Raw genomic sequence first — 57,671 nt, 5'->3', positions numbered from 1 at the left:
AAGCAAAGGAAAAAGGGGAATCGACCTGAGCCTGGGCAATGAGTTCCATCCTGGCAATTGCATTCAGACGACTCTGAGCCTGCTTGGCCTTTGATGCTTTGGCACGAAAACGATTGACATAAGTCATTAAATGGCCAATTTTCTGTTGTTGCTTTTCATACATCATTTGTTGCAGAGCAAGCTGCTGCGCCCTTGTTTGCTCAAATCGGCTGTAATTACCGCTGTACAAGGTCATTTTTTGTTGTTCAATATGCAGGATATGGCTGACAAATGCATCGAGAAATTCACGGTCATGGGAAATAAGGAGAATGCTTGCAGGACTTTGTTTTAACCACTTTTCCAGCCAGAAAATAGCTTCCATATCCAGGTGGTTAGTTGGTTCGTCAAGCAGTAACAAATCAGCCGGTTTCATCAGGCATCGTGCCAGGCTCAGCCGCATGCGCCAGCCACCAGAAAAACTATTGACCGGTTTTTTCTGTTCTTCGGTTTTAAATCCAAGGCCGGCCATGATAGAGGCTGCTTTTGCTGGTTTGCTATAACCGCCGCTTTGAGTGAGTAACTCATGACAGAGAAGGACTTCTTCATGTTCACCTTTTTGCTCAGCAGATAACAATCGTTTTTGCAATGCCAGGTAGTCCTCATCGCCAGCCAGAACAAAATCGAGGGCGGGTTCCTTGCTGTCAGGCAATTGTTGCGAAAGGTGACTGATACGTAGCTGAGGTTGTATCTGACAATCCCCTTTATCGGCAGCCAGGTTTCCTAAAATCAAGGCAAACAAGCTGGACTTGCCACAGCCGTTGTGTCCTACCAGACCAATTTTTTGTTTTTCATGCAGCGTAATGCTGGCGTTTTCCAGTAGTATTTTTGTACCGCGGGAAAGAGTAATTTGACGCAGAGTTAACATGGAGTAAAGCTGAAAATTTAAATTAACAATATAGTACCATAGGAGTAAATTTTTGTATTGGCAAGGATAGCCGTGCGATTAAAACCGCCGTTTTAATCGCACCCCTAGTCGAGCAGGAAAGCATGTACGATTAAATGTTTGTAATGAAGTGCTTAGGCTCTGCAAAAAAATTGGTTCACAGAGCCTAGACATCCAATTTAATCCGGCATGCAACTGCGCCCTGCGGTTTACCGCAGGATCCAGGAGTTTAACCGGTTATTTCCACATGACATTGCAATTTTTAGCACTGGCTGCTTTGAGCATGTTGATGAGAGGAAAGGCTCTATGGGCCAAGCTGATTTCAGGCTCGTATTCATGCTTGTTTTTTGGGGAAGGAGGGGGCGGAAGCTCCTTATCCTTATCAATGGCAGCCTGCAAATTCATCAGTGCTTGAGAAACATCCTTGGCAACGATAGCACCCGGGACAGTGCCGCTGTGTCCCATGAGTTTTAACAGCTGCTGAGCAATGTGGCCAAACATGACAATATTCTCATACGCGTCGCTATAAAAAGTGACTAACATAGTATTTCCTTATTGGACATTTCATGAAGATTTTACTATGTTCTGTGCACTTATCTACTATCTTGGCCAAAAAGCCTTGAATTTTTGCGCTCCGATGCTCACATGCCTTCTATGTATGCTCCGCTTCGGTGCTCGCCAATCAAGGCTTTTTGATCCAAGCTGGCGATAAGTGCACAGAACCTAAGGTTTGAGAAATTTTCCACCAGGATTGAGATTCTGATTGCCAGGAGTGCTTGGTGAGTATCAAATCAGACTGGGGGACTAAAAAATTTAATGGGACAGCCTGTTCGTTACTGGGAGCCGCTCGGTTTTGTAGAAAATAAGTGTATAATAATGACATTTTGTTGTCATAGAGTACGTTTAAAAGTGTAGCTTCCTGATTGATACCCTGTGTTCAAGTCACGGAATATTTCGATTAAATCGTTTTGTTTCCTATCCTTGCGGTGTTGTCCAGGAAAAACCACACATTTCGTCGTACCCATTGTTAGGTTGAAAAATGAAAAAGCAGGATTTTTACTTTGATCTGCCGCAAGAGTTAATTGCCCAGTATCCTCTTGCCAATCGCAGTGATTCGCGGCTATTGGTTTACAACCGTCAAGCCGATATAAGCAGCCATCACCATTTTAAAGAGATAAGCCAATTTTTTCAGGCAGGCGATTTACTTGTCATGAATAACAGTAAGGTTATTCCAGCCCGTTTGTATGGTACCAAAGCCAGTGGTGGCAAAGTGGAGTTACTGGTGGAGCGTTTGCAAAATGATAATTCATTCTTGGCGCATATTAAGGCCAGTAAGGCACCCAGGGCAGGAACGATGATTTATCTCGATCAAGATTGGCGACTTGAGGTGATTAATAAAATTGACGACTTGTATCATTGCCAGGTTCTGGGAGAGGCGGACGTTATGCTGCAGCAAATTGGCCATATTCCACTGCCCCCTTATATAACCCGTACTGATGAAGCTCTGGATTCAACCCGATACCAGACCGTTTATGCCCTGCATAAAGGTTCTGTGGCTGCACCGACTGCCGGTCTGCATTTTGATGAACAGGTCTTGCAACAGCTTGCAGAAAAGGGTGTTAAGTTTGCCTACTCCACTTTGCATGTGGGGGCGGGAACATTTCGTCCGGTACGTACTGATGAGATAAAAGAGCATAAAATGCATAGTGAGCAATTTACCATCAGTCAAGCGTTGGCTGATGCCGTCAATGAAACACGACAGGCAGGAAAACGTGTGATTGCAGTAGGCACAACTGCTTTAAGAAGCCTGGAGAGTGCGGCTGAGCAAGGTGTTTTAAAACCTTGTTCCGGAGATACGGATATCTTTATTTATCCTGGTTATCAATTCCAGATTTGTGATGGTTTAATCACTAATTTTCATCTGCCAGAATCAACGTTACTCATGTTAGTTTCAGCGTTCATAGGACATGCAAAAGCCATGGCATTGTACCAGGAAGCTATCTCTAAGCGGTACCGTTTTTTTAGTTATGGCGATGCCAGCTTACTGTTTTGATAAGGGTTGAATCATGATAGAACCGGGGAATTTTCCTATTTATATTCCAGTGCTCACCAGTGAAGCAGGAAGCTGTTTAACCTTTGCGAATTGGCAAGAAGCAGGGGTGAGTGCCGTTTCTTATCATTTGGATGCCTTGTTGTTGAAACCCGGTTTATTGTTTCTTGAATCTCTGGCTAATTTAAGAGCGTATTGCGGGTGGCCGGGAACGATTGTCCTGAATGCCATGTTTCTTTCTTTAGACAAAGAAGGGTTCTATGCCATACGTTCTCCTTATGATGGGAGTTTAGTGCGGGTTGCAAGAGGAAAAATTTTATCACTGATTAAGCAGTTACAACCGGATCTGGTCCTTTTACCACCGGACATTGAAAATGATTCTGTGATGATTCAATTAACGAGGGCAACGAAGCAATCTGTCCTGGCCAATAAAGATCTAAAGCCTTTGGGCATGGGTTGCTATATGCAACAGGTAGAATCAACCTCATGGGAAAAGCTCAGGGAAGAAACCGATGATTGTCATACGCCTGTTTATCTTGCAGGCGAACTGGATTTACCCTGTTTTTCGGCGTTAGCTGATTCTGCTGTAAGATACATGGAGTCTGATGTACCAGCAAGGAATGCCCTGGCTGGAAAGGTTTACTCGCGAGGAGAGAGTATTAATTTACTCGACAGGGAGATGGCTAACCAGCATATAAAAATTGATGATGAGTGTCTGTGTCCAGTCTGTCAGCAGCAGTTTAGTCGCGCTTACCTTCATCATTTACTGATTCAAACGCCGCTGCTCTGTCAGCGTTTTCTTATTCAGCATAATACCAGCTATTGCCTGAATAACCGATTAAAGTTGTTGCAAGCATGATGAATTACTCAAGAGTTCATTTACCTGAAGTAGAAATCTGGATATGATGTCAGCCACCTTTATCTGCTCCTGATGGCTTGGAGTGCCGACAGGCATAAAAACGATAGCATAACACTTTTCGTTTTATCCAGGAGACAGGCAGTACAAATGATTAAACAGCGAATTTAAGGAGAACGATATGAGTTTTTTTATAACTGATGCGCTAGCCGCAGCCCCCACCACTCAGGCAGCACCGACGGATGGTACTTTTATGCTGTTCATGTTAGTGGCTATGTTTGCGTTTTTCTATTTTATGATTATAAGGCCACAGAGCAGACGTACCAAGGAACATCGTGAAATGCTTGGCAAGCTGAAGAAGGGTGATGAAATTATCACTTCTGGCGGCATATTGGCGAAAGTTGTTCGCCTTGACGAACAATATATTAAAATTGCGCTTGCTGAGGGAGTTGAGGTAAACCTCCAGCGAAGTTCAGTTAGTGCCGTGCTACCTAAAGGTACTCTTAAATCCCTTTAAGATTGATCAGGGAAATTATATGCAAAACAAATATCCTTTATGGAAAAATATTGCGCTGATTATTGTTGTCATAATCGGCCTGATTTATGCGATACCTAATCTATATAGTGAAGATCCGGCGGTACAGATTTCTTCGCAGTCTCCTGCCAATATGGAGCAGCTGAAAGAAGAAGTCGACATGCTATTGAAAGAGGCCAAAATCAGCTATAACTCGGCTGCTCTTTCCGACGAGCGCCTGGAAATCCGGTTTGCTTCCACTGATACCCAGTTGTTAGCACGCGATGTCATAAAAAATGGTATAGGTTCACAATATACAGTCGCATTGAATCTTGCACCTGCTACCCCTGCCTGGTTTAGCCGCATAGGTGCTGAGCCGATGAAACAAGGGCTTGATTTACGCGGTGGCGTACATTTCCTTCTTGAAGTGGATGTTGATAGCGTTATCAGCCGTCGCTTTGAAGGACTAATGAAAAATATCGGTCAGGATTTACGCGAGGCAGGTATCCGTTATACAGGGATCCGCTATATCGCTGAAAAAGGCATCGATATCCGTTTTCGCAACGATGAAATTATGGAAGCTGCTTTGAAGGAAATAAGAGGTAAGTACCCTGATCTAATCATCAGCAAGTCAAATGCCACTTATTCCGCTCTAGTCGCATTATCGCCCACTGAATTAAACAATACCCGCCAGAATACCATTGACCAAACGATGGGTATTTTGCGCAATCGTGTCAATGAGTTGGGAGTCGGCGAAGCAGTTGTCCAGCAACAAGGTGCTACCCGAGTCGCAGTTGACCTTCCTGGGATTCAGGATGCGGCACGTGCCAAGCAAATTCTTGGTGGAACCGCTACCTTGCAATTTTATATGGTTGATCATGAAAATGATGCCCAGGTAGCCAAGCAAACCGGCGTTGTCCCTGTAAATAGCAAGTTATACATGATGGACGACCATCCTATTTTGCTCAAGCGCCAGGTTGTCTTGAGCGGGGACTCGATCACCAGCGCTGTCTCCAGTTTTGACCAGCAGACAGCTACTCCTGCTGTACAAGTTCAGTTAGGCGGTGGTGGTGAAAGCCTGTTTACCAAAGTTACCCGGGAAAATATTGGTAAGCGCATGGCAATTGTGTTTGTGGAAACCAAAACCACTACGCAGATGGTGAACGGTGTTGAACAGCGCAGAACGCAGCGGGAAGAACGGGTAATCAGTGCGCCAGTAATTCAATCTGCCCTGGGAAATAACTTTCAGATTACGGGTCTTTCAGATAGCAAAGAGGCTAGCAATTTAGCATTGCTGTTGCGTGCCGGTGCTTTACCTGCTGTTATTTATCCTGTGGAGGAGCGTACTGTAGGTCCTTCTCTAGGCAAGGAAAACATTCATCGAGGGATGGTTTCTCTGGCAGTTGGTTTGGGACTGATTCTGGTGCTGATGCTTGTTTACTATCGGTTTTTTGGTTTCGTTGCCAATATAGCACTTTTTTTGAACCTGATTCTGCTGAGCGCATTACTGTCGATCATTGGCACCACCCTGACATTACCCGGGATAGCCGGTTTTGTATTGACAGTAGGTATGGCGGTCGATGCCAATGTGCTTATTTATGAGAGGATTCGCGAAGAGTTGCGCAATGGCTTATCTCCCCAGGCTGCTGTTTATGCTGGTTATGATAAAGCATTCTCTACAATTGTGGATGCGAATATAACCACACTGATTGTCGGGGTTGTTCTTTTTGCTATTGGTACGGGTCCTGTGCGTGGTTTTGCGGTGATTTTATCATTAGGGCTGCTAACCTCTATGTTAACAAGTATTACTTATACTCGCGCCATTGTGAACTGGTATTATGGTGGCCGAAATGTTAAGAAACTTTCAATTGGTATTTAGTGAGGCATAGATGGAATTATTTAATCCAAATTCAAAAATAGACTTTATGGGGGCGCGGAAGTGGACTGCTTTATTGTCTGCCCTTATATTTGTGGTATCCATTGCTGCCTTGCTGATTAATGGTCTGAAATGGGGTCTTGACTTTACTGGGGGTACGCAAGTTGAAATTTCCTATCCTCATGCAGCGGATCTGGTCGCTATACGCGATAATTTGTATAAGGCTGGTTTTAAAGAAGCTCAGGTGGTTAGCTATGGAACATCCAAGGATGTTTTAATCAGCATCGCGCCTCATGAAGGCATGGATCAAACCTTACTGGTTGATCGGGTTATGCAACAGTTGCCAGGGGCAGAAAAGCAGCGTGTGGATTTTGTCGGCCCACAGGTTGGCCAGGAGTTAGCAACCAAGGGGGCTTTGGCTATTATTGTTTCCTTGCTGGCAACCATGATTTATATCGGTATGCGCTTTGAATATCGCCTGGCAGTGAGTTCTGCTGTAGCACTAATACATGATCCGGTGCTTATCCTTGGTATTTTTGCTTTCTTTGGTATTGAGTTCGATTTGAAAGCGTTGGCTGGTTTATTGGCGGTTATTGGTTATTCGCTCAATGATACCATTGTTGTATTTGACCGGGTTCGCGAGAATTTTGTCAAGATCCGACGTGCTACAGCATTGGAAATCATGAATATTTCCATTAATCAAACCTTATCCAGAACAATTATGACATCGGCGCTAACCTTGTGTGTGGTAGTTGCGTTGTTTGTCTATGGAGGAGAAACAATACGAGGTTTTTCGCTTGCGTTGATTGTAGGCATTGTGGTTGGTACCTATTCTTCTATTTATGTGGCAGGCGCACTTGCGGTAGCAATGGGGCTGGATAGAAAAGATTTCCTTCCCACGCAACGCAAGGAAATTGACGATAGGCCATAACTACCTCTTTTCAGCCGCCCGCGATATCTATCGCGGGTATGAGCTTTCGTTTTACGCAATTGTTTAGAACTATTGAAGTAGCGCGTCTATTTTTGCCGCACAGATAAAGTCGTTATGCGATAGTCCTTCCAGAGCGTGGGTCATAAAACGGACATGACAATAATTATAGCCGACTTCAAGATCTGGATGGTGGTTTTCAGTGTTGGCTATCCATGCAATAGCGTTGACAAAAGCCATTGTTTCATAAAAATCAGCGAAGCTGAATGAACGCTTAATTTCCTTATTATCGTTTTGAACAATCCATTTGTTGTGTAACTGCGGCATCAATTGCTTGATTTGCTCGGGAGTTAACGCTTTTCCTATTCCCTCACAGGATTCACAGTGTCTTTGACTTAAATCAGATTTCATTTTTAAAGGTTCCTTATTTTAGACAGGCAGGTTGCCAGTTTATCAAGAAAATATTCTATCTGGGCGGGATTACCGATTGTCACTCGCAAATGGTTGGGTAAACCATAAGGATGCAGTGGACGAACAATAATTCCCTGCTTTAATAATTCTTGATATATGGGCAGTGAATTTGTCTGGCAATCAAAGGTAATAAAATTACCACGCGAAGGGAGGAAATCCAGTTTCAAGCGCTCTAATCCATGCTTTATTTGCTGCATCCCCTTAACGTTAAGCTCGATGGCTTGTTTAATAAACTCCTCATCATCGAGAGCGGCATTGGCAGCATCAAGGGCTGCCTGATTAACGGCAAAGGGTGGTTGAACACGCAGTAGTAATTCTGTAATTGTTGGGCTGGCAATTGCATACCCCAATCTTAAGCTTGCCAGGCCGTAAGCTTTGGAAAAAGTACGGGTAATAATCAAATTGGGATATTGAGCAAGTAAACTGATGCTGTTCTTATCCTCGTAAGCATAGGCATATTCATAATAAGCTTCGTCGAGAACCACAATGGTTGTTGCTGGAACCTGTTTTAAAAGATGCTTGATTTTTTCTGGTTCAAGAAACAAACCAGTAGGGTTATTAGGGTTGGCAAGAAATAGAACGGCGATATTATCCTGGCTGGCTTTCACTATTGGATCTATATCCACTTGCCAGTCTGACTGCAAAGGGATGCTTATCACCGGGATGCCCAGGGTCTGAGCCTGAATGCGGTAGGAGATAAAGGCATAATCATGGGTGAGCATCGCTCGATTAGAATGCAGGGCAAAGGTGGTTAGTATCAGTGAAAATAATAAGTCTGAGCCGTTACCCAAGGTTAGCATGTTCTCACTAACCCCCAGTTTTTGGCTAAGTTTGCGTTGAACAGGGTGATTTGCAGGTGAGGGATAGGCAGCGAGTTGGGCAGGTGTCAATTGAGTCAACGCCTGGTGAACTCTCGGACTGCAGCCGAGAGGATTTTCGTTGCTGGCAAGCTTGATAATATCAGCGTCGTTAATCCCTTGTTCACGAGACAGTTCTTCAATCGATTTACCGGGAACATAAGGTTTTAAGGACTGGATGCCCGGATGGGGTAACCGATAGTAATCGCAGGACAATGGACGCTCCTTGTAATTTTCTAAGAGGGAAGTATTGATATTACCTAGGGAGCAATAACAATTCTACTATTCTTGCCGCAAATCCAGCTAATTTAGTTTTCTACTGTCTGGGTAAGGGAAGATCCTGCCATGTTTAATGGAGTATGAACTGCTGCGGTTGGCGTACTTAAAAATAAACTGCCTTTTAATGAAAATTTTTCTTGCATTTAAAGACAGTATCTACAACTTTCAAGGAAAACCCGCAGTTTTAATCACACCCGGCAAGGATATAATGATTGACAGTTGCCTGATTAGACATAAGAAAGTAAGCTATCTGCAAGCAGCCTCAGGAATGGAATAATGAGAATTTATCAAGGGTTTTCTTTAACTGAAGTATTGATCGCTTTATTGTTGATAAGTGGCACCTCCCTGGCCTTGCTTAAGCAGCAATCTCAGGTTAAACAGCTACTGCAAGACGTTTTACAACGGACTCTAGCCCTGATATTAGTTGATAATAACGCTGAACGCATTCTCGCACACCAGCCGCTTGGCAAGGTGCAAAATCCATTTGAGATAGAAAAAAAATCTGATAACCAGCATGTCCTTGTAAACATATCCTGGGGAATGAGTTTGTCAAAGGATGCAACCTGCTGTCGGCTACAAAGAAAGTTGCTGCCTTCATGATAAAGCAGTCTGGCTGGGGACTTGTTGAAATCATGGTAAGCCTGCTTTTAACGCTGCTGCTTTCAACCTTGTTGATACAACATTACTTCATAAGCAAAAGGCATTATAACAAAGCCCAAACTCTGCTGGAGCAATCCTTTGAGCTACAGTTAGTTAATGGACTGATTCGTGATAGCATCCGCAAAGCAGGTTTTACTCCCTGCCTTGGAATTGAATTACTCACCACAATTGATCGCCGGACGAATAGCACTAGTTTGAGCGCATTTTCAACAGGAGGAGAAAATCAGCAAATGCTGCAGATTAATCGCATGAGCGAACAGTTTGCTGTTGTTTCAGAGGTGATTGGTCCGCAGAAATTACTGGTGAGTTCTTTTTCTGATAAGCACGGTAAAGCCGGATATCCTGTTTTGATAGCTGATTGTTATCATGCTGAAGTTCAGCTGATTTCATCAGTTAGTCAGGTTAAAGGAAAGACGGTTATTGAGTTAAGCAAACCGCTTAAGTTTCAATACCACTCGCCTTTTTATTTAGGGGAGTGGCTGGAAGAGTCATTTTTTATCCGAAAGAATAAAGCAGGCAAACAAGCGCTGTACTATAAGCGAAACCATGCGGAAGAATTAACTTCTCTTGTGAACCATCTCTCCATAAACTGGCAATCGAAAAAGGGGCGAATTTTATTACAGGTACTCCTGGGGCTAGAGAATTCTGAACCTGTTTTTATTGAAACGATGATTCGGGCATGATGATGGGGACCGTCAGCCATTCGAGGGAGAGGGAGAGCAAACAGGAAGGAATCATTTTGATTACCACAATAATAATACTGGCTTTATCAACGATATTAATGTTAACCGGAATGCAAATTTTATCTTTATACTATAAAGCACTAAATCAAACCGTAGAAAAAGAAGATGTGGCGTATGGGCTTGAGGCTCAGGCAAACCAGTTGGCATTAAGAGATTGGCAAACGGGTACTGACCGCTGTCTGGTGAATGAAAAAACCCCCGATGAGATTGCCTGGTTATTAAAAAACAGGCAAGGCTGCGAACTGCTTTATGAAGGGCATCGCTATACTTATCTTGTTGAAGATTTAGGTCTCTTTCCTTGTCTGCAGACAATGATCAATGAGGTCGGTCATAGCACGCGACATTTGCGGATTAGCGTGTTGGGCGATAAGGGGGCTTTTTTGCAATTACGTGTGGCGCGTGCAGCTCCTTTAATCTCCTGTAGTGAAGATATTATTTATCTAAAACCAGGGGTTATTAGCTGGCGTTATGTAGACTCTTTCTACAACTCCAATGTTCTGATTTCTGCTTGAGATGTTTTACAGGGATTTTAAACCATTAACTGCCTATATATGTCATTCGCCAAAATCATGAGGCAGCGTAGCTGCCTCAAAAGAAAAAGATAAAGAGTTTAAGAAGGGGTAAAGGCCCGGACACACCTAACCCGAGCAAAGCTATCCTTACTGCCGCCGAACTGGATGCCATCGAAGAAGTCCTGGCCCCAGGCATCGATAGGATCGCCGGAAACTTCGCTAGAACTCGAGTACTCCAAATTGGCAAAACCGCCCAAATTATTTGTATGCAACGTGGTATATAAGTTGGGGTTGGTATTACCACAACCAGCATTCTGACCGAAACCTATAAATCGCCCCAACTCGCAAATCGCCGGCATGAACCAGTCAGTAAACCCCTGGTCATTCTTGTTTAGACAGGCTTGCGCGGCTGGATATTGCCCTGGAGGGTTTGCAAGGGAGTTGGTGTTGGCAAGTCCATCGGTGATACTATCCGCTGCTGTGTTATCGGTTATTGTCGACCACTGATAAGAACCTGGCTCATCCGTCAACGCCGCCACTTTCCCACCAATACTTCCGGTATTGGAAGTGGTGTCATCGACAGAAAACAAAAAACCGCCTTGATAGATACAGCCGTATCCTAGCAGCAAGACGTTAATATTGGTCGAGGGTGCATTATCGGCACTGACTGTGACGGTAGTTGGCACAGGCTCAGTTCCTGGTGAGGAGGTACAGGCATTAGCACTGTTATCGGGGCTGGCTGTACCACCCGGGGTGATGGTAATATCGCAGGTAGCTCCTGCATTAAGCGTGCCGGTACAGCCATCATTGGTAATCGAGGTGCCGGCAGGAAATCCGGATGTGTTCACCTGGACGTTGTTTGCTGGAATTGAGCCGGTATTTTCTATACGGATGATGCGTGGATTGCCGACCAGTGCAGGGTCAGACAAAGGAAAAGGACTGTTAATTGACAGTGCCAGGTTTTGGGTGAGAGGAGACAGCGTTGTCTGATTAAAGGTCACTTCTACGGTATGATTAGCCTGGATATTGTTCAACTGAAAGGAGGTTCCGCCATTTTGCACCACATTGCCATCCAGCAGCCACTGATTGACCCCGAAGCCGGTATTGGGAGTTGCCGTAAACATCAGGCTGCTGCCGGCATTGACTACTTGTGGTGTTGAGGGCGAAATGGAGCCGTTCGCACCCGCCGATGGCGTGACGGTAAATTGCTGAACAGGGGGCTGCTCCATCAGGCGAATACGCAGGATATTGGCGGAACCTGGCTGGTAACACTGTAAGTCACTACCTTGCTGACATAAAACAGGGCCACCGAACACATCTCCCTGCAAGGCTGAACCATTCACGTTGAGTGTCAGCGTACAGACCCCTTTGGGCGCTAGTTGACAGGATCCGCTTTGACTTATGCCGGCAATCGGTTTCATCACCAGAGTCTTTGGCCTTGAAGACTGATTATGCACGGTGTAGATAACTTGCGCGTTATCCTCTTTAGTTAGGGCAATCTCGGTCACTGTTTGCGGTACAAACGTCCATAAGGGACTGGCCGCCTGCACGCCCGAAAGCATCAGACAGGAGAAAAAGGCTGTCAGTATTGAATTCTTAAAAAAATGTTTTTCCTTTTTTTGCATTGTATCAGTCCTTATGCCACATAAGTAGATTTAATAAAACGTAACTGGTGTAGAGTGATTGAGACTTAATCCTGAGGGGTTGGCCTAAGGCATGAATCGGTTCGACTTTACCCCAGTCAGACAATTCATAACCGACTACAATCTTCCAATGTTTGTTAACTATGTTTCGGAACCCAGCGTTTAAATGAAGACCTCTTTTATGTTATTTGTAAATTAGCATTAGGCAGGTATCAAAATCAAGAACGCATCAAATATTAATATCCTGGGAAATGAGCTTGATTTCATGTTCATCGTGGCGGGCAATAATCAGCGTATATTCGGGCACTTCAAGCCAGGTTGTGGTGTCTTCTGTTAAAGGTTCAGACGCAATAATAATGCTTGATTTGATATCGCTTCCTTTCATTTTATATTCATCGTCATAATATCCGTAACTTTCACCATAGGTATACCAAAGCGAGTGGTAGCCTGAATGGGCAGAAGGGCCTTCGTCCAGAGAAGACCAGCCATAATCCAGGACAAATCGTGTGGCAGCAATAAATTCGCCGTTAGTGATAAACAAATTGACCGGGGAGTTTATTTTAATATTTTTTTTATAACGGACACGCTGCAATATTCTCAACGTTTCAGTTAGGGCTTTGGCAATTTCTTCCGTTTCATAATTACCCATCGGGTGGGGCAACTGCGAGAGGAATACGGCATAAATCCATTCGCTATCAGTTGTTCCGGTTATATCTTTCCTGTACTCAGGACTAATATACTCCAGTAAATCATAACGCATAATGGCAAAATTACTCAAAGAACCGTTATGCGCCAGGGCGACATTGGACTGCTGGAAAACAAAGGGATGTACGTTTTGATTGGAGATAACTTGTCTGTCATGGTAAGAAACCCCTCGCAAATGTGCCAGTAGACAGTGCGGTGATATTTTTGAGGCGAGATTTTTGAGATTTTCATCATAAAAAGGCAATTGCGGGGTTTTATACAGGTATGGGAGTAGCGAATTATGGGAGGTACTATCCCAGGCTGCAATGCCAAATCCGGCCAGATTCAACAAATGGGACATGTATTTGGGGTGGTAACTTTGCTTGATAAACGAGTTATCCGGATTATAAAGCAATTCTTCTACTAAAATCGGTTTACCAAGATAGGATAATATTCTGCACATAATTATTTACCTGTTATATGCTTCGATATGTAATCTTATATCCAGCTTATCAATGGATTTTTCTAAAGCCACCAGCGAGTTACAAATTAAGTTAAATAATTTGTACCACAGTGCCGGCATGTTTTGCTGAAAACAGGTCAACGTTTCTCCTGATAGCCTTAACAAAATAGCTTGCTCGCAGCTGATAAAGGTAATGGCATAAGATGAGTTAATATCAACGCAGGCCACCCCGGAAAACAAGGTTTTGGGTCCGATAACAGATAGTTTGGCAAGTTTGTTATCGTGAACAATGCTTGACTGTACTGCACCTTGAACGACAATATAACAGGAAGCTTTTTTTTCATCCTCGTCGATGAGTTTGCAATTTTTGGAAACCTCCAGTAATTCCATCTGTTTAAATAACTCAGCGATTTCCTCTTTATCAAATAATTGCGATAGTTGTTTTGCCAGAAGCTCTTTACTGATACCGCTTTCTTCAAAGGTCAGCTGTCGAGGCTGGTTAAAAGTTTGAGCAACTTTGCCAAAGAAAGACAGGCTCGCCATATCCGAATCCGTCATATAATCTGCGACCTTGTCATGCACCCGTTTTAAGCGGCCACAGACTTGATGACTGATAGCGACTAAAATCTTATGTTTAATCTCAGGAAAATAGGCGGATAACAAATCAAAATAAGTTTTGCCAATAACCAGACAGCGTACTTCTGTGTTTGCAACAACCGAGGTGGGGCAAGGTCCTTCTTCAATAAAACAAATTTCGCCCAAAAAACAGCCAGGGCCAAATGTTTCAATGTCGGTAACCCCTTGCCCGAGTATTCTTGCAATGACATTGACATGACCCTCAATAAGAATGAAAATTTCCTCTGTTATCTTTCCCTGTTTCAGGATCATGTCCCCGGGAGAAAAATTAATGACTCTGCTATGCTTCAGCAAGACGTCCAATTCATATTGATCAAGGTAGTTACCCAGCGTGCTGCTTTCCAGTTCGCCAAGCAATGACTTCATCGTATTATTATCAGTCATTGTAAAAATGATGTTGTCCATCCCTCATGATCTCCGCCTGATTTTATTTTCAAAAAATTAAAAATACACTTTGAGTGTAGTCAGAAATTTAATAAATTTCTGACTACTTAAGCATGAATGGTCGATATTCCCCGTTTTTTATGGGAAAATAGTTCATCTTTTTTTCATAATGATTTAATTGTTTCTTAATTTAAGGCTGATAGACTGCTATTTTCTAAATTAGGGGGCTTAGTAATGCTGGCGTTTTATAAAGAGCAGCTACAAAAACAGGAGATACTTAAAATTTTTCTCGATATTTATCCGGAAGAAAACAATAAAAGTTTACAGACAGTATTCAACTTGGTTGAAGGGCAGCTTGAAAGATTAAACAAGCTTATCGATCCAATGAATCATCCTCTGGAAGACCCATCAGCGTTATTAAAAAATTATCAGCAGGTTTATAACGAGCAACGATTATATTTGGCTGCTGCGATTGGCAAAGATGCAATTGACAGCCATCTTCCCACTCTTACTTTACCAGAAAAGAAAATAGAAAACTTCCAGCCTTATAATCCATTTACTGAGCCAACCTCTTCTGCAAGATTAACGCAACCAGGTAGTTATTCATCCACATTTTTTGTTCCTTTATCGGCAGGGTCATCTCCAGAAGAGGGTTCTCCCGTAGAGGGAATTTTAGCCAGGTTAGAATCTGACAACCTGACACAGCAAAGTTCCTCTAGAAAAAGAAAACAAGAAAACAAGCTGGGATTAACCGATAAACATGAAGCGGAAAAATTAAGGTTGGAAACACTTGAGCAGAAAAGTAAGGAAACTAAACTTACATCGGAAGAGAGCAAGGAAAGACGCCGCCTTAAAAACCTTTTCTCAGCTAGTGAATCAAGAAAAAGACAGAAAGACAAACTGTCATCATTGGCGGTTCGAAATAAAAAACTAGAGTCAGAGAACCAGGATTTACGGGAAGAGGTTCTGCGTTTACAAGCAGAAAACCGCAGGTTGCAGGAAGATCTAAAAAGTAAATCGCTTGGCTATGGCGGTTTCTGGCAAGCGCCAAGTGCTTCTGAAGATTCGCCACAATCCGTTTTTTTGGATAGTATATTTCCATGTTTTTAACTAAATGATTATTAACCTGGCATATTACACGCCAGGTTCCTTTTTTTGGTGCGATTGAAAGTGCGGTTTTTCCTTGAAAATTGTAGCCTGGATAGAGCGCCATTAATTACCACCAACCGCACTTTCAATCACATTCCTTTATACCTGTAGGGAAGATAATTGGGCGTCCAGATATGACGCTGTATGTGCTCCATTATCTCTTTATCACTAAGAGGCGAAGAAAGGCCGGAATTAACCGCTTCTTTGGCAACAGCAAGAGCAACCTGATAGGAAACTTCGCGAACTTGAGTCAATGGCGGTAAAAGATTGGCCTTAGGATTATTTTTTGCGGGCGAACAGGCAGCGAGTGCTTTTGCCGCGGCCATGAACATTTTGTCACTGACCCGCTTGGCTTTGATTGAAATCAGTCCAAGCCCCATGCCAGGAAAAATATAAACATTGTTAGTTTGGTCCACGCGAAACAATTGCCCCTCTTTAACAATGCTGCCAAAAGGGCTGCCGGTACCTATTACAGCACGGTTATCAGTCCATAACATCAAATCAGTTGGAACTGCTTCACTATGAGAAATGGGATTGGAAAGTGGCATAATAATCGGTTGTTCAACATGGGCAGCCATTTCTCGGATCAGCTCCTCATTAAACAAGCCTGCCTGTCCGGATACTCCCAGTAAAGCATTAGGATGTAAGTTTCTAATGACGTCTTTCAGGCTGATAGTATTATTATTCTCACAATGCCAGCCTGCAACCAGATCGCTTGATTTTAATAGCTTCTGTTGGAAAGGGAATAAACCTTTCATCCCCTCCATAAGAAGACCATTGCGATCAACCATATAGATTTTGCTTCGGGCTTCATTTTCAGAAAGTCCATCTTCCACCATGGCTTGCACGATAAGTTCTGCTATGCCGCAGCCGGCAGATCCTGCCCCTGCAATGACAATACGCTGATCTTTTAAGTGAATACCGGTAACCTGTACAGCAGATAGAAGGGTACCTGTGGCAATAGCTGCGGTACCCTGGACATCATCATTAAAGGTGCATAACTGATCGCGGTATCTGTCCAGGAGTCGGGTTGCATTTTGTAAGGCAAAATCCTCCCATTGCAAAAGGATATGGGGAAAACGTTTCTTTATTGCCTTAATAAAATCGTCAATAAAGTTGTCATAGTCCTGATCACGGATCCGCTCATGACGCCAGCCTATATACAGAGGATCCCGCCTTAGTTCTTCATTATTAGTTCCGGTATCCAGCAATACGGGGAGGGTTGCTGAAGGATGGATCCCTGAGCAGGCACAATAGAGTGCCAATTTGCCAATAGGAATTCCCATGCCACCGGCTCCCTGATCCCCTAATCCTAAAATGCGTTCCCCATCCGATACGACAATGGCTTTGACTTTATCAAAGCGATGGTTTTCCAATATCTTATCAATCCGCTCACGGTGAGGGTAAGCAATAAAGACACCGCGCGGCCGTCGATAAATATGGCTGAATTTCAAGCAGGCATCGCCTACGACGGGAGTGTAGACGATAGGCATTATCTCGGTAATATGCTCGCAAAGCAGGCTGTAATAAAGCGTTTCGTTTGAATCCTGAAGGTCGCGCAGGTAGATATATTTCTCCAGGTCAGAGCCTTTACTCTTAAATGCAGCATAGGAACGTGCTCGCTGCTCGACAATATTACTTTCTTCTGGAGGCAATAAACCAAACAAGCCAAATTCAGCACGCTCTTTATTTGTAAAACCAGTACCTTTATTGAGGATAGGGTTGGAAATAAGCGCGTAATCTTTGACGTTCACTTCAAGGTAAGGCTGTCCTTCATCATCCAGTTTGCGAGTATAATCCATCATTTTCTCCAAGTCCGGTTTGGCATCCGGGTTTTAAAAATTAATAGGCTTTAACCGGTGAAACAAAACCTTGTGGCTTTAATGCTAATAGCGAACAATCAATTTTCTGTAAGATATTTTCTGCCGTATTACCGATAATAAACCCGGAGATGCCTGTACGTGCTACCGTACCCATTACCAGAATATCAATTTCTTTATCTGTAATGAATGAAGGAATAAGTTCCTGGGGGTCGCCTTTTAACTGGTTGATATGATACTTTTCGCCAATAGATGCTTCTTCAATCAGTTGATTTAATATCCTCGCATAAGAGGCTTTTTCATTGGCAATAATCTTGTCTAACTCTTCCCTGGATGTTTTTACCCAGACATTGTCACGCAGGTAACTTTCAAAAATAAAGTTCCAGCAAGAGATAATATGCAGCGGTTCGGCGTGATTTTGCATGAGGGAATAGGAAAGCTCTAATAAATTGACTGCCAGATCATGGGCTGCAGGCTCATCTGCATTGGGATCAATAGCTACTCCTACGCGAGCTTCTTCCTGTGAATGTTTAAAAGGCCGGTACAGCAAGACAGGGGATGGGCATTTTCGCAGTAGCTCCATATCGAGAGCCTTAAAACCCTTTTGATTATCAACGGACTCTATTTCTTTAATCAGCAGATCATGTTTTTGTCTAATAATATGGCGAATAATACGAATGTCAGGTGTACTGCCGGATTCGACTTCAATTTTAATGTCCAGTTTTTTCTTACTATAATTGAGTTCAGCTTTCGCTGCTTTGATAGCTTTATTGATTCTGTCAATTAGTGATTCCTCATAAGAGGCTTGATATTCCTGGAGATTGTCAGGAAAGGGCGGACAAACTATCAGTATACTTAGTTGAGCTTGATTGTTATGGCTCAGTTTGATGGCTTGCTTTAATGATTCTTGTTCATCCTTAATTCCATGACTTACAAATAAGATATTATGAAAACGCTGCATGCTTATCCTCCTTGAGCAAATCTTTAGTGTTTAATTATAGTCTGGCTTTCATTTCGGTGTTTGGACTTGAGGCTTTCTTTAAGACCAGAAAGCCTGCCAGGCCGGAGATAAAAGATCCGATAACCACACCAATCTTAACAAGCGGTATCAAGTTTAAGGGAAACGCCAGGGAACCAATAAACAGGCTCATGGTGAACCCCACTCCACAAATTAATGCAATGCCATAGATTTGGCCGAGGTTAATATTATCTGTTCTTAATAAATGCCTGAACTTGACAAAATAACTGAGCGGCAAAAATATTCCTATCTGTTTACCCAGGAATAATCCCAAGGCCGTTCCCATCACAATCGGGTGAGCCAGCATGGGCAAGTCAATATCTATAAAGCTGACTCCGGCATTAGCGAAAGCAAATACGGGAAGAATCAGGAAAATGACCCAGGGATGGAGACTCTCCTCCAGACGGGTAAGCATTGACTCTTCCTCGTCATCAGGAATTGTCATGGCTATTACTATACCCGCAAGGGTGGCATGAACACCTGATTTTAGTACGGCAACCCATAACCCGACACCGACTACTATAAACAGGGAGAGCCGACGGCATTTGAAGTAATTCAGACCTATCAGGATCAAGGTAAATATGAGTGCCGAACTTAGTGACAGTATTGATAATTTTTTCGTATAAAATATGGCAATAATGACGATGGCTGCAATATCATCAAAAATTGCGATTGCGGTTAAAAGGATTTTCAGAGAGATAGGTATGCGCGAGCCTAATATCGAGATAATCCCCAAGGTAAAGGCTATATCAGTAGCGGTAGGTATTGCCCAGCCTCGTAAATAGGCTGGATTGTGAAAATTAAACAGGGTAAATATCAAGGCAGGGAAGATTAAACCGCTTAATGCAGTGATTGCAGGGACAATGATGTTGGTTCTGTTACTTAAAATACCCCGCTTGATTTCGCGTTTAATCTCAAGTCCTATCAGCATAAAGTAAACAGCCATCAAACCATCGTTTATCCAAAGTACCATCGGCTTGTTAATCAGGAAGTCGCCAATTTGAACACTTACACCCATCTGTAGCAGATGATCATAGAAAAAGCGGTAGGGAGAATTGGCTACCCCAATGGCGATTACAGCGGCAATAAACAATAAAATACCGCCAATGGTTTCCAGGTTATAAAATGAATCTGATTTGCTCATATGAAATTTGATTGTCCCTGCACAAGGAAGTTACTGCACCTAAGGCATTTAAGATACCTCTAGTCTACTTGTGGTTTCCAGCAATGGGAAGCGTTATTCCGGCTGGATAGGAGAAAACAGCATGTATCTATCGCAACTTTAAAACAAATTAACTGACACCGAATTTCTTCGTTACCATGCAACCAGAGGTATTAAGGTTACCAGTGGCTTGGAGAGAAGCTTTAATTTGGCGAAAATGAATTTGTATTTTCAAGTTCAGGGTTGGATTTAAAAGCCGTGGATATAATGTTTTCACAGGAACCGATACTTTTCATTAACCCACTGGCAAAAGTAGCTTGTTTCATTGCTGGAAATGCTAACACGTCTTTAATTGCGTTTTGAATTTCCTCTATAGAATCAGCAGAGCCAATAGCTTGCTTTAATGTGTTAGCCTGTCGAACCTTGAATTCTGTCATTCTTTTGTTTCTAAATATTAGGGTCATGAAATTTGCTGAGAATTTACCAGAATAGTTTATTGAGCCTCTGGACTTGATATAATTATCAAGTTCTTTTTGACAGCTTTCTTTAATATTGTTTAGGGTTATCGAACGCTGTTTTAATAATATCTTCCTCCCTTCCCTCCCTTCCCTCCCTTCCCTCCCTTCCCTAACTTCCTCAGGGGTACTTGCAACTTTTGTAACCCTGTCTAAGTTTTGAATTGCGTTGACAACATGGTTGCTCATTATCATGTCGTATTGAGCATCCCCTTTTTTGCTCGCGAAAAATGCGGAAGAAAGGGAGCGTTTGCTGGAAGCGCCTAATCTTTTATGAATATCCAGTCATATCTTCAAAATACGATTTTTCTTCGGAGTAGAAAAGTCAGGTGCGAATGATTATATTGTAGGTTTGGTGTCTTTAAACAAGGACTGTTCTTAATGATTCGAGAACGGCTGGCAGCGTTTCAATATTGGCCTCATCTGGTTACAACGGCAATTATCCTGCTGGCTTTCTCAGGCTATCGTTACTTTGCTTATTATTATACACGCTCAGATGATGCCTATGTTTCTGCCAATATAGTCAACATGGCTTCGCTTGTGGCAGGGCCTGTCAGCAAAATTTATGTCCATGAAAACCAAAACGTGAAGGAAGGGGATAAATTAATTGAAATTGATCCAAGACCCTATAAATACGCCATGGAAAAGAGACTGGCTGACCTTAATATTGCCCGGATCAATTATGAAAACGACAAGCTTGCTATTGAGGTTGCCAGGGAAAGGTTAAAGCAAAGGCAATCCTTGGTCGCCTTAAGCAGGGATCATTACCAGCGTTATGACAAGCTGGTCAAGCAAGGGGCTATCCCTGAAATTCAGCTGATTAACATCGAAGCGAAGATTAAGGAACAAGAGGCGATTGTACTTGCTGCGGCTCAGGAATTGCGTATTGCAGAACAAAAATTCGATAATAATCAAGTGATAGCGGCCAAAGCGAAGTATGATAAGGCGCGGTATCTGTATGAACATACTACCGTTGTTGCACCGGCAGAGGGTTATATTACCAACTTTAATCTGCGGCGGGGGCAATACATCAAGGTTGGCCAGGGTTTATTTGCTCTTGTTGAGACAAAGCGCTGGTGGGTCGTTACTCGCTATCGGGAAACGGCCATCAGATTAATTAAACCTGGTGATAAAGCAAGGATTACCCTGGATATGTATCCTGGCAAGGTTTTTCATGGTCATGTGAACAGTATTGGCTGGGGAATTAACCGTGTACAGGCAGGGGATGTAGCGCCTTCAACGCTGGCATACCTTGAGGCGACAGAAGACTGGATTAAGATAGCGCAACGTTTTCCGGTGCGGATTTATATTGATGATATCAGCCCGGATTATCCTCTGCGAATAGGGGCAAGTGCTACAACGACAACGTATTCTGAGAGGTAGGAAATTTTTAAAATTATCATATCCAATACCCTGGAAAACAGGGCAGCCTTGCGTACTGCCATTGCAGCCGTATCTGCCATCCTGATTTCGTTTTCACTCCACCTTGATAAGCCTTATTGGGCTGGGATGACAGTCGTGATTCTCGCTAATATTTATGTCGGGAGTATCATTGATAAAGCAATCCTGAGAATCGTGGGTACGGTAATTGGGGTCTGGGTCGGCTTCTTTTTGGCAGGCATGGTAGCCAATAGTTTTTTGCTTTATCTTTTGGCTAATTTGATTCTTATTACAGTGGCTGTTTACTATTACAACTTTAGCCCTCACGCTTATGCCTACTTGCTGGGAGCGCTGGGGGCTTTTATTGTTATTGCACAGTTGGCAATTAACCCCGGGGATGCATTCTATGTTGCAATCTGGCGGCCTGTAGAGATCGGGATTGGGGTTTTGGTTTCTGCCGCAGCGGCATTTTGTCTTTTCCCCAATAATATACGCGATAACCTTAATCAGGAAGTTTCGCTAATTTTTGATTTGTTAAGTAATCTTTTTGAACAATTAAATCAGATGATCCTTACAGGAGAACCATCTTCTTCCCAGATTGCAGCTGATAATCTCCAGCTTAAAAAAAAATTAAAAAAATCCACTGAAATGATTGGTTTCATGCGGCGTGAGCTGGGCATAAAACGAGAGAAAATAGACCAGTTCAGGCTGTTGCTTGATTTATTTTATAATCTGACGCGAACGGTCACCTATTTTATTTCATCTTATGAAAGGCCAGAACAATGGAGCTTGCTCCTGCAGCAACAGGTACATGAGGTTTTTCTGGCGATTCACTCTGATCTGAATTCTTTGAAAGAGGCATTTTATTCAGATACCCCAGGGACTGGTGTTTTGCAGACATCAGTAGCTGTGGAGGTATTAAACGAGATGATAAAAACCAAATCAATTGCTCCGTTTGAAGAATTGAAGCCTTGTCTTGAGCTTATGCCGATACTGCAACAGACTAACGCTATCCTGATTGGTCTGGGTGCTGTTTTACTCAGTCATCAGCTATCCTTCAGGAAGGAGAAAAAATTCATCAGCGGACAACAACAGGCAAGCAAGGATCCTGATGTTATCAAACATAGTATCAAGGCAGGTTTGGCTGCAGTTCTTGCTCTTGTTTTTTGGCTTGTAAGTGATTGGCCTGGGGGGTTAAACGGGATTGTCAGCAGTGTAATTATTTCTATCAGAAAGAATCTGTTTGAAATGAAAAACATCAGTCTGCATCGCTTTCTCGGCTGTATTTCAGGGGGAAGTATCGCGTTGTTTCCTTTGGTATTTTTCGCTCTGAACCTATATGCGTTGATTGTTATTCTTTTTTTTGCGGTTTGGTTTTTCAGTTATTGTTCATTTAAATACACCAGGTACAGTTACATTGGTTTACAGGCCAATATTGCTTTGATCATTGCCCTGGCGCAGGCGGGCGGGGCACCGACTGACCTGGTGCCTCCCCTGGAGAGGCTTGGAGGCATTATTATTGGCATTGCTGCCAGCTTTTTGGTGGGTAATATCCTCTGGCGTTCTCACCCGTTAACACTTCTGGTTAAAAATATAAGAAAAATAATGGATTATCTTAAACATAATATGGAAGCATTATTGCTGGAAAATAAAAAATTATACGATTTAACGGATTTATTCTGGTTAACCCGTGGCTTATTGGAATCGATGACAGACGAGCAACTGTCCTCCAAAAATGCGCTACGATTTGGCAGGGCAAAGAAAAGGTTTTCCCAATTAATTTTCATCCAATCAACGTTAGATCATATTTACCAAAGCATAGACATAGAGAAGGCTCATGATTCAGCGATAAATTTTGATATTAATCTTTATTATTTAGAGGAGAGATTAGTCGCTCTCTATAGAGAAAAAAATTTACAGAACCAACAAATTATTCAGCAACAAATGGAAGATGGATTAGAAAAAATAGATCTGACCACCGTTTATCAAAATGCCTCAGATAACACAATAAATTTCATAGACTACATTAAGGCATTGAAGCAATTAATGTTATTGCGCGCCAACTTTTAAATGTTCAGCGAGTCCCTTGAGAATGGTTTGCTGCCAGGTCTTATCTGTGTGATAATTTGCCCTTTGCATAAGACTTGGGTGAACTATGGAAGATAATAAACAAAAAGCGTTAAGTGCTGCTCTCGCTCAAATTGAACGTCAGTTTGGTAAAGGCTCAGTGATGCGGATGGGAGACAGCCAGGCAGTGCGGGACATTGAAGCCATTTCCACGGGATCTTTAGGGCTGGATATTGCCTTGGGCATTGGCGGATTACCCAAAGGACGTGTTGTTGAAATTTATGGTCCTGAATCTTCAGGGAAAACAACGTTAACATTACAGGTTATCGCGGAATGTCAGAAGAAAGGCGGCACGGCAGCATTCGTTGATGCTGAGCATGCGCTTGATCCGAGTTATGCTGCCAAACTGGGTGTCAATGTCGATGAATTATTAGTATCTCAACCAGATACGGGAGAGCAGGCTTTGGAAATCACAGACATGCTGGTTCGTTCTGCTGCTGTGGATGTGATTATTGTCGACTCTGTTGCTGCATTAACACCCAAGGCTGAAATCGAAGGTGAAATGGGGGATACCCATGTCGGCTTGCAAGCAAGGTTAATGTCTCAGGCTTTGCGTAAATTGACCGCAAATATTAAACGTTCTAATACCCTGGTTATTTTTATTAACCAAATCCGGATGAAAATTGGCGTTATGTTCGGAAATCCCGAAACGACTACAGGGGGAAATGCGCTTAAATTCTATGCTTCGGTGCGTCTCGATATACGTCGGACAGGCTCAATTAAAAAGGGTGATGAAATTCTTGGCAGTGAAACCCGTGTAAAAGTAGTTAAGAATAAAGTGGCACCGCCGTTTAAAACCACTGATTTTGATATCCTGTATAATGAGGGTATTTCCCGGGAAAGCGAAATTATTAATCTGGGCACACAATTGGGACTTATTGAAAAGTCTGGTGCCTGGTATAGCTATAAGCAGGAGAAAATTGGTCAAGGCAAAGATAATGTGCGCTTATACTTGAAAGATAACCCTCAAATTGCTGCGACATTGGAGCAGCAGATAAGAGCTGAGCTGTTAGCAGATAAGTTAGATAAGTTAGATAAGTTAGATAAGTTAGATAAGTTAGATAAGTTGCCTGCTTCAACTGATGTTGAGGAAATACTTGAGGGTATTGATGGCTAAAGCATTGGACTGTGCAATGCGCCTGCTTTCCAGGCGCGAGCATGGAGCCAGGGAGTTAGCTGAAAAATTGGCTCGGAAAGGCTATGGTCAGCTGGAGATTGATGAGGTGCTTGCTGAGTGTCAGCGCCTTGGACTACAGGATGATGAGCGCTTTACTGAGTCAGTTTGCAGGGCGCGGGTTCGTCAGGGATATGGCCCTTTAAAGATCATTCATGAATTACAGGCCAAGCAGATTGCTCGTGAATTAATTGATAAGATCCTTGAGCAAGAAAAGGATAACTGGCTTAATCATGCTTTGGCTGTATGGGAAAAAAAATACAAAAATAAAGGGGTGTTGTCCTTTGTGGAGCTAGGGAAGCGGCAGCGCTTTTTAGCATACCGTGGGTTTCCTGCCGATATTATCGCAAAACTTATAAAAGAATAAGTAATTTGGCGGGTATGTAAATAACGTGGGTTGGATAAAATTTAAACATAAATCATGAGAAGTTCAGAAATTAGACAGGCATTTGTTAATTACTTTGCTGAAAGAGGGCATCAGGTTGTTGAGTCCAGTTCTCTTATACCCGGAAATGATCGAACCTTGCTGTTTACCAATGCGGGTATGGTGCAGTTTAAAGATACTTTTCTAGGGCTTGAGCCACGGCCTTACAGTCGGGCAGTCAGTGCGCAGCGTTGTGTTCGCGCAGGCGGAAAGCACAATGATTTGGAAAATGTAGGGTATACGGCAAGACATCACACTTTTTTTGAAATGTTAGGGAATTTCAGCTTTGGTGATTATTTCAAGCGTGAGGCAATACAGTATGCCTGGGAATTTTTGACAACCGTATTAAAACTACCCGAAGAACGACTATGGGTTACTGTTTATAAAGATGATGAGGAAGCGGCAAATATCTGGTTGAATGAGATAGGTGTTTCAAATCAGCGATTTTCACGTTGTGGGGAAAAGGATAATTTTTGGTCGATGGGGGATACAGGACCTTGCGGCCCCTGTACGGAAATTTTTTACGATCATGGGCCGAGCATTGCTGGTGGCCCTCCAGGTAGCCCCGATGAAGAGGGGGACAGGTATATTGAAATCTGGAACCTGGTGTTTATGCAGTATAATCGTGATAAGGATGGTCATTTGCACCCCCTTCCCAAGCCGTCAGTTGATACAGGTATGGGACTTGAACGTATCAGTGCTGTAGTCCAGGGAGTACATAATAATTACGACATTGATAGTTTCCAGCATTTGATTCGTTCCTTGTGCAAAATGACACCAGCGGCTGATTCTGGACATGCCTCCTTAAAAGTAATTGCGGATCATATTCGTGCCTGTTCTTTTTTGATTGCAGATGGGGTTATGCCTGGGAATGAAGGTCGTGGCTATGTTTTACGGCGAATTATTCGCAGGGCAGTACGTCATGGAAATAAACTGGGTATAGATACACCTTTCTTCTACAAATTGCTGGATCCCCTTATTGAAGTAATGGCTGATGTTTATCCTGAATTAGTCAGCAACAGAGAACAGATAGAGCGAATTTTACTTCAAGAAGAGAATCAGTTTAGCCGTACGCTTGAGCAGGGTTTGCGATTATTACAAGAGCAGATTCAAGCCATGAAGGGCAAGGAAATCACCGGAGAGGTTGCTTTTAAACTTTATGACACTTATGGTTTTCCGCTGGATTTAACGGCTGATATCGCGCGTGAACAAGGCCTTTCCATTGATATGGTTGGATTTAACCAATGTATGCAGCAGCAACGTGAGTCTTCGCAATCCACCAGTCAATTTACAGCTGATTATTCGGCATCCTTGCAATTGACCGAACCCTCTGTATTCCATGGTTATGAAAAGAACGCTTTGCAATCAAGAATTTCAGTGATTCTTCATGACAATGTGAAAGTCGAGCAATTAGCCGCTCCCTCCAAAGGAGCCATCGTTCTTGAATATACCCCCTTTTATGCTGAAAGCGGGGGGCAAGTTGGCGATCGGGGGCAACTGGTTGCAGGGGACGCAGTATTTGAAGTAGAGGATACGCAGCGCATTGGCCAGGCGATTGTGCATTATGGACAAGTATTAAAAGGTAAGCTGGCAGTCAACCAGACTATTAATGCGCAGGTAGATGCTGACAGACGAAGTGCTATCCGTTTAAACCATACAGCTACTCATTTATTGCATGCCGCATTGAAAACTGTTGTAGGATCTCATGTTCAGCAGAAAGGTTCTTTGGTTGATGCTGAGCGGGCACGCTTTGATTTTTCGCATTTTGAGGCATTAACCTCCGGGCAATTGCATCAATTGGAAACATTGGTTAATGACCGAATTCGCGCTAACGATGTAGTCATGACAGAGCTTATGAGCATCGAGGAAGCAAAGCGAAGTGGTGCTGTTGCCTTATTTGGCGAAAAATACAGTGATTCCGTTCGTGTGCTGTCTATGGGTGATTTTTCCAAGGAGTTGTGTGGAGGTACCCATGCTTCTCGTACAGGTGATATCGGGTTGTTCAAAATTATCGCTGAATATGGAATAGCCAGTGGCGTTAGACGAATAGAGATGGTAACAGGTGCTTATGCCCTGAACTGGGTTACCCAGCAGTTGGATAAATTAGATACAATCGCTGCAAAATTGAAGACCACGTCCTCCCATGTGGATGAAAAGTTGTCACAATTTTTGCATGATGCAAAGAAGCAGGAAAAGGAATTAGAACGGTTACAGGCAAAATTAGCTGCAAAATCAGGAGCCGATCTGCTTTCTGAAGTACAAAAAATAGGCGAAGTTAATTTGTTGATTAAACAAATGGATAATATAGACAGTCAGGCATTAAGGACAACGTTAGATCAGTTAAAGGCCAATTTGGATAATGCAGTAATTGTATTGTTTGCAGTGAAAGAGGATAAAATGAACGTTGTTGCCGGAGTGAGCAGGAATCTGTTAGGCCAGGTGCCTGATGCTGCAGTATTGGTTAAGCATTTGTGTGGTAAAGGTGGCGGCAGAGACGATATGGCCCAAGGTGGAGGACGTGTTCCAAGCGATCTGGAGACAAAGATTTCGCAGATTAAAGCAATGATTATTGAGCACGCAGGTTAACAAGAACAAGACGGGGCGCTGAAATGGCATTGTTAGTGCAAAAATTCGGGGGAACGTCGCTTGCTACGCTTGAGCATATCAACCATGCGGCGGATATTGTAGCGAAGGCAAAGCAGGCAGGGCATAAGGTAGTTGTCATTGTCTCTGCAATGAGCGGTGAAACAGATAAGCTTATAGGCTTGGCAAACAGCATCAGTGAATGCCCGGATGAGCGGGAATATGCAGCACTTGTTGCAACTGGAGAACAGGTGTCTATGGCCTTAATGGCAATGGCACTAATTAATCGGGGTATTCAAGCCCGCTCTTATACCGGTGGACAGGCAAGAATTCAGACTTGCAATCAATTTAAAAAAGCACGTATTCAGGCAATTGATACCCGGCCAATACTGACTGATTTGGAGGAAGACAGGGTAGTTGTAATTGCTGGTTTCCAGGGAACTGACAAAGATGGAAACATTACCACTCTAGGTCGGGGTGGTTCGGATACCACTGCAGTTGCTATTGCTGCTGCATTGAATGCGGATGAATGTCAAATTTATACCGACGTCGATGGCGTTTACACCACTGATCCCAGAGTAGTGCCCGATGCCAAACGCCTGGAGCAAATTACTTTTGAGGAAATGCTTGAGTTATCCAGCTTAGGTGCCAAGGTTTTACAGATTCGCGCGGTGGAATTTGCCGGCAAATATAATATTCCGCTGCGTGTTCTATCCTCATCACAAGAGGGGCCTGGTACTTTAATCACTTATCAACAAAGAAACAACATGGAAGCACCATTAGTAACAGGTATTGCTTTCAGCCGCAATGAAGCGAAAATAACATTGGCTGGTGTCCCGGATGCCCCCGGACTGGCTTCAGAAATCATGGCTAAAATTAGCTCAATCGGGGTGAATGTTGATATGATAGTCCAGCATTTGTCAGCGTGTAATAAAACTGATTTCACATTTACTGTTCATCGTGATGAATATAAGTCTACATTAAAACAATTAAATAAGGTTGTAAAAGAGTTAGGGGCTCAAGAGATAATAGGGGTGACTGATCTGGCTAAATTATCGGTAGTTGGTTCAGGACTTAAAAGTCATCCAGAGGTTGCCTCAATTATGTTTAAGACACTGGCAGCCAAAGAAATTAATATTCAATTGATTGCAACTTCGGAGATTAAGATTTCAGTGTTGATTGATGCCAATTTGTTGGATAAGGGTATCTGTGCTTTGCATGGTGTTTTCCGATTAGAGGAAGATAGTTATGATGAGTCCCGTCCTCTTTCTGTAGGGACTGAGCAGGGGGGACTGCCTCACTTGGTGAATGCTAATAATTAATTGCTATCTTGGCTATCCTATGAATGCATTTTTACAGGGGCAAGGATGAGTTTCCTCAGTGAATTTAAACAATTTGCCATGCGTGGCAATGTGATGGATCTTGCTGTTGCAGTAATTATTGGTGCAGCTTTTGGTAAAATTGTCTCCTCATTAGTGGATGGTATTATAATGCCTATCCTGGGACTATTAATGGGAGGCATTGATATCACTGATAAATCGCTCAAAATTGGCGAGGCAGTTGTCAAGTGGGGAGCTTTTTTACAAACGATTATTGATTTTACTATTATTGCCTTTGCTATTTTTTTAGCCATAAAATTTATTAATATCTTACAAAATAAACGGGATAAGGAACCGGAAAAGCTCACCAAAGAAGAATCGATATTAATTGAAATCAGAGAATTATTACGCGCTGATATAAACAACAGGAATAAAGAGTAAAGCAGCTGTCGCCTCACATATTTATGTGGAGAAGCAATTTGCACATCATATTGCATGGCTACTGCAACTTCACTCAAGTTAACGCTTCTAACAGTACTGGAGTTTGGACAAACCTCGATCTACTACGAGCCCGTGACCGTGGGCGAGCCCGCCCGAACCCGGTTAATCTGATTTTTGAGCCAATTTGGTCAGCATCATAATGATTCGAATCAGTAATTCGCGGCCTTTCTGATAGTTGTCTTCATGTATAATATCTAATCGTTTAGCGACATCAAGTATTGCGGCAGTTTCTGTGCCTGATCGTTTTGCCATACGATAAAACCTACTTTTTTCATTGGTGGAAAACTCACCCGCACCTTCTGATAGACATCCAGTTTTTCAAAATCAAAATGGTTCATGGTTGGATTTCCTTATGATATGTGTTGGACTGTTGGATTGACTTCCTTAAAGGCATAAAAACAGCTATACAAAGCAAAATTTTCTGCTCAGAAAAAAATAAATTGCAGTATGGATGCTGCCTTATGCTGGAAGAGATTGTACCTATTTTTAAAAATTTCCGCGATAGAGTTTATCGCTTTTTTCCCTCGAGACGAGACGCAGCGGCTCAACAACGTGGGTTTCATTTGTTTGCAGTAGATTGCACACCAGAGCCTCGCATTTTCTCACCGACTTTGGAAGACAGAAGTTATGTGTATGCGCCCAACGCTGTTTGTGGAAATAAACCAGTGACTATTGGCCATAAATACAGCATTGCGGCTTACTTGCCTGAAAAGCCGGATGCGAAGACACCACCATGGTTAATCCCTCTGGCATGCACACGTACTGATACCACTCAACATGCTGAATTGGTTGGGATGGAGCAAATTTCTGCCTGTATAAAATCAAGAAGCGTGTTCACAAATCAGCTCTCTGTTTCACTGGGCGATACAGCATACAACAGTCCATTGTGTTTAGGCATTGCAAAAAACAATGTAAATCAGGTGCATGTTAGTCGCTCAAGAAATAACAAGAAGTTTTTTTATCCATATACCCCAGGCGAGATAACAGATATTAAAAAACGTGGACGCCCAAAAGCCTATGGTGATATTCATCAACTAAATGACCCAGCAACGTGGCGCGCCCCAGATGAATCCATTGAGTTTTCACAGATGAGTGCTAGAGGAAAAGTACACATCATAAAAATTGACTGCTGGAATGAGGTCATTATGAAGGGAAAAAAGGGTAGCAAACTATCTGATTACCCTTTGCGATTATTTGGGGGATATTCAAATAAAACGAACACGTCATCCCATCGTTAAAAAGTGGAAAAATACAACTGTAACAGAGAAAATGATCGCATAATCAGAGAAGTTGTGCTAAAAAATAAGGCAGCTCGGGTTCGGGCGGGCTCGGGCTCGCCCACGGTCACGGGCTGTATTAGATCGAGGTTTGTCCAAACTCCAGTAACAGTAAGCAAGGCTCTCGCATATATGCACCTTTTTTAGACGAAAATATTATATGAAATACATTTGGAGTCAGTGAGTTATTTCTTATCTATCTTCGGATTTCTATTTTTTTGTCCCGTACAAAGCGACCGCACTTCATCAACATAACCCTTAATTTTATCTTAATGTTCATCGCTTATAGTATCAATAGCAGTAGCTTAAACGTTATGGCAATAGAATGGGCAGAAAAATAGAGACCACAGAAGAAGCATTACAAAACCCAAAAGCTTTGGAACAACCTAAACATACTGATGAAAGATTTATGAGGTCTGAAGAAAAGACATTCTACCTTCGTCAGCACTCCATGTCGGGTGGTTTTTTTATTTTGTTTTCCGCTCTCATGAGAAACATTAAAACAGTGCTGGGAGTTGATACCCGCTTTGAATCTTTAATTAAAAGCCAAACGCTGAAATTTTCCTGAAGACCCTAATGAATACAAAGCTTAAGTGGTTTAAGGTCCAACTTTATGGAACATGTGAGAGAGTTCTCTGCTTCAAACCGGCACCAAAAAGGGCGGTTTGTAATCGAAATCGCTATTTAGTAAATCATTCAAGCATAAATATTTAGGGCAATTCCATGAAATACAAAATTCAAAGCACTCCAGCATTAGATTATATGAATCAAGCTGATTATTGCGATTGTCAAGATATCAAATTGGAAACCCCAATGTTCAGTGAAAAAGCTAAATTGGTCTATGCTTCCAAGGCAACTTCACATACAATCCGTTCAAAACAAGATTTAGAATCACTTTCATTTCTTCATAATAACTCACCTGGAATGATGCTTATTAAAATAGGAGGCGGCATCTTCCATTATTTTATAATTCAAAAAGAATACATAAATAATCAGAGTTTTTTTCGTATATTTCAAGCCTACGATCAAGGATACACTCTTCAAGACTGGCTTAATAATGAAAGAGAGTGGAACACTCCAGCAAAAAAACAGTTTGGCAATGGCCAATGGTTAGACTCAGAGAAAATAAAAGATTTTATCCAAAACATGGAAAGAATTATTTCCGATAAGGATTCAGAAGCTTATTTTCAGAACTTTGGTGTAAGAGAAGCGATTGAGAGCGATGTTTTTATAGTTGCAAGTACATTTGCGAAGCATGCCTACTCCAAGGAATCAATTTCTATGGAAGTTATTCAAGAGCAGAATCAGTCAGTAGCTACAATTACCCCTCTTGGCATGAATACCAACATATATGATGAAAATGATCATTTAGCCCAAGATCTTGGTTTGATTGATAATGTAAATTCACTTGAGCATACGTTTGCCAGATATGCTGAGGAAGCATGGGAAGGTATGAAAAATTATCTTACAAGGAAAGGAAGATTTGACAAAGGCGGTGCACTTATCCCCTATGAGCCGTTAAATTTTGATCGGACTTCAAACGCTACTTTAAACAAGTATTTTGAATGGGGTCAATTAGGAATGGTTTTGAGAGAAGGGCAGAGTGCTTCGGATGCTATCTTAACAATTTTGAGCGAAGAAGTAGATTTAGAAGATTGTCAATGGGCCAATGATCTATATACTTATTACGCTGTTCTTAAAATAATTGGCCATGAAAAATTTGACCGCTTGTTTGCAACCAAGAATGATGAGGAAGCGCTTTTGGGTGCATTGCGATTTGGATTTAGCGAGTCGGGTCACGCCTCTGAAGCAAATTTTTTCTATTACCGCAACCCTGAATTAATCCGTTCAGGCAGCAGCATCGCTTTTTTCTCCGGAAAAAATCTTCATCATTACTCAAGCGCACATGCGATTTTAATTGAAGATGAGAAGGGAACGTTAAGATGTTTAGCCTTTGATTTGAATTTCAAGCCAGATTATAGGGATTTCGCCAATCATCTGAAACGAGCAGCGCTGCTGGAAAGTGATCGCACCAAGTATGGCCAGATGTCTGAGGATGAGCTGAATCAGCTTATTTTAAAGGAACAGCGTGATATAAATACACGTGCTTATCATGCAAAAGAAGAAAATCGAATATTTGATGTCAATTTTATGGCTTTATTGCTTAAGACGGATATTAAAGATTTCCCCCGAATCAAGCGCAATATTAATGGTTATTGGACTAAATGGCGCAGTACTCAACAATTGAGAGAAGAGCCTGTTCAGTTTACCCAACTTCCCACTTCCCCATCTGAAGCAAATCCAGAATATGAGCCTGAATTTGTTCACGGATATTCACGTGATGGAAAGGAATATGCCGATATAAAAAACGAAGTGATAGACCTTTTTAAGAACCATTTGAATAAAGACCCTTCTTATATTTCACTTTCAAGGATCGACATAAGTGCCGAGAAATTTAATATATTGAAAAAATTCCAAAACTTTCTCAGTGAGGACGGTATCGAGTTGGTTTCTTACCACCATAATGGTATCGATTCTTACGTGCTTTACTTAAGTGCGCACAAGAAAAAATTACAACCATGGGTTAAATCAATTGAAGAAACAATTGAAACAATTGAAACACAATTGCATACAAAAATAGTAGAAGAGGCTCGTATTCAAGGGGAACAAAAAAATAGTTTATTTAGTGAGTTAAGAGAAAAATCAAAAGATAGTAATACCCCTATACTAGAGTGGACGGAGTTATTACAAAAAACTTTATCAAGTTTATATTATGCAGATTTTGGTGAATTTGATGAACTGTACGAAATAAGCCTCTCTTTTATGAAATCGAAAGGCTTAGAGCCAGCTTCATTTAAAACGAGGAATTACCGTCATTTAGGTGATTTCAAGAAAGCATTAACCGAATATGTAAATAATACAGTAACTACGAAAAAAGAGGACAATCGGGAAACGATTCCTTCTAATCAAGAGAGTACAAGCCAAGGAATTACAACAGGAAAAGAAAAAATCAATACACCACTTGATATCGGTATCGATGTATCTGGAACGAATATCAATGACCAAAAACCAATACTTGGTGACACTTTTAAAACTCAATCAATGGATGAAGTTCGGGGTAATGAGTTAAAAGTCGCTTCATCTACAGATAAAAAGGTATTATTCATTGGTTATGACGGTACTTTAACACACATTAGCGACATGGGAGGAAGAACAGCGGGAGACAGTAACACAATTCTGAGATCTAAAACCCAGGCATTCTTAAGAAAATGTATTCAGGAAGGAATTCAAATCGTTATTGTAAGCAAAAGTGACAAAGCCACCATCGAAAGAGACCTGCAAACAAAGCAAGAGCATTATGAACATGATGTACTCACCAAACATGAATTAAAAAAAATTGCCATTTATGACAATAACAAAATCGAAAGTTTTAGTAATACCGGGGATAAAGGGCCGTTAATTCAATATTTACTTACAAATCATCAAAGTCCTTATTATCATACGAAAACAGCTTATTTTTTGGATGATGATAGATGTCAATTAGATAATGTCAAACAGTTTGTTGCCAATGCTGGCGAAATTATAACCGAAAACAACAGAATAAAAGAATGGACAAATCAGTATGTCCCCAACCTCTACTTCCCTCATACACAATTAAATAGTAAACATGAGGTCAATGCTGGTTTTGAGCGCATTTTTTCAGAAAGTATACGTGTTACAGAAGCTTTGGAAAAAAGCAAAACTGGAATAACCTTTGAAACCCAACTTGGGATATGTCTTAAAAATAAACTACACGCCTATCTGCTTATCAGACAAAAACAAAAAAACAGCGAATCTTCCTTCATTAATTTTTTTAGAAATATAGGCCGTTTTTCATATAATGATAAAGTGTCTGCTGCAGAGAAATTGCTAAATTATTTAAACGGAGATAAAACTCAACTATTTGAAGATAAAGATATAGAGGCCCTTCAGGAAGGACGTTTGAGTGGAATTGTAAATTCAATGAAAAATTGGATGGTAGCTTTACCATCTCAATTTGAAGAATACGAAACCCGTTGTAGGCAAAATTGGATAGCGACCAAAAATTTACTGAGATAGGGCTTATGGGACTATATATGCCCAATTCAAAGTTAGTTGAAGGCTTTTTGATATTAACCCGAGGAAAAATACCGAAAAACCTTGTGTGCGAAGTTAAGCATTATAATAATTTGATTGCGATCTACGATAAGATGAACACTTTCCTTAAGAAGAACTTTAAAATACCAGGTCGGGCAATCATTGCTTTATGTAGCTTAATCTAACGGGAATTCCATTGGTGAAAAATAGAAAGAATTGTTTAATTGCATTATTGTTGTTATTTATATTCACTACGACAGGTTTTGCACAGAAACGAGAAATAGCGCTCACTATTGATGACTTGCCTTTCGTTGGAGAAGGGAAGAATTTTCATTTAAATATGATCATTGACGCTTTGAAAGCAAATGAAATTCCAGCAACGGGGTTTGTTATTGCCGGACAAGTAGGGACAGATAATTGGCAGGTGCTGCGCAAGTTCCATGAGGCAGGTTTTGGATTGGGGAATCATACTTATTCCCATCTGAACTTAAATAAAGTAACTGGCGAGGATTACATTCAGGAAATAGAAGTGGCCGACAAAATTCTTTTGCCTGTCCTGACTGAGCCTAAATACTTTCGTTACCCCTATCTTGCGATGGGCCAGGGGAATAAAAAAGATAAAATAATGCATTATCTTTCAGCAAAAAATTATCAGGTTGCACCGATTACCATAGACAGCAGGGATTTTGTATTTAACCAGCTGCTACTTTCTGTAGCAGAAAAAGAAAGAAGGGATTTTCTAAATGTGCTTAAGCCTTGCTATATTAATTTTATCTGGCAGCAGACCTTAAAGGCGGAAGAACATAATCGGCGTGCACATAAGCCTAATCAGGGGCAGATTCTATTAATTCATGCCAATCTGTTAAATGCTTATATGTTGCCGGATATCATCAATCTTTACCGGCAAAACGGGTATACTTTTGTCAGTTTGGCAGACGCTTTAAACACTTCTGATGAAAGCTCAACGACGTTAGCAAAAAAGCGCAGACATAAAAGCGATTCTATCATCAAGAATTTTTTTGCATGGGATTAGAGGCTGTGTACCTATCTTTATTATCCACTTTTTCGCTTGTCAAAAATTAATCGAAGATAGAGATTCTTAATGTTGCTTCAGGTGATTTCTTTCGCAATCATAATTTCATGTACTACACTAATAAAAAGCTATTTTGATAAGGAAAATCATGAGTGAGCTATTGAATCTGCTGGCTGTCATCGTTGTCTTCGGTGTGGCTATGTGGTTGATTAATGTGTTAATCCCTATGCCCTATGCGATTAAAACTCTGCTGAATCTAGTAGTCCTGGTTATTTTGATTATCTATGTCCTGCAGTTTTTTGGACTTATCCATACGGTATTACCACCTATAAGGCTTTTTCGTTAGCCTGGTATCTGGTAAATAATAAACGTAGATACTGTCTTTAAATGCAAGAAAAATTTTCATTAAAAGGCAGTATCTACGTTTACTATCGAAGCTCGAGATATGTACAATAATGCAGGCTTCACTGTGGGATTTCGACATAAAAAATTTGTTCTGAATTAAATCGTTCGGTGCTCAAGGTGTTTTTAAAGTTATTTCCAGAAGTTAAAAAAGCAATAAAATCTAGAATTTCATTCTTTTGTAAATAAAGAAAGGCATGCGGGTAATTATTGCCATAATAAAGCGCCAGAAGAAAGGGTAATAAATAAGGCGCTTTCCAGTTTTCAATGCTTGCCAGCAAGCATTGGCACAAGATTTAGGTGAAGCGGCGTAAAAGATTCCGGGAATGCCATAAGTCTGATTAGTATCAATAAACCCAAGTCTTGCAATTGTAATTGTCAAATTACCTCCGGCAGCCTGCTGTAAACCTTGCAAATAAACTTCAATCGCTGCTTTGCTGCTGCCATAGAGACTGTTTTTAGCCCGTCCGCGGCAAGCGGCAACAGAGCTTAAAAAAATCAGTCGATGCTTTGCTTGTGGCTTTTGCAGATAAGCATTAATGAGTTGTACGGTACTGAGAATATTTGTATCAACCAGCTCTTCTATGGCATTGGTAGTTAATTCACTATTTTGATAGATGACACTATGAGCGATAAACAGATCCACCTCATGTGGATTTTGTACTAAAAAGGATAAAAGTGCAGTCCAATCGGTTGTAAAATCCACAGGTAGAAAATCGCAATCCACATGGTGGCGAAGGCGAATATCAGCGGCGATTATCTCAAGCTGTTGAATATTGCGACCGACAAGTACCACATGAGCACCTGCCTGGGCAGCCAGATGAGAAAATTCCTCTGCGATGATCGAAGTCGCCCCCAGAATGAACCAGGTTCTTTTAGTCATGAATCAATCCTAATCGTCTTCCCAGATCAGAGCGTAAAGGGCTTTGATAATCAGTTAATAATTGAGTAAATTGAACATGGTAAGGGTATTGGCGGGTAAATTGTCTGGCGGTAAGCAGGAGATCCTTGGCTAAATAGATTTTCCCGCCTTTATTGGTAATTAATTCATTCATTGCAGAAATGGCATCCCTTGCTTGTTGATTATTAACAAAATCAATTGCCAAGGTAAAACCTGGCTGAGTAAATGACAATAGGCCATAGCCAGATTGGGTAAAATATTTCAATACAGCCAGGGTTGGGGTGGCTCGGGCGCGATGGATTAGTGAGAGTAACTGTTCAATGGTGGCAAGCGCATCCGTCTGGTTAAACAGGGCTTGAAACTGCAGCAGTCCCTTTTTTCCGTATAGCCGATTCCAGTGACGTATGGAATCAAGCGGATTATTAAAACATTGAAGAGACGTGACCTGCTCTTTATTGTCCGAGTTATGGAACTTATAGCGATTGAACCATCGCATATTCCAGCCATTGACAAGGCGAAAAGGTAAGTTTGGAACAGTGAAACGATAGCATGATTTAGCGCGGGTTGGGGCGTCAACATGGTTGGCTAGCGACAGTAAGGCACGAGGCTTATTTAACAAATCCAGCCAGGCCACCTGATAATCATATTGAAGCCCATGAGTTTGCATTCGTTCTAGTAAGGATTCCAGGTTAACGTGTTTTTCGCTGTGACCGGAAACAAAATGCGATGCCCGGCGCATGCTGATAGCGACTTGCTTAATAATACCTGTTAAGCCAAGACCTGCAATGGTAGCGTAGAATAATTCGCTGTTTTCTTTGGGGCTGCAATGTAAGGATTGTTCTCCTAATTGCAGCTCTATCCATTGAACATGTTGCCCAAAACTGCCTTCCCGGTGGTTATTTTTGCCATGAACATCATTGGCAATACCACCTGCTACTGTTGCGCGTAAAGTGCCTGGTATCACCGGCGGAATATGATGTGGGCTTACCAAAAAGAGTTCGGCAAAAGTGACGCCCCCCTGGCAAACCAGGACGCCAGTTGATTCATCAAATGACAAAAAATGATTTAAACGACTGGTATCAATAATTACACCCTGATCGTTAACACAGCAATCCCCATAGCTTGAGCCATTGCCTCGAGCCAATAACCCCCGCATTTTTGATTTGGAAAAGCTAAAAGTGCTTCTAAGTTGATTTTCGTTATCGGGGCGAAGACAAGTCGAACGGGTTTCTATTGCCTTACTGAAATTTGAAAAAGTTCTCTTTATTCCAAGCATTGACTAATATCCATGATTTGTAGGGGGCTATTTCCTGGCTGAGGCTCTATGAAGAGCATGGTTATCGTGCTCAAGACACGATAAATTCGAGGCACTAAAATCCTGAATCAGAGGGGTGATGTACCATCTTAACCTGAAACGGAGTGGGATAAGCATTATACTTATCATTTGCTCCGATTCTTACTCTATTGGGAGATAAATTATAAGATAATTATTGCAGAAAATTTAAATACTGCAAATGCCCTTAAAACTTATCGTTACCCATGATAGTCTTTTGTCAGCAACGAAGAAAAATCCTGTCAAATAATTGACTATGGACAGACAAATATGACAAATTAATATATCCTATTGATAAATTAAATATTTCTAACTGGCACGCCATTTGCTTAAGTTGTTTTTTCAGTTTAGCTGAGAAATAGCCGTTTAGAGAACTTACAGGAAAGTTATGGCTGAAAAAGAAGTTTTATCGCAAGAAGAAATTGATGCATTACTTAATACAGTTGAGGAAGAGCCTCCACAGGAGCCAGTAAATCCAGATCCATTAGAAGAACAATTCAAACGTTCTGAAGATGATGTGCAAGTGCTCAATTTTTCAAGTCAGGAAAGGGTTGTTCGTGGTGAATTGCCAGTACTTGACAAAATTCATGATAGAGCCACCCGTTTTTTTGCCAATGATATCTACCAGCTTATGGCGCGAGACTTACAGATTAAACAGGAAGCCCTGGCGGTTTTTAAGCACAGGGAGTTCATGAGCAGCCTGCCAAACCCGACATTAATGACTATCCGTCGATTTAAGCCATTGCGTGGAAAAGCGTTGGTTTTATTTGACAGTACTTTTGTATATGACCTGGTAGATTACTATTTTGGGGGCAGTTCACAGTTTCTTGCCAAACAAAGCAGAACAGATTTTACTGCTACAGAGCTTCGGGTTATGGAAATCATTACCGGAAAGCTGGTCCGCAACATCGAACAGGCCTGGGCGCCTATTATTAAACTGGATGTTATTAAGGTTGGAGATGAAACTAACCCCCAGCTGGTTCATATAGGTGAACCAAATGAGCTGCTGCTGGTGAGTCGTTTTAACGTTGATTTTGGTAAAGAATCAGGTACTTTTTCTTTTGTTATCCCCTATTCTATGGTTGAACCTATCAAACAGCAGTTGGAGCTGGGTGCAGCAAGGCCAGATGACGAAATCGACCCGAATTGGGTGATGTCTTTAAAAGAGGAATTGATGGATGTGGAATTGACAGTCAGTTCTTCTATGGCGCAGGCACAGAGCACATTAGGCAAGATTATGGAGTGGCAGGTTGGTGATTTTATTCCTGTGGAAATGAATGAAGTGGTTACCCTGGATATTGAAGGAACACCTGGTTTTACCGCAACCATAGGCAGTAATAATGATAAAAGAGCGGTAAAAATAATAAAAAAAATAAGTTATAGGGGAAATTAATGAGTGAGAAAAAAAAATCAGAATCGGCGAGTAACACGCCTGAAGCTGCTTCCACTACAAAACAGGCTGCTACTCCGCAAGATACTGCCCTTGAAGAGACTCTCTTACCGGATACTGACGTAGATAAAATGGAATTAATTCTGGATATTCCTGTTGCTATTACCGTGGAAATCGGCCGTACAAAAATGACCATTCGCAATCTTTTACAACTTAATCAGGGCGGTATTGTTGCACTTGATCGTCTGGCAGGAGAGCCTTTGGATGTACTGGTTAACGACACATTAGTGGCGCATGGGGAAGTTGTCGTTGTTAATGACAAGTTTGGTGTCCGGTTGACTGATATTGTTAGTAAAGCAGAAAGGATTAAGCGTTTACGATGAGGCTTGGATTTTATTTATTTTTCGGTTTGTTTCCTCTAACCACCTGGGCTGACCTTGCCACCAAAAATTCTTCTTCCTTAAGTCATGAAGAATTGCTCCGTGTTATAGGTGGTTTATTACTTGTCATTGCCCTTATTATTTTTTTGTCATGGCTATTAAGACGGTTAAATGGTATTGGCCTTGGCATGTCAGCCGGGTTTAAAGTAATTTCAACGATGAGCTTGGGAACTAAAGAAAAACTGATGATCGTAAATGCCGGTAACCGTTTTTTACTGATAGGCGTTACTCCAAATGCAATTAATACCTTGTATGATTTTGGCGAAGAGTTACCAGCAGACTTTTCACAGCCCGATGCAAAAGCCTCATTTGCACAAATTTTGAAAAAAGCCATCAGGAAGTCTTAACGAATGAAAAAAGGTTTACTTTTCGCCTGGGCTGTATTGTTGTTTTTACTACCCTGGGCTGTAGAAGCAGCAACAACCTCATTGCCAGCGGTTACAGTCTCATCAATGCCTAATGGCGGGCAAGCGTATAGCGTTAATTTACAAATCCTTATTTTTATGACGCTATTAAGTGTATTGCCAGGATTGTTAATGGCAATGACCGCTTTTACACGGATCATTATTGTGCTATCCATTTTACGTCAGGCAATTGGCATGGCACAGACTCCTACCAATCAAATACTTATCGGTGTTGCCCTTTTCCTGACATTTTTTGTCATGTCGCCGGTTTTCAATCAGATAAATCAGCAGGCACTTCAACCTTATCTGGCTGATCAAATCGATTTTCCCCAGGCAATGCAAAAGGCTCAACAGCCTTTACGCAATTTCATGCTTAATCAGACGCGTAAAAACGACTTATATCTTTTTGAAAAATTCAGTGATAAAACCTATTCCACATTGAATGATGTCCCTATGGTGGTCTTGATTCCGGCGTTTATTACCAGTGAGTTGAAAACAGCGTTTCAGATTGGTTTTATTTTATTCCTGCCCTTTTTAATTATTGATTTGATAGTAGCCAGTGTCCTTATGGCGATGGGGATGATGATGCTATCCCCACTGATCATTTCTTTGCCATTTAAAATTATGTTGTTCGTGATGGTTGATGGTTGGACTTTAGTGTTGGGATCACTTGCTTCCAGTTTTGCGACCTAGGAGAAATAATGACACCGGAAATAGTAGTCTCAGTATTTAGAGAGGGCGTCTATGTGATGATTCTCATGCTTACTGTATTGATTGTCCCTGGGCTTATCGTGGGTTTACTGGTTGCTATGTTTCAGGCTGCAACTCAAATTAACGAAATGAGTTTGAGTTTTATCCCTAAACTGTTTATTACATTTTTAGTGTTAGCGCTTGCCGGGCCGTGGTTGTTAAAAACCATCATGAATTATACCGATTCGTTAATCAGTAATATTCCTTATTTAATAGGTTAGGTATGGACATTGATTATCAGGATCTGATTAGACTCTTCAGTAAATTAATCTGGCCACTGCCTCGGATAAGTGGTTTGTTTCTCACCATGCCACTTATATCCTCAGTGCTCCTTTCAGCAAGAATACGCGTGGTGTTTGCTATGTCATTGGCGTTTCTCTTTTCATGGACAATCCCTGATAGCCTTTCTTTATTAAATTTTAATGGTCAGTATCTGGTTGTTGTTGTTTATGAGTTGCTGCTCGGAATTTTGATGGGGTTTGTTACTCAATTAGCGTTCCAGGTTTTTATCCTTGGGGGTCAGATTATTGCTATGCAGGCAGGGCTTGGTTTTGCTGTTATGGTTGATCCGGCAAGCAAAGCGAGTGTTCCTTTGGTCAGTCAGTTCTATTTAATGATGGTTAGTTTAATATTCCTTTCTTTAAATGGCCACCTTGCTATTTTGGAGGCATTATTAGGCAGTTTTCGTGTAATGCCAGTAGGAAATGCCGATATTGGTCTTACTGCATTAGGCTCGGTTCTTAATTTCTCTGGATGGATGTTTAAGGAAGCTGTTCTGGTGGCTTTGCCTGCTATTTTATCGTTGCTGATTGTCAATCTGGCATTCGGTGTAATGACCCGGGTTGCTCCACAGTTGAATATTTTTTCGATTGGATTTCCTATTACGCTTTTAATGGGGATGGTAATAATACGCATCAGTTTACCAGGCGTATCGTCACAGATTAAGGACAGTCTGGATCAGGCGATGCTTCTTGTTCGGGGGCTTTTACATTAATGGCTGAAGAAGAACAATCACAGGAAAAAACCGAACAGCCTTCGCCCAAGCGTCTTAAAGAGGCGAGGGAAAAAGGACAGGTTGGCCGCTCAAAAGATTTTAACGCCACCCTGATTTTAGTATTTTCTGGTGCTGGTATTTTTCTCTTTGGACATTACATGGCACAACAACTGATGCAAATGATGCGTCAGGCATTTGACTTTAATAGCGCTACATTAAGAACGACAGTTTTTTTAATAGAACGATTCTATTCTTTGATCCAGGCCGGTTTTTTTGCCGTCTTGCCTCTTTTGTTGATGATATTGGTGCTTTCTATAGGTGCCCCATTAATAATAGGAGGATGGGTTTTTAGTACAGAATCCTTACAACCCAAGTTTAGCCGTTTAAGCTTATTGAAGGGACTGAAGCGAATGGTTTCGCTTAAGGGCCTTGTCGAAATGTCTAAAGCGCTGGCCAAATTTCTGCTGGTTGCTGCGATTGCTGTGGCCGTTTTACGATGGCAGATTTCTTCATTGCTCGCTTTGGCTGATTTTTCTCTGGCACATGCAATAAACCGCGGTTTGGGAATAGTTGTCCAGTCCTTCTTATTTATCAGTGCCAGCCTTATCCTCATTGCTGCTGTGGATGTGCCGTTTCAACGTCATGAGCATAACAAGCAATTGAAAATGACCAAGCAGGAGCTGAAGGATGAGTATAAGGAAACAGAAGGTAAGCCAGAGGTGAAGAGTCATATTCGCCGTACTCAACAGGAAATGGCCAGAAAAAGGATGATGACTGAGGTGCCCAAGGCGGACGTGGTGCTTACTAACCCGACTCACTATGCTGTGGCGCTTAGCTATAAGCAGCATGGTAACCGGGCTCCGGTGGTTATTGCTAAAGGCAAAGATCTGGTGGCATTACAAATTAATCGAGTGGCAATGGCCAATAAGGTTCCGCTGTTAACTGCTCCTTCCTTAACGCGTGCGATTTACTTCTCAACCCAGTTGAACGCCGAAATTCCTCGAGGGTTGTATGTCGCTGTTGCCCAGGTCCTGGCTTATATTTTTCATCTTCAAGATAAACAGAACTATGATAAGAACCCTGATTTTGTACAAGATTTGCCTATACCCAATGAATTAAGGCGTGATGCTGAGGAGAGCATGTGATGAATGCAATATTACAAACGATTCGCCAGTGGATGCAACAGGGGTTGGGAACCCCTCTCATGCTAATCATCATGTTGAGTATGATGATGCTTCCCTTGCCTGCTTTTTTTCTGGACATGTTGTTTACCTTTAACATTGCTTTGTCATTGATGGTTTTACTGGCAGTAATTTATAGTGATCGCCCTCTTGATTTTGCGGTATTTCCAACGGTTATCTTAATAGCAACCTTGCTCCGGTTAGCGCTTAATGTGGCTTCTACCAGGATTGTTTTATTAAATGGACATACTGGAACTGATGCTGCAGGACAGGTCATTAAATCATTTGGGGAGGTAGTCATTGGCGGTAATTACGCGGTAGGTTTGGTCGTTTTCATTATTCTGGTGGTAATTAACTTTGTGGTTGTTACTAAAGGAGCAGGGCGTGTTTCAGAAGTCAGTGCCCGCTTTACGCTGGATTCCCTGCCTGGAAAGCAAATGGCTATTGATGCTGATCTTAATGCCGGCTTAATCACTCAGCAGCAAGCGATTGATCGTCGTGCGGAAGTCGCTCAAGAAGCTGATTTTTATGGTTCTATGGATGGTGCCAGTAAGTTCGTTCGTGGAGATGCGATTGCCGGTATTATAATTTTGCTGATTAACATCATTGGTGGTCTTGCGATTGGTATGATGCAACATGATATGAGCTTTGCTGATGCCCTGCATAACTATATTTTACTAACTATTGGGGATGGGCTTGTAGCGCAGGTTCCCTCGCTTGTTTTATCGACTGCGGCTGCCATCATAGTGACAAGAGTATCAAAATCGCAGGATATGGGTAATGCGGTGGTTACCCAGGTGTTTGGCAATCCACGATCGTTAATTATAGCTGCTTCAATCATAGGCATCATTGGTCTGATTCCTGGTATGCCTCATGTTGCGTTTTTGATTTTGGCGGTAGGATTGGGGGGCATTGCCTATCTTCTGATCAGGCAATATAAGTTGAAGGACAAGATAGAAAAAGCCGTTGATCCTGACGTTAATAGCAATACCGGATTATTATCCGAGTTATCCTGGGATGATGTAAATCCTGTTGATGTGATTGGTCTTGAAGTGGGTTACCGATTGATACCCTTGGTCGATAATTCACAGGGTGGATTATTATTGTCCCGTATCAAAGGTGTTCGTAAGAAAATGTCCCAGGAACTTGGGTTTCTTATACCGACTGTGCATATACGAGATAACCTTGATCTGCAACCCAATCATTATCGTATTAGCCTTGCGGGGGTTGTCATGGCTGAAGCAGCGATTTTCAATGATAAGTGGCTGGCAATCAATCCCGGACAGGTGTTTGGTGAACTGGAGGGGCATTCTGCCAAGGATCCTGCTTTTGGCCTGGACGCAGTCTGGATCCATGAAAATCAAAAAGAGATGGCGCATACCTATGGCTATACGGTGGTTGATGCCTCTACCGTGATTGCAACGCATCTCAGTCAAATTCTTGAACAGAATAGTCATCAACTGTTGGGTTATGAGGAGACTCAGCAACTACTGGATAAACTGGCAGGCGCTTCGCCAAAACTGGTGAAGGAGCTCGTTCCAGATGCGTTATCGCTGGGGGCAGTGAACAAGGTGCTCCAGGGGTTGCTTGTCGAGCGTATTCCTTTATCGGATATCAGGACTATTGTTGAGACTTTGGCGGAGGCTGCACCTAAGTCTAAAGACACTGATTACCTAATCAGCCAGGTTAGGATCGCCTTGTCTCGTCTAATAACTCAAAGGATCAGTGGCTTAAACGAGGAATTGCCAATTATTACCTTAAAGCCTGAGTTGGAACAATTATTGCAAAACACAATTCAGAATAATGGCGGACATGGGGTCAGCTTTGAGCCGGGAATGGCAGATAAAATACAACAGTCGCTAACCAATTTTGCGACAGAACAACAAGCCAAACAAGAACTGGCTGTATTGGTGGTGCAACCCGGGATAAGAGCAGTTCTGGCACGATTTGTGCGTAATATTTCAAGTAATTTACATGTTTTATCTTATCAGGAAATTCCTGATAACAAACAAATACGAATTATCGGTACAGTTGGTTAACAGGATGGAGGCTTGATGAAATTAAAACGCTTTGTTGCTCCAGATACTCGCAGTGCAATGCAACAAATTAAAGCGGCTTTTGGTCCAGATGCGGTAATTTTATCCAGTAGTCGGGTAGATAACGGGGTGGAAATAGTAGCTGCGGTTGATTTTGATGAGACAGTACTTACTGCTTCTGCAGCGATAGCCAGCGCAGAGCCAGCCAGCCAGGTGGTAAATAACCAGTCTTTTTCACCGCTGGACGACATGCGTCAGGAAATTCAGACACTGCGTGGAATGCTGGAGAGTCAGATACGTGGTTATCCTGTTACTGGTAAGCAACCTCTACACACGTTATTAATGCAAAAATTGCTTGCAACAGGCGTCAGTCAGGCGACCGCGTCCAGCCTGGTTTCTCCTGTTAACCCTGGCCTTAATCAACATCATGCCTGGCAACAGGTGTTAGGTCATTTTTCTGACACCCTGCCTATTCGTAATTTGCAGCCTATAGAAGAAGGCGGGGTATATGCTTTTGTTGGCCCTACTGGCGTGGGGAAAACGACGACACTTGCGAAACTTGCGGCACGTTTTGCATTGCGTTTCGGGGCAGAGAATTTGGGTTTGGTCACCATGGATACCTACCGGATTGCTGCCCATGAGCAATTAATGCTCTATGGTAAAATTTTAGGCGTCCGGGTGTGCATTGCCCAGGATGATGTATCATTGACAAGGGTGATGCGGCAACTTAATGATAAAAAACTAATTCTTATCGATACTGCAGGAATGAATCCCGCAGATAATCGGGTGGCAATGCAAATGGATTTAATAAGCTCGCGCCTTCACTCTATATCGACAATTCTGGTTCTACAGGCAACCAGTCACTATCATGTTTTGATTAATGCAATCAAACGCTACGGGCTTGATCGGATTGAGCAGTGCATTATTACCAAATTAGATGAAGCACTAGCACTTGGCGGAGTGCTGAGTGCGCTTGCTGAAACAGGGCTTGAAGCAAGCTACCTGACTCATGGGCAGCGAGTTCCTGAAGACATTAAAATGGCGACTCGTCACCAATTGATAGAGCAGTTTACCAGCCAGGAAAAGTCTATAAACAGCTGTGAAAGCAACCACTACCCGGAGGTTGCAGGGGGTGTATATGTGGAAGACTAAGAAGAGTGACGAGCCAGATGATCAGGCTGCAGGACTTCGTAATCTGTCCCGTTCAAAACCAGTGCAGGTAATTGCCATAACTGCTGGAAAAGGGGGAGTGGGGAAAAGTAATATTTCTGTAAATCTGGCGATAGGATTGGCAAGAAAAAATAAAAAAGTTCTATTGCTCGATGCTGATCTGGGTTTGGCAAATGTTGATATTATGTTGGGGTTGCATGCCAAGTATAACCTTTCCCATGTTGTTCAGGGGATCTGCCCACTGAGTGAAATTATACTTCAGGGGCCTGGTGGTGTCAGTATTATACCGGCATCTTCAGGTACTGAATATATGTCACAACTTAGTCCTTCAGAGCATGCCGGCATTATTGACTCTTTTAATGAGCTTACTGATGATGTTGACTATATGATTATAGATACGGCAGCCGGTATTTCCGATACGGTATTAAGTTTTGCCCGCTCTTCTCAGGAATTGATTGTCATTGTTTGTGACGAACCAACCTCCTTGACGGATGCTTATGCTTTCATCAAAGTGATGGCCAAGCGTTATGATTGGAGTCATTTTCACATATTGGCCAATATGGTACGTAATATTAAAGATGGGCGGGAACTTTTTAATAAACTATACCGCGTCACGGAACATTTCCTGGACGTGAGTCTGGATTATATTGGCGCAATCCCATTTGATGAGCGAGTACATGAAGCAGTAAAGAAACAAAAACCTGTATTGCTGGCCCATCCAGAATCAAATGCTGCAAAATCGTTCTTACACCTGGTTGAAAGAGTAGAGGATTGGCCACCAAAATGTGCTTTGGGCGGCAATACCAGTTTTTTTCTTGAGCGTTTGGTAGCAGGGGAACACTAATAATTAACAAATGGCAGGTTGTGTGTAACCAGGCATAAGTTAACTTGTAAGTAAGGAATATGGCACATTCAATGGGCTTGATATCTTGAGGCTTGATATCCCGGGTTGTATTCGCTATGCGATGAAATTGTATAAACCAGAGCATAGTTTGGATAAGGCTAAAGATTAAGGAGAGATCGTGGATGCTTTGGCTGCATACGGCAAAGTAAATGAGCAAACCCAGGAAATGCTAATCAGAAACCATGCGCTAATGGTAAAGCGCATAGCCCATCATTTGCTGGGGAGACTACCTAGCTCTGTGCAACTTGATGATTTGATACAGGCTGGTATGTTAGGGTTATTAGAGGCAGTAAGGCATTATGATGCTACGAAAGGGGCCTCATTTGAAACGTACGCAGGTATTCGTATTCGAGGGCATATGCTGGATGAGGTGCGCCGTAATGATTGGGTGCCCCGCTCGGTATACCGGAACGCCCGTATGATTTCTGAGGCTGTTAAAAAAGTGGAGAATCGTTTTGGACGTGATGCAAAAGATCAGGAGGTAGCCAAAGAACTTGACCTAAGTCTTGATGAATATCATGAAATGCTTAAAGATTCTGCAGGCAGTCAACTCTATGGATTTGATGATATAGGGGTAACAGATGATGTATTAAAGGTTGATACAGGCAATGAGTCAACAGAGCCCCATGCAAATGCCTTACGGGATGATATGGTGAATCAGCTTGCCCAGGTTATTGAAAGTTTGCCAGAAAGGGAGCGTCTAGTATTATCTTTGTATTATGAGCAGGATTTAAATTTAAAAGAAATTGGTGAAGTGCTAGGGGTAAGTGAATCAAGAGTATCGCAGATTCACAGTCAGGCGACTCTTCGCATTAAATCCAGATTACCGGAGTGATAATACCTATGGATGGCTTAACATTACTTGGTTTAATTACGGCTTTTTCGGCAGTGATAATAGGACAGATATTTGAAGGCGGAGAGATTCACTCCTTACTTAACCTGCCTGCACTACTTATTGTATTGGGTGGAACTGTCGGGGCAGTAATGATACAAACACCGTTTCGGACTTTCAAACATGCTTTTAGGGTACTGCCCTGGATCTTTCGACCTCCTTATCAACCTTTCGATAAAAGTCGTGAACAACTCATTGATTTGTCTCGAAGAGCACGGCAATTTGGGTTACTATCTCTAGAAGAGCATCTGGAACGGGAAAAACATCCGCTAATGCGACAAGGATTGGAATTATTAGTGGTTGGTATGGATAAACAAGCAATCAGGCAAGTATTGGAGGCAGAGGTTCAGCGTTCTGAGGATCAGGATTTACGTGCTGCTTATGTGTTTGAAAGTATGGGAGGATATAGTCCAACTATCGGTATCCTGGGAGCGGTTTTGGGTCTGATTCAGGTTATGCGTAATTTGGCTGATCCCAGTGAATTGGGGGCAGGAATTGCAGTAGCATTTGTGGCAACTATTTACGGAGTAGGATTCGCCAATCTAATGTTTTTACCGATAGCAAATAAAATTAAAAGCTGTATTGCCAACCAAATTCATCATGATGAGATGATTGTGGAAGGGTTAGTCTCCATGGCAAGTGGAGAAAGCCCCAATATGCTAAACTTGAAGTTAAATAATTACGGACAGCACCATAAGAATGCGCGGAAGAAAAAATAAAAATGATAGTCATGAAGATACGCATCGCTGGGTAGTCTCTTATGCAGATTTCATCACGTTGTTATTTGCATTCTTTGTTGTAATGTATGCTATCTCTTCGGTAAATGTCTCGAAGTACAAGTCGCTTGCCCAGGGAATGCATACTGCATTTGCCAGGAAGGATGATAAAAAACCGGTGGCTGAAATCTCCAGTCTTAAGACGCCTAACAGCCCTGCGGCCAGCCAGCAATCTAAAGATCCATTTAATGAATTGGTACAAGCATTAGCGAACCTTCAGGACGCCGACTATCGAATGTATCCACAAGACGGTTGGGTAGAGTTGGATATGAAAGCTGGAGGGCTGTTTGATAGCGGTAGTGCTGAGTTAAGGCCGGTTGCTCTTGTTAAGCTTATGAAAATAGCCGATGTTCTTAAACAACAGCCTTACCCTATTGCGTTGGAAGGATACACTGATAATATTCCAATTTATACTTCTCAATATCCCTCTAATTGGGAATTATCTTCAGCAAGAGCCGCTGCTGTCGCAAGGATTTTAACTGCCTTTGGGGTTGAGCAGACTCGCATTACGGTAACAGGCTTTGGAGAGCAATACCCGGTTGCAGAAAATGACACAAAAGAGGGACGAGCTAAAAATCGACGCGTTAATTTGATTATTGCCAAGGATAAATCAATACCGCGTTTGTTAAATCCGGCGCTTATGATAAAAAATGAAAATTTAATTCCTGATAACAAGCAAGCAGAGGAAGAATATTCTGTTAGGCCGCCTGAGATAGATACAATGGATACTGTTAACTCAAGCAGTAAGGACATACAATGATTATTGCTTTACTTATGGCATTACTCTGTTTGTTAATTTTTAGCATTATTCGCTATTATCGCTCGATTGAAGAGGTAAAACAGCAAATTCAGGCGATATCACAAGAAATCAAACAATTACATCGAAATCATACGGTTTTAGTGAATGCTGATTTGGCATTTGCCAAACAGATGACAGAGATTGACCGTCAACTTGTCAGCATGGATAATCAGATTCAAGCCTTGGAGAATAAGCGGGACAATGATGGCGGTTATCAACATGCATTGTGTATTCTTGAAATGGGTGGTGAAAAAGAGGAAATTATAAATAGTTGTCATTTATCTAATGCAGAAGCAGAGCTACTTATGAATCTACATGCCTATCGGACGGCTATAAAAGCACATCCCCTGAAACAGGATCGAGAGCTTTTACAAAATAGCCAGGAAGATAACGCAATCCAATAGGCGGGCTAGCTGGCTGATTTAAGTTTCAGACATCCGCTAAATTTCCTTTGGTTTCCAGCCAGATTTTGCGATCAGCGGCTCGTTTTTTGGCTAACATCATGTCCATTAGTGCAAAGGTAGCTTCTTCGTCCTCAAGCGTAAGTTGTATCAGGCGTCTGGTATCTGGATCCATCGTGGTTTCTCTTAATTGTATAGGATTCATCTCACCCAGCCCTTTAAAGCGTTGGACGTTTACTTTCGCCTTACTCGTTTGGTTCAATTGGCTCACAATGGTTTGTCTTTCTTCGTCATCCAATGCATAGTGAACGGCTTTTCCTGCATCGATACGATACAGTGGTGGCATGGCGACAAAAACATGGCCTGCCTGAACCAAGGGCTTGAAATGACGTAAAAATAATGCACATAAAAGGGTTGCAATGTGAGCGCCATCTGAATCGGCGTCAGCAAGAATACAAAGTTTACCATAGCGCAAACCGGAAAGATCGTCAGAGCCGGGATCCACACCAATAGCGACTGCAATGTCATGAATCTCTTGAGAAGCCAGGATTTCAGCTGACTCAACTTCCCATGAATTGAGGATTTTGCCGCGTAAAGGTAAGATGGCCTGGTAATCTTTATTGCGTGCCTGTTTAGCAGAGCCGCCTGCAGAATCCCCTTCAACCAGGAACAATTCCGCCTGACTCAGATCCTGTTGCAGACAATCAGCTAGTTTACCGGGTAATGCCGGACCTTGGCTAACCCGTTTTCGTGCAACCTGTTTGGCCTGGCGCAAGCGTTTTTGTGCCCGTTCAATAGCCAGACTAGCAATTATTTCACCCTGGCTACGATGGTGGTTAAGCCAGAGCGCAAAGGCATCCTTAACAATTGCGCTTACAAAATTTGCTATTTGCCTTGAACTTAGGCGCTCCTTGGTCTGTCCGGCAAACTGAGGTTCTTTCATTTTAACCGACAAGACATACTGGCAGGGCTCCCAGAGATCATCGGCGGTCAGTTTTACACCACGTGGCAGTAAGTTACGCAGCTCACAAAAAGCGCTCAACGCCTCATGGAGACCGCTGCGTAAGCCATTAACATGGGTACCGCCCTGGGCGGTAGGAATTAAATTGACATAACTTTCACTCAAACCGTTATTGACAGTTGTTGACCAGGCTAAGGCCCAATCAACTGTTGCTTCCTCATTGGCAAATTCGCCTGTGAAAGGTTCTTCGGGAAAATAATCAGAGGGTAATGATTGGCGCAGGTAGTCAGCTAAACCTTTTTCATAACACCAGCTTACTTGTTCATTCGTTAGCTTGTTAATGAAGGTCATAGACAATCCGGGGCAGAGTACCGCTTTGGCTCGCAGGACATGGGTTAGCTGCTTGATGGAGAATTTGGTGGTATCAAAATATTTGGCATTAGGCCAGAAGCGTATGATAGTGCCCGTATCTCGTTTTCTAGTTGTGCCAACTTCATGTAGCTCCTGCAACTTATCGCCGTTGGCAAATGCCATATTATAGATAACACCATTGCGCTTGATAGTAACGTTAACACGTTCGGAAAGGGCATTAACGACAGAAACACCTACACCGTGTAAACCGCCTGAGAAGCTGTAATTTTTATCGGAAAATTTACCCCCTGCATGGAGACGGGTCATGATAACTTCTACACCGCTTAACCCGAGATGGGGGTGAAGATCTACTGGCATACCTCGCCCATTGTCTTCAACTTCCACTGAGCCATCTTCATGTAAACTAACAATAATCTGGGTTGCAAATCCGGCAATAACTTCATCCACACTATTATCAATGACTTCCTGAGCCAGGTGATTGGGCCTGGTGGTATCGGTATACATTCCCGGGCGGCGTTGAACTGGTTCAAGGCCGGTCAATACTTCTATCGCTTCAGCGGTGTAGTTCTCGGACATGGGTGCTTATTACCTAATTTAAAATAAACATAGTTTAGCATGAAAAAAGGTTTTTCCAGGTTATTCAACCACAATATCAGGAAACTTGCCCATATAATTTAAGGGTTTTTTTGAAAGTTCAATAGCGGCACGCATCGCAGTGTTCATGAAAGATGCGGCTAATTTATCATGGTGAACTGCTGTTGGTTTCCCCTCATCGGATTGACTGCGGATCTGACTATCCAGGGGAAGTTGGCCAAGCAGATTTACCTGGAAGGATTCACTTAGTTTTTGACCACCTCCTGTACCGAAAATAGCTTCTTGATGGCCACATTGGCTACAAACATGCAAGGACATGTTTTCTACTACTCCCAGTAGGTCAATGTTGGTTTTTTCAAACATCCGGATTGCTTTTTGTGCATCTAACGTAGCCACGTTTTGAGGTGTGGTGACGACAATGGCTGATGTTAACGGGATTTTTTGCACCAGGCTAAGTTGAATATCTCCCGTCCCCGGAGGCAAGTCAATAAACAGGTAATCCAGCTCATCCCATAAGGTAATATCAAGCATTTGTAGCAGGGATTTGGCAAGCATTGGGCCTCGCCAGATCAATGCTTCATTACTGTCAGTGAGGTAGCCTATCGACATGGCTTGTATTCCATGTGCCGAGACAGGCAGGTAACGGTCGTTACTTATTTGAACGCCTGCTGTATCGCCCAGCATTAAGGGAATACTGGGACCATAGATATCAGCATCCAGAAGGCCTACTTTTGCGCCCGCACGTGCAAGCGCTGTTGCCAGGTTGACGGCAACGGTCGATTTCCCTACGCCGCCTTTACCAGATGCTACCGCAATGGTATTTTTTACACCGCGCAATCCTTTGCCAATCAGTTGGGTGCGATGGGCGTTGATAAAACATTCGAAGGAGATTTGAATACGGTGCTTTGGAAAAGCGTTTTGCATCGACGCTGCTAATAAAGGCAATAAGGATTGTTCCAGTGGTTTTGTCGGGAATCCGGCACTCAGTTTTATTTTAATCTCATTGTCTTTAAGGGTAATCTCTGGTTTTAAGCCCATCTCGGTTGCAGTCAACCCCTGGACTTTATCTTTAATACTGGATAACAATTTAGAGAGGCTGTCTTCTAGGTTCATATCAGTAAATCCACTTATTTAAAGCTGGATCATACCTTAGCTATCGTTGTTCTTAAACAACGAAGATGAATCTTCAGGCAACCTGATTCACAGATGGCTGTCAAGTTGCCTGACGTTCATAGGTGCGATTAAAGCTGCGGTTTCCTTGAAAGTTGTGGCCTGGATGGAGCGCCAGCGATCCGGAGGCAGAGCTTGATAATAAACCCATACCCCGATTTCGCTGGCGCCATTAATTAATACCAACCGCACTTTAAATCACACCCGACGTCAAGATATATGAGAAGAACTCAGGCTGCTTTCTTGGGAAGACTCTTTAATCTGTTTCATTGCTTCCTGCAGTGCAGGATTTTTAGAAATCAGTTCGCCGTCTTTATTAATCCAGCCTAATTCAGTGATCACCTGTCGGGTTCGTTGCCCACTCCCAGATAAAGCATGTCTCAAAATGGTTTCCAGATCAGCTGTTGCGTAGGAAATGTTTGAATACCTGAACCAACCCAGTTTGCCTTGTTTGTCATCTCTCAGCTTCTGTCCATAAGTTTCGCGAAATATTGCCAGAAGTGATTCATGGGGGGCGACAAAATGGTACTTCTGACTGTACTTATCATAAAATTTTTGCCCTAAAATCGCATGCATGTCGGCAGAAGGGTGCACATCATCCCAAAACAGGTAACCGTCTGCCGGGGAAGTCCCATTGGCCTTTATGTTAAAATCGTTTGATTCTGTGTAGGGTATGTGTTTTTTGGCAGGATCAAGTTGAAATTTTTCCGGGTGATTATAAGCTTCTGTGAAAATTGCATTAATATCAAACACGTCAATAGCACAATCCCTATAGGTTGCACTTAATTGCTCTATCCCTTTTTGTAGCTGCTGATTAAAGTACATGGCAACTTTATGGGCATTGTTTTGTTCTTCTTTCCCCTGTCTTTGGAAGCGGGGAGTCAATGATAAGTCAGGTAAGTTAAAGAGCGCGAAATGACGATAACCGCTTTTAATTAATTCCTCTACGTTGCGAAGCCTGGCCTGTACTGCCTTCTCAGCTTCTTCATTAGTAGGTTTGCTATTGACTGTAATCAGGTCATTGGCACCTGACCATTCGACTATCAGCGTCCGCTTTTTATGTTCTTCTGAAATGATTCGAGCATTGTCGTCTTCCAGGAGCAATTGGCGTTTTTTATCCAGGGTGGATAAAATCTCTTCTTCTGCAAGAAGCTTAGGGTTGGGAATTACTCTTTGGGAGTAATCATAAGCGGTCAACCCGCCCTCATTGTAATTTCTGACAAAATCCTGCCCCTTGAAGTTTACATGCCGGTTATTACCAAGATCAAAATTATTATAAAGAAGTCCTTCAACTTCTGGTGCGCTAGTAATGACATCGTCAGCGATATCGGTTGCGGTTTTCCCATGCCGTTTAAGTTCTCTGATAATAGCCTCATCGGCTACTTCATTACTGAAATTATCATCCCAGACATAACCATTGGTAAAACGTCCTTTAGGTGATTTACCTTTTAAACCGCTTAAGCCATCCATTGGAATTAGTCCAAATAACTTGCGATGATCCATGGTGCCTCTATCAGAAAGACTATCACCCATCGTAATAATGTGCTCAATTCGATCAGGCATGGCATTCCCCGGTTAACTTTTATTAGTGTATTATATGGCCAGATGATTAAGAAAAGATTAGGGTGTGTCCTCATTTGGTTTTACGAAGCGAAAATTGAGCTAATTTGTAGCCGGGAAACTAAATGAGGACAGACCCTAATAGATTAAGTTACGCTAAATCAGATTGAAGTGCAATTGGCAGTCACCCAAGCCGGTTTCTTCATAATAAGTTGGGTTAACCCAGAACAGGCGACGGTTTTAAAATGTGGCCTGTTAAAGGACTTACCCCAGGCCAGGAAAAAGGAGGGATGGCCTAGTTTTTTCTAATAAATGGTGGCCCTGTTTGGGGGAGAGGATCACTTCATCGGATGCCCATAGCAGTATGCTGGTATAGAGAATCATCAGTTTGATAGGACATCAGATGATAGCCTATTGGGTCACTGATTAACCAATGCCATTACTTCGTTTGCTTTTGAGCGCGCAGTGGGTCTACGTCCTTTGTATCTCCCTTCTCGCTTGGCGCGCTCGATACCTTCTAGCTGCCGCTCACGGCGAAGGTTGGTTTAAAATTAGGCAAAAACACCGAGCATATCTAAAAAAATTCCCTGATGCATTAGTGGTATTTACAGGCTGCTGCTTTCTAAGTTTTATCGCGGAAGATGATACGTCCTTTTGTCAAATCATAAGGTGTTAATTCAACTTTTACTTTATCACCGGTTAATATGCGGATGTAATTTTTACGCATGCGTCCTGAGATATGGGCAGTTACAATATGACCATTTTCCAGTTCCACACGAAACATAGTATTTGGCAGGGTATCGATTACGGTACCAAGCATCTCAATATGATCTTCTTTTGCCATGGGTCCTCATTAAAATATCAGAAATAAAGCGCAAATAGTGCACTAAATTATAGAAAATGGCAATCATACAGTTTTCTGTATTGATGCCTAATGCTTAATTAATATTGGACAGCATCAGTCCATCGACCTTGACGAGCAGGATATCGTAAGGTTTCTCGTAGAAGTTCCAGAAATTCACTACGATTAATAACCACAGCTCCCAGACTCTGTAAGTGAGCAGTTGGTAATTGACAATCAATAAAATCAAATTCCCAGGCTTTCAAAGTCTGACATAGATAATACATTGCTAATTTTGAACTGTCACGTTCACGGTGAAACATTGACTCGCCAAAAAATGCGCGGCCAAGACTAATCCCATACAAGCCCCCAACCAATTCATTCTTTTGCCAGATTTCAAAGGAGTGGGCATACCCCATAGTATGCAGTATGGTGTATGCTTTGCGCATATTTTCCGTAATCCAGGTGTTGTTTAGTCTGCCAGGACTTGAAGCGCAGGCATTAATTACCTCGGGAAAAGCAGTATCTATAGTAAAGGAATGGGGTTTTTTTAATGATTGTTTAAGGCTGCGGGAGATTTTAAAAGCTTCCGGTTTTAAGATTAGACGAGGATTAGGAGACCACCAAAGCATAGGACATCCAGGCTCAAACCAGGGAAAAATGCCTTGTTTATAAGCTGCTAACAGGCGTTCCGGTGATAAATCGCCACCGATGGCAAGCAAGCCTTGCTCATCACTGTTTTCCGGGTTGGGAAAATCGATGCTGTTGCTTGCCAGAATCATTAAAGGCGGCATGTTTAGCCTGCATCATCCAAATATTTTTCAGCGTCTAAGGCCGCCATACAGCCAAAGCCTGCAGAAGTAATGGCTTGCCTGTAAACATGATCTGCAACATCACCACAGGCAAAAACACCGGGAATTGAGGTTGCAGTAGCCATTCCATCCAGTCCTGAACGAATCGTCAGATAACCCTCTTTCATTGCCAGCTGATCTTTAAACAAGCCGGTATTGGGATCATGGCCAATAGCAATAAAAACACCATCAAGATTAAGCTCTTGTGCGCGCCCATCAAGAACATTACGTACACGAACACCTGTGACTTTCATGTCATTCCCTAATACCTCTTCCAGGGTATGGTGCCATAGCAACTTAACGTTGCCGCTATGTGCTTTTTCCAATAGTTTATCTTGCAAAATTTTCTCAGCACGTAACGTGTCCCGTCGATGGATAAGCGTAACGGAGGAGGCAATATTCGATAAGTAAAGGGCTTCTTCAACAGCGGTATTACCACCGCCTACTACACAAACGGCTTTGTTGCGATAGAA

55 protein-coding genes and 1 pseudogene (2 of these 56 cut by a window edge) are annotated in these 57,671 nt (G+C 42.2%); 36 read left to right on the top strand and 20 right to left on the bottom strand.

The window, feature by feature from the left end; genetic code table 11:
- Positions 1–904, bottom strand: partial view of an ATP-binding cassette domain-containing protein gene (locus E1O65_RS00500; RefSeq protein ID WP_133131637.1) — the beginning only. It extends 953 nt beyond the left edge of the window; 904 of the gene's 1,857 nt are visible here — the first part of the coding sequence; the start codon lies at positions 902–904; its stop codon lies off the left edge, out of view.
- A gap of 255 nt (positions 905–1,159) precedes the next feature.
- A complete protein-coding gene (locus tag E1O65_RS00495; protein ID WP_133131636.1) occupies positions 1,160–1,465 on the bottom strand; it encodes a DUF1840 domain-containing protein in 306 nt (101 codons plus the stop codon).
- A gap of 496 nt (positions 1,466–1,961) precedes the next feature.
- Here E1O65_RS00495 and queA point away from each other — a divergent pair, with 496 nt between their 5' ends.
- The 5 genes from queA (at position 1,962) to secF (ending at position 7,149) form a co-directional block, all read left to right on the top strand.
- The gene (queA, locus tag E1O65_RS00490) at positions 1,962–2,975 is read left to right on the top strand and encodes a tRNA preQ1(34) S-adenosylmethionine ribosyltransferase-isomerase QueA (protein WP_133131635.1); all 1,014 of its coding nucleotides are present in this window, start codon (positions 1,962–1,964) and stop codon (positions 2,973–2,975) included.
- A gap of 13 nt (positions 2,976–2,988) precedes the next feature.
- Positions 2,989–3,831, top strand: a complete 843-nt coding sequence (locus E1O65_RS00485) for a queuine tRNA-ribosyltransferase (RefSeq protein ID WP_133131634.1) — start codon at positions 2,989–2,991, stop codon at positions 3,829–3,831.
- Between the two features lie 178 nt (positions 3,832–4,009).
- Positions 4,010–4,345, top strand: coding sequence for a preprotein translocase subunit YajC (gene yajC / locus E1O65_RS00480; RefSeq protein ID WP_133131633.1), 336 nt, complete (start codon positions 4,010–4,012; stop codon positions 4,343–4,345).
- A gap of 19 nt (positions 4,346–4,364) precedes the next feature.
- Positions 4,365–6,221, top strand: coding sequence for a protein translocase subunit SecD (gene secD, locus E1O65_RS00475; RefSeq protein ID WP_133131632.1), 1,857 nt, complete (start codon positions 4,365–4,367; stop codon positions 6,219–6,221).
- A gap of 10 nt (positions 6,222–6,231) precedes the next feature.
- Positions 6,232–7,149, top strand: coding sequence for a protein translocase subunit SecF (gene secF, locus E1O65_RS00470; RefSeq protein ID WP_133131631.1), 918 nt, complete (start codon positions 6,232–6,234; stop codon positions 7,147–7,149).
- Between the two features lie 69 nt (positions 7,150–7,218).
- Here the strand turns inward: secF and E1O65_RS00465 are convergent, their stop codons facing one another.
- Together E1O65_RS00465 and hisC are read right to left on the bottom strand one after the other, a co-directional pair.
- Positions 7,219–7,557 carry a 4a-hydroxytetrahydrobiopterin dehydratase gene (locus E1O65_RS00465; protein ID WP_133131630.1) on the bottom strand — a complete coding sequence of 113 codons (339 nt, stop codon included), beginning with the start codon at positions 7,555–7,557 and terminating at the stop codon, positions 7,219–7,221.
- Between the two features lie 2 nt (positions 7,558–7,559).
- A complete protein-coding gene (gene hisC / locus E1O65_RS00460) occupies positions 7,560–8,690 on the bottom strand; it encodes a histidinol-phosphate transaminase (protein ID WP_133131629.1) in 1,131 nt (376 codons plus the stop codon).
- Between the two features lie 187 nt (positions 8,691–8,877).
- Between hisC and E1O65_RS12500 the strand changes: the two genes are divergently transcribed.
- The 4 genes from E1O65_RS12500 to E1O65_RS00445 are packed head-to-tail and all read left to right on the top strand — an operon-like array spanning position 8,878 to position 10,668.
- The gene (locus E1O65_RS12500) at positions 8,878–9,030 is read left to right on the top strand and encodes a hypothetical protein (RefSeq protein WP_165474865.1); all 153 of its coding nucleotides are present in this window, start codon (positions 8,878–8,880) and stop codon (positions 9,028–9,030) included.
- Positions 9,030–9,353: a prepilin-type N-terminal cleavage/methylation domain-containing protein gene (locus tag E1O65_RS00455; protein WP_133131628.1), complete on the top strand. Its 324-nt coding sequence runs from the start codon at positions 9,030–9,032 to the stop codon at positions 9,351–9,353. Before E1O65_RS12500 ends, E1O65_RS00455 begins: the two co-directional genes overlap by 1 nt.
- Positions 9,350–10,096, top strand: a complete 747-nt coding sequence (locus tag E1O65_RS00450; RefSeq protein ID WP_133131627.1) for a prepilin cleavage protein — start codon at positions 9,350–9,352, stop codon at positions 10,094–10,096. Before E1O65_RS00455 ends, E1O65_RS00450 begins: the two co-directional genes overlap by 4 nt.
- Entirely contained in the window at positions 10,093–10,668 is a 576-nt protein-coding gene (locus E1O65_RS00445) for a hypothetical protein (RefSeq protein WP_133131626.1), read from the top strand. The genes E1O65_RS00450 and E1O65_RS00445 overlap by 4 nt, the downstream gene beginning before the upstream one ends.
- Before the next feature lie 98 nt (positions 10,669–10,766).
- On the opposite strand, the gene E1O65_RS00440 is transcribed toward E1O65_RS00445, so the two are convergent.
- The 3 genes from E1O65_RS00440 to E1O65_RS00430 form a co-directional block, all read right to left on the bottom strand.
- Positions 10,767–12,293, bottom strand: a complete 1,527-nt coding sequence (locus tag E1O65_RS00440; RefSeq protein ID WP_133131625.1) for a DUF1566 domain-containing protein — start codon at positions 12,291–12,293, stop codon at positions 10,767–10,769.
- Between the two features lie 247 nt (positions 12,294–12,540).
- On the bottom strand, positions 12,541–13,458 hold the full coding sequence (locus tag E1O65_RS00435; protein WP_133131624.1) for a class II glutamine amidotransferase: 918 nt from the start codon (positions 13,456–13,458) through the stop codon (positions 12,541–12,543).
- 6 nt (positions 13,459–13,464) lie between these two features.
- A complete protein-coding gene (locus E1O65_RS00430) occupies positions 13,465–14,499 on the bottom strand; it encodes a cyclic nucleotide-binding domain-containing protein (protein ID WP_133131623.1) in 1,035 nt (344 codons plus the stop codon).
- 213 nt (positions 14,500–14,712) lie between these two features.
- Here E1O65_RS00430 and E1O65_RS00425 point away from each other — a divergent pair, with 213 nt between their 5' ends.
- The gene (locus tag E1O65_RS00425) at positions 14,713–15,588 is read left to right on the top strand and encodes a hypothetical protein (protein ID WP_133131622.1); all 876 of its coding nucleotides are present in this window, start codon (positions 14,713–14,715) and stop codon (positions 15,586–15,588) included.
- Between the two features lie 128 nt (positions 15,589–15,716).
- Here E1O65_RS00425 and E1O65_RS00420 read toward each other — a convergent pair whose 3' ends face one another.
- From E1O65_RS00420 to E1O65_RS00405, 4 genes are all read right to left on the bottom strand, one after another.
- Positions 15,717–17,432: an NAD-dependent malic enzyme gene (locus tag E1O65_RS00420; protein ID WP_242601502.1), complete on the bottom strand. Its 1,716-nt coding sequence runs from the start codon at positions 17,430–17,432 to the stop codon at positions 15,717–15,719.
- A 37-nt stretch (positions 17,433–17,469) separates the two neighbouring features.
- On the bottom strand, positions 17,470–18,408 hold the full coding sequence (locus E1O65_RS00415; RefSeq protein ID WP_133131621.1) for a universal stress protein: 939 nt from the start codon (positions 18,406–18,408) through the stop codon (positions 17,470–17,472).
- 34 nt (positions 18,409–18,442) lie between these two features.
- On the bottom strand, positions 18,443–19,609 hold the full coding sequence (gene nhaA, locus E1O65_RS00410; RefSeq protein WP_133131620.1) for a Na+/H+ antiporter NhaA: 1,167 nt from the start codon (positions 19,607–19,609) through the stop codon (positions 18,443–18,445).
- A gap of 221 nt (positions 19,610–19,830) precedes the next feature.
- The gene (locus E1O65_RS00405; protein WP_133131619.1) at positions 19,831–20,337 is read right to left on the bottom strand and encodes a hypothetical protein; all 507 of its coding nucleotides are present in this window, start codon (positions 20,335–20,337) and stop codon (positions 19,831–19,833) included.
- A 186-nt stretch (positions 20,338–20,523) separates the two neighbouring features.
- On the opposite strand from E1O65_RS00405, the gene E1O65_RS00400 reads away from it, so the two are divergent.
- The 7 genes from E1O65_RS00400 (at position 20,524) to mscL (ending at position 29,590) form a co-directional block, all read left to right on the top strand.
- Positions 20,524–21,525, top strand: a complete 1,002-nt coding sequence (locus E1O65_RS00400; protein WP_133131618.1) for an HlyD family secretion protein — start codon at positions 20,524–20,526, stop codon at positions 21,523–21,525.
- Positions 21,526–21,573: 48 nt separating this feature from the next.
- Positions 21,574–23,592 carry an FUSC family protein gene (locus E1O65_RS00395; protein ID WP_165474864.1) on the top strand — a complete coding sequence of 673 codons (2,019 nt, stop codon included), beginning with the start codon at positions 21,574–21,576 and terminating at the stop codon, positions 23,590–23,592.
- A gap of 85 nt (positions 23,593–23,677) precedes the next feature.
- Positions 23,678–24,766, top strand: coding sequence for a recombinase RecA (gene recA, locus E1O65_RS00390; RefSeq protein ID WP_133131616.1), 1,089 nt, complete (start codon positions 23,678–23,680; stop codon positions 24,764–24,766).
- Positions 24,759–25,190 (top strand): recombination regulator RecX, encoded by a 432-nt coding sequence (gene recX, locus E1O65_RS00385; RefSeq protein WP_133131615.1) that lies wholly within the window; start codon positions 24,759–24,761, stop codon positions 25,188–25,190. The genes recA and recX overlap by 8 nt, the downstream gene beginning before the upstream one ends.
- A gap of 54 nt (positions 25,191–25,244) precedes the next feature.
- The gene (gene alaS / locus E1O65_RS00380; RefSeq protein ID WP_133131614.1) at positions 25,245–27,833 is read left to right on the top strand and encodes an alanine--tRNA ligase; all 2,589 of its coding nucleotides are present in this window, start codon (positions 25,245–25,247) and stop codon (positions 27,831–27,833) included.
- Between the two features lie 23 nt (positions 27,834–27,856).
- On the top strand, positions 27,857–29,152 hold the full coding sequence (locus E1O65_RS00375) for an aspartate kinase (RefSeq protein ID WP_133131613.1): 1,296 nt from the start codon (positions 27,857–27,859) through the stop codon (positions 29,150–29,152).
- 45 nt (positions 29,153–29,197) lie between these two features.
- Positions 29,198–29,590: a large-conductance mechanosensitive channel protein MscL gene (mscL, locus tag E1O65_RS00370; RefSeq protein ID WP_133131612.1), complete on the top strand. Its 393-nt coding sequence runs from the start codon at positions 29,198–29,200 to the stop codon at positions 29,588–29,590.
- 162 nt (positions 29,591–29,752) lie between these two features.
- Here mscL and E1O65_RS00365 read toward each other — a convergent pair.
- A pseudogene (locus E1O65_RS00365) lies at positions 29,753–29,944 on the bottom strand (four helix bundle protein); the annotation flags it as partial.
- 167 nt (positions 29,945–30,111) lie between these two features.
- Between E1O65_RS00365 and E1O65_RS00360 the strand changes: the two are divergent.
- The 5 genes from E1O65_RS00360 to E1O65_RS00340 all read left to right on the top strand — a co-directional run bounded on the left by E1O65_RS00360 (position 30,112) and on the right by E1O65_RS00340 (position 36,422).
- A complete protein-coding gene (locus E1O65_RS00360) occupies positions 30,112–30,888 on the top strand; it encodes a hypothetical protein (RefSeq protein WP_133131611.1) in 777 nt (258 codons plus the stop codon).
- 364 nt (positions 30,889–31,252) lie between these two features.
- Positions 31,253–31,495: a hypothetical protein gene (locus E1O65_RS00355; RefSeq protein WP_133131610.1), complete on the top strand. Its 243-nt coding sequence runs from the start codon at positions 31,253–31,255 to the stop codon at positions 31,493–31,495.
- A 155-nt stretch (positions 31,496–31,650) separates the two neighbouring features.
- Positions 31,651–35,025 carry a hypothetical protein gene (locus E1O65_RS00350; RefSeq protein ID WP_133131609.1) on the top strand — a complete coding sequence of 1,125 codons (3,375 nt, stop codon included), beginning with the start codon at positions 31,651–31,653 and terminating at the stop codon, positions 35,023–35,025.
- 241 nt (positions 35,026–35,266) lie between these two features.
- Positions 35,267–36,076 carry a polysaccharide deacetylase family protein gene (locus E1O65_RS00345; RefSeq protein ID WP_242601505.1) on the top strand — a complete coding sequence of 270 codons (810 nt, stop codon included), beginning with the start codon at positions 35,267–35,269 and terminating at the stop codon, positions 36,074–36,076.
- 148 nt (positions 36,077–36,224) lie between these two features.
- Complete coding sequence (locus E1O65_RS00340) at positions 36,225–36,422, top strand: Thivi_2564 family membrane protein (protein WP_133131607.1); 198 nt, start codon at positions 36,225–36,227, stop codon at positions 36,420–36,422.
- A 219-nt stretch (positions 36,423–36,641) separates the two neighbouring features.
- Here E1O65_RS00340 and E1O65_RS00335 read toward each other — a convergent pair whose 3' ends face one another.
- Complete coding sequence (locus E1O65_RS00335; protein ID WP_133131606.1) at positions 36,642–37,361, bottom strand: SDR family NAD(P)-dependent oxidoreductase; 720 nt, start codon at positions 37,359–37,361, stop codon at positions 36,642–36,644.
- Positions 37,354–38,655 carry an FAD-binding oxidoreductase gene (locus E1O65_RS00330; protein ID WP_133131605.1) on the bottom strand — a complete coding sequence of 434 codons (1,302 nt, stop codon included), beginning with the start codon at positions 38,653–38,655 and terminating at the stop codon, positions 37,354–37,356. Before E1O65_RS00330 ends, E1O65_RS00335 begins: the two co-directional genes overlap by 8 nt.
- Before the next feature lie 445 nt (positions 38,656–39,100).
- Between E1O65_RS00330 and fliM the strand changes: the two genes are divergently transcribed.
- From fliM to E1O65_RS00260, 14 genes are all read left to right on the top strand, one after another.
- The gene (gene fliM / locus E1O65_RS00325) at positions 39,101–40,105 is read left to right on the top strand and encodes a flagellar motor switch protein FliM (protein WP_133131604.1); all 1,005 of its coding nucleotides are present in this window, start codon (positions 39,101–39,103) and stop codon (positions 40,103–40,105) included.
- Positions 40,105–40,485, top strand: coding sequence for a flagellar motor switch protein FliN (fliN, locus tag E1O65_RS00320; protein WP_347400065.1), 381 nt, complete (start codon positions 40,105–40,107; stop codon positions 40,483–40,485). The genes fliM and fliN overlap by 1 nt, the downstream gene beginning before the upstream one ends.
- Positions 40,482–40,889: a flagellar biosynthetic protein FliO gene (gene fliO, locus E1O65_RS00315; protein ID WP_133131603.1), complete on the top strand. Its 408-nt coding sequence runs from the start codon at positions 40,482–40,484 to the stop codon at positions 40,887–40,889. Before fliN ends, fliO begins: the two co-directional genes overlap by 4 nt.
- A 3-nt stretch (positions 40,890–40,892) precedes the next feature.
- Positions 40,893–41,639 carry a flagellar type III secretion system pore protein FliP gene (fliP, locus tag E1O65_RS00310; RefSeq protein WP_133131602.1) on the top strand — a complete coding sequence of 249 codons (747 nt, stop codon included), beginning with the start codon at positions 40,893–40,895 and terminating at the stop codon, positions 41,637–41,639.
- Between the two features lie 8 nt (positions 41,640–41,647).
- On the top strand, positions 41,648–41,917 hold the full coding sequence (gene fliQ, locus E1O65_RS00305; RefSeq protein WP_133131601.1) for a flagellar biosynthesis protein FliQ: 270 nt from the start codon (positions 41,648–41,650) through the stop codon (positions 41,915–41,917).
- 2 nt (positions 41,918–41,919) lie between these two features.
- A complete protein-coding gene (gene fliR / locus E1O65_RS00300; protein WP_133131600.1) occupies positions 41,920–42,690 on the top strand; it encodes a flagellar biosynthetic protein FliR in 771 nt (256 codons plus the stop codon).
- Complete coding sequence (gene flhB, locus E1O65_RS00295; RefSeq protein ID WP_133131599.1) at positions 42,690–43,835, top strand: flagellar biosynthesis protein FlhB; 1,146 nt, start codon at positions 42,690–42,692, stop codon at positions 43,833–43,835. The genes fliR and flhB overlap by 1 nt, the downstream gene beginning before the upstream one ends.
- The gene (gene flhA / locus E1O65_RS00290; RefSeq protein ID WP_133131598.1) at positions 43,835–45,910 is read left to right on the top strand and encodes a flagellar biosynthesis protein FlhA; all 2,076 of its coding nucleotides are present in this window, start codon (positions 43,835–43,837) and stop codon (positions 45,908–45,910) included. Before flhB ends, flhA begins: the two co-directional genes overlap by 1 nt.
- Before the next feature lie 15 nt (positions 45,911–45,925).
- Positions 45,926–47,059, top strand: a complete 1,134-nt coding sequence (gene flhF / locus E1O65_RS00285) for a flagellar biosynthesis protein FlhF (RefSeq protein WP_133131597.1) — start codon at positions 45,926–45,928, stop codon at positions 47,057–47,059.
- Positions 47,046–47,921: a MinD/ParA family protein gene (locus tag E1O65_RS00280; protein WP_133131596.1), complete on the top strand. Its 876-nt coding sequence runs from the start codon at positions 47,046–47,048 to the stop codon at positions 47,919–47,921. The genes flhF and E1O65_RS00280 overlap by 14 nt, the downstream gene beginning before the upstream one ends.
- Before the next feature lie 178 nt (positions 47,922–48,099).
- Positions 48,100–48,816, top strand: a complete 717-nt coding sequence (locus tag E1O65_RS00275; protein ID WP_133131595.1) for an RNA polymerase sigma factor FliA — start codon at positions 48,100–48,102, stop codon at positions 48,814–48,816.
- 8 nt (positions 48,817–48,824) lie between these two features.
- On the top strand, positions 48,825–49,592 hold the full coding sequence (locus tag E1O65_RS00270; protein WP_133131594.1) for a flagellar motor protein: 768 nt from the start codon (positions 48,825–48,827) through the stop codon (positions 49,590–49,592).
- A complete protein-coding gene (locus E1O65_RS00265; protein WP_133131593.1) occupies positions 49,573–50,409 on the top strand; it encodes an OmpA family protein in 837 nt (278 codons plus the stop codon). Before E1O65_RS00270 ends, E1O65_RS00265 begins: the two co-directional genes overlap by 20 nt.
- On the top strand, positions 50,406–50,852 hold the full coding sequence (locus E1O65_RS00260) for a DUF2802 domain-containing protein (protein ID WP_133131592.1): 447 nt from the start codon (positions 50,406–50,408) through the stop codon (positions 50,850–50,852). Before E1O65_RS00265 ends, E1O65_RS00260 begins: the two co-directional genes overlap by 4 nt.
- 25 nt (positions 50,853–50,877) lie before the next feature.
- Here the strand turns inward: E1O65_RS00260 and parE are convergent, their stop codons facing one another.
- The 6 genes from parE to trxB all read right to left on the bottom strand — a co-directional run.
- Positions 50,878–52,758 carry a DNA topoisomerase IV subunit B gene (gene parE, locus E1O65_RS00255; protein ID WP_133131591.1) on the bottom strand — a complete coding sequence of 627 codons (1,881 nt, stop codon included), beginning with the start codon at positions 52,756–52,758 and terminating at the stop codon, positions 50,878–50,880.
- Positions 52,759–52,818: 60 nt separating this feature from the next.
- Positions 52,819–53,889 carry an iron-sulfur cluster carrier protein ApbC gene (apbC, locus tag E1O65_RS00250; RefSeq protein ID WP_133131590.1) on the bottom strand — a complete coding sequence of 357 codons (1,071 nt, stop codon included), beginning with the start codon at positions 53,887–53,889 and terminating at the stop codon, positions 52,819–52,821.
- Between the two features lie 267 nt (positions 53,890–54,156).
- A complete protein-coding gene (locus E1O65_RS00245; protein WP_133131589.1) occupies positions 54,157–55,509 on the bottom strand; it encodes an SGNH/GDSL hydrolase family protein in 1,353 nt (450 codons plus the stop codon).
- A 619-nt stretch (positions 55,510–56,128) separates the two neighbouring features.
- Positions 56,129–56,350, bottom strand: coding sequence for a translation initiation factor IF-1 (infA, locus tag E1O65_RS00235; RefSeq protein ID WP_133131588.1), 222 nt, complete (start codon positions 56,348–56,350; stop codon positions 56,129–56,131).
- A gap of 98 nt (positions 56,351–56,448) precedes the next feature.
- Entirely contained in the window at positions 56,449–57,141 is a 693-nt protein-coding gene (gene aat / locus E1O65_RS00230; RefSeq protein WP_242601500.1) for a leucyl/phenylalanyl-tRNA--protein transferase, read from the bottom strand.
- Positions 57,142–57,143: 2 nt separating this feature from the next.
- Positions 57,144–57,671, bottom strand: the 3' portion of a protein-coding gene (gene trxB, locus E1O65_RS00225; protein ID WP_133131727.1) for a thioredoxin-disulfide reductase. The gene runs 426 nt beyond the window's last position; 528 of the gene's 954 nt are visible here — the last part of the coding sequence; its start codon lies beyond the right edge, outside the window; its stop codon occupies positions 57,144–57,146.

Origin of the sequence: Legionella sp. W10-070 (assembly GCF_900640175.1) — a bacterium.
Classification (GTDB): domain Bacteria; phylum Pseudomonadota; class Gammaproteobacteria; order Legionellales; family Legionellaceae; genus Tatlockia.
Note: the sequence above shows the minus strand (reverse complement) of the source record. Positions and strands in the feature narration are given on the sequence as shown.

Coding starts and splice junctions, on each gene's coding strand:
- E1O65_RS00455 (WP_133131628.1), top strand. CDS start 9,030: ATGAGAATTTATCAAGGGTTTTCTTTAACTGAAGTATTGATCGCTTTA.
- E1O65_RS00445 (WP_133131626.1), top strand. CDS start 10,093: ATGATGATGGGGACCGTCAGCCATTCGAGGGAGAGGGAGAGCAAACAG.
- E1O65_RS00435 (WP_133131624.1), bottom strand. CDS start 13,458: ATGTGCAGAATATTATCCTATCTTGGTAAACCGATTTTAGTAGAAGAA.
- E1O65_RS00355 (WP_133131610.1), top strand. CDS start 31,253: ATGGGCAGAAAAATAGAGACCACAGAAGAAGCATTACAAAACCCAAAA.
- alaS (WP_133131614.1), top strand. CDS start 25,245: ATGAGAAGTTCAGAAATTAGACAGGCATTTGTTAATTACTTTGCTGAA.
- fliN (WP_347400065.1), top strand. CDS start 40,105: ATGAGTGAGAAAAAAAAATCAGAATCGGCGAGTAACACGCCTGAAGCT.
- apbC (WP_133131590.1), bottom strand. CDS start 53,889: ATGAACCTAGAAGACAGCCTCTCTAAATTGTTATCCAGTATTAAAGAT.
- fliM (WP_133131604.1), top strand. CDS start 39,101: ATGGCTGAAAAAGAAGTTTTATCGCAAGAAGAAATTGATGCATTACTT.
- E1O65_RS00440 (WP_133131625.1), bottom strand. CDS start 12,293: ATGCAAAAAAAGGAAAAACATTTTTTTAAGAATTCAATACTGACAGCC.
- E1O65_RS12500 (WP_165474865.1), top strand. CDS start 8,878: ATGAAAATTTTTCTTGCATTTAAAGACAGTATCTACAACTTTCAAGGA.
- fliO (WP_133131603.1), top strand. CDS start 40,482: ATGAGGCTTGGATTTTATTTATTTTTCGGTTTGTTTCCTCTAACCACC.
- E1O65_RS00450 (WP_133131627.1), top strand. CDS start 9,350: ATGATAAAGCAGTCTGGCTGGGGACTTGTTGAAATCATGGTAAGCCTG.
- secF (WP_133131631.1), top strand. CDS start 6,232: ATGGAATTATTTAATCCAAATTCAAAAATAGACTTTATGGGGGCGCGG.
- infA (WP_133131588.1), bottom strand. CDS start 56,350: ATGGCAAAAGAAGATCATATTGAGATGCTTGGTACCGTAATCGATACC.
- mscL (WP_133131612.1), top strand. CDS start 29,198: ATGAGTTTCCTCAGTGAATTTAAACAATTTGCCATGCGTGGCAATGTG.
- recX (WP_133131615.1), top strand. CDS start 24,759: ATGGCTAAAGCATTGGACTGTGCAATGCGCCTGCTTTCCAGGCGCGAG.
- E1O65_RS00415 (WP_133131621.1), bottom strand. CDS start 18,408: ATGCAGCGTTTTCATAATATCTTATTTGTAAGTCATGGAATTAAGGAT.
- E1O65_RS00335 (WP_133131606.1), bottom strand. CDS start 37,361: ATGACTAAAAGAACCTGGTTCATTCTGGGGGCGACTTCGATCATCGCA.
- flhA (WP_133131598.1), top strand. CDS start 43,835: ATGAATGCAATATTACAAACGATTCGCCAGTGGATGCAACAGGGGTTG.
- parE (WP_133131591.1), bottom strand. CDS start 52,758: ATGTCCGAGAACTACACCGCTGAAGCGATAGAAGTATTGACCGGCCTT.
- E1O65_RS00270 (WP_133131594.1), top strand. CDS start 48,825: ATGGATGGCTTAACATTACTTGGTTTAATTACGGCTTTTTCGGCAGTG.
- nhaA (WP_133131620.1), bottom strand. CDS start 19,609: ATGAGCAAATCAGATTCATTTTATAACCTGGAAACCATTGGCGGTATT.
- E1O65_RS00245 (WP_133131589.1), bottom strand. CDS start 55,509: ATGCCTGATCGAATTGAGCACATTATTACGATGGGTGATAGTCTTTCT.
- queA (WP_133131635.1), top strand. CDS start 1,962: ATGAAAAAGCAGGATTTTTACTTTGATCTGCCGCAAGAGTTAATTGCC.
- aat (WP_242601500.1), bottom strand. CDS start 57,141: ATGCCGCCTTTAATGATTCTGGCAAGCAACAGCATCGATTTTCCCAAC.
- E1O65_RS00375 (WP_133131613.1), top strand. CDS start 27,857: ATGGCATTGTTAGTGCAAAAATTCGGGGGAACGTCGCTTGCTACGCTT.
- fliP (WP_133131602.1), top strand. CDS start 40,893: ATGAAAAAAGGTTTACTTTTCGCCTGGGCTGTATTGTTGTTTTTACTA.
- yajC (WP_133131633.1), top strand. CDS start 4,010: ATGAGTTTTTTTATAACTGATGCGCTAGCCGCAGCCCCCACCACTCAG.
- E1O65_RS00420 (WP_242601502.1), bottom strand. CDS start 17,432: ATGATGGATTATACTCGCAAACTGGATGATGAAGGACAGCCTTACCTT.
- E1O65_RS00360 (WP_133131611.1), top strand. CDS start 30,112: ATGCTGGAAGAGATTGTACCTATTTTTAAAAATTTCCGCGATAGAGTT.
- E1O65_RS00430 (WP_133131623.1), bottom strand. CDS start 14,499: ATGGACAACATCATTTTTACAATGACTGATAATAATACGATGAAGTCA.
- E1O65_RS00465 (WP_133131630.1), bottom strand. CDS start 7,557: ATGAAATCTGATTTAAGTCAAAGACACTGTGAATCCTGTGAGGGAATA.
- fliQ (WP_133131601.1), top strand. CDS start 41,648: ATGACACCGGAAATAGTAGTCTCAGTATTTAGAGAGGGCGTCTATGTG.
- E1O65_RS00495 (WP_133131636.1), bottom strand. CDS start 1,465: ATGTTAGTCACTTTTTATAGCGACGCGTATGAGAATATTGTCATGTTT.
- E1O65_RS00260 (WP_133131592.1), top strand. CDS start 50,406: ATGATTATTGCTTTACTTATGGCATTACTCTGTTTGTTAATTTTTAGC.
- secD (WP_133131632.1), top strand. CDS start 4,365: ATGCAAAACAAATATCCTTTATGGAAAAATATTGCGCTGATTATTGTT.
- E1O65_RS00330 (WP_133131605.1), bottom strand. CDS start 38,655: ATGCTTGGAATAAAGAGAACTTTTTCAAATTTCAGTAAGGCAATAGAA.
- E1O65_RS00280 (WP_133131596.1), top strand. CDS start 47,046: ATGTGGAAGACTAAGAAGAGTGACGAGCCAGATGATCAGGCTGCAGGA.
- E1O65_RS00265 (WP_133131593.1), top strand. CDS start 49,573: ATGCGCGGAAGAAAAAATAAAAATGATAGTCATGAAGATACGCATCGC.
- E1O65_RS00425 (WP_133131622.1), top strand. CDS start 14,713: ATGCTGGCGTTTTATAAAGAGCAGCTACAAAAACAGGAGATACTTAAA.
- E1O65_RS00485 (WP_133131634.1), top strand. CDS start 2,989: ATGATAGAACCGGGGAATTTTCCTATTTATATTCCAGTGCTCACCAGT.
- E1O65_RS00350 (WP_133131609.1), top strand. CDS start 31,651: ATGAAATACAAAATTCAAAGCACTCCAGCATTAGATTATATGAATCAA.
- E1O65_RS00405 (WP_133131619.1), bottom strand. CDS start 20,337: ATGATAATGAGCAACCATGTTGTCAACGCAATTCAAAACTTAGACAGG.
- flhF (WP_133131597.1), top strand. CDS start 45,926: ATGAAATTAAAACGCTTTGTTGCTCCAGATACTCGCAGTGCAATGCAA.
- E1O65_RS00400 (WP_133131618.1), top strand. CDS start 20,524: ATGATTCGAGAACGGCTGGCAGCGTTTCAATATTGGCCTCATCTGGTT.
- fliR (WP_133131600.1), top strand. CDS start 41,920: ATGGACATTGATTATCAGGATCTGATTAGACTCTTCAGTAAATTAATC.
- flhB (WP_133131599.1), top strand. CDS start 42,690: ATGGCTGAAGAAGAACAATCACAGGAAAAAACCGAACAGCCTTCGCCC.
- E1O65_RS00340 (WP_133131607.1), top strand. CDS start 36,225: ATGAGTGAGCTATTGAATCTGCTGGCTGTCATCGTTGTCTTCGGTGTG.
- recA (WP_133131616.1), top strand. CDS start 23,678: ATGGAAGATAATAAACAAAAAGCGTTAAGTGCTGCTCTCGCTCAAATT.